29 protein-coding genes and 2 pseudogenes are annotated in these 44989 nt (G+C 41.1%); 23 read left to right on the top strand and 8 right to left on the bottom strand.

Annotated features, from left to right (window positions below; translation table 11 throughout):
- From EAE93_RS20435 to EAE93_RS20415, 5 genes and pseudogenes are all read left to right on the top strand, one after another.
- Nucleotides 1-92: pseudogene (locus EAE93_RS20435) on the top strand (RNA-guided endonuclease InsQ/TnpB family protein); the annotation flags it as partial.
- 70 nt (nucleotides 93-162) lie between these two features.
- Nucleotides 163-480, top strand: a complete 318-nt coding sequence (locus tag EAE93_RS20430; protein WP_105396871.1) for a type II toxin-antitoxin system RelE/ParE family toxin — start codon at nucleotides 163-165, stop codon at nucleotides 478-480.
- On the top strand, nucleotides 477-815 hold the full coding sequence (locus EAE93_RS20425) for a helix-turn-helix domain-containing protein (protein WP_036808705.1): 339 nt from the start codon (nucleotides 477-479) through the stop codon (nucleotides 813-815). The genes EAE93_RS20430 and EAE93_RS20425 overlap by 4 nt, the downstream gene beginning before the upstream one ends.
- 772 nt (nucleotides 816-1587) lie before the next feature.
- A complete protein-coding gene (locus EAE93_RS20420) occupies nucleotides 1588-3144 on the top strand; it encodes a GH39 family glycosyl hydrolase (RefSeq protein WP_250151122.1) in 1557 nt (518 codons plus the stop codon).
- A gap of 545 nt (nucleotides 3145-3689) precedes the next feature.
- On the top strand, nucleotides 3690-5444 hold the full coding sequence (locus EAE93_RS20415; RefSeq protein WP_214040451.1) for a GH39 family glycosyl hydrolase: 1755 nt from the start codon (nucleotides 3690-3692) through the stop codon (nucleotides 5442-5444).
- Between the two features lie 184 nt (nucleotides 5445-5628).
- Here the strand turns inward: EAE93_RS20415 and EAE93_RS20410 are convergent, their stop codons facing one another.
- From EAE93_RS20410 to EAE93_RS20385, 6 genes are all read right to left on the bottom strand, one after another.
- The gene (locus EAE93_RS20410) at nucleotides 5629-6060 is read right to left on the bottom strand and encodes a DUF29 domain-containing protein (protein ID WP_214040450.1); all 432 of its coding nucleotides are present in this window, start codon (nucleotides 6058-6060) and stop codon (nucleotides 5629-5631) included.
- A 107-nt stretch (nucleotides 6061-6167) separates the two neighbouring features.
- On the bottom strand, nucleotides 6168-7088 hold the full coding sequence (locus EAE93_RS20405; protein ID WP_214040449.1) for a nucleotidyl transferase AbiEii/AbiGii toxin family protein: 921 nt from the start codon (nucleotides 7086-7088) through the stop codon (nucleotides 6168-6170).
- Complete coding sequence (gene abiEi / locus EAE93_RS20400; protein ID WP_214040448.1) at nucleotides 7078-7617, bottom strand: type IV toxin-antitoxin system AbiEi family antitoxin; 540 nt, start codon at nucleotides 7615-7617, stop codon at nucleotides 7078-7080. Before abiEi ends, EAE93_RS20405 begins: the two co-directional genes overlap by 11 nt.
- Before the next feature lie 262 nt (nucleotides 7618-7879).
- Nucleotides 7880-8884 (bottom strand): Fic family protein, encoded by a 1005-nt coding sequence (locus tag EAE93_RS20395; protein WP_214040447.1) that lies wholly within the window; start codon nucleotides 8882-8884, stop codon nucleotides 7880-7882.
- Between the two features lie 98 nt (nucleotides 8885-8982).
- A complete protein-coding gene (gene rdgC / locus EAE93_RS20390) occupies nucleotides 8983-9894 on the bottom strand; it encodes a recombination-associated protein RdgC (protein ID WP_105399777.1) in 912 nt (303 codons plus the stop codon).
- Between the two features lie 216 nt (nucleotides 9895-10110).
- Nucleotides 10111-13005 (bottom strand): aldehyde dehydrogenase family protein, encoded by a 2895-nt coding sequence (locus tag EAE93_RS20385; RefSeq protein ID WP_214040446.1) that lies wholly within the window; start codon nucleotides 13003-13005, stop codon nucleotides 10111-10113.
- A gap of 1673 nt (nucleotides 13006-14678) precedes the next feature.
- On the opposite strand from EAE93_RS20385, the gene EAE93_RS20380 reads away from it, so the two are divergent.
- From EAE93_RS20380 to EAE93_RS20345, 8 genes and pseudogenes are all read left to right on the top strand, one after another.
- Complete coding sequence (locus EAE93_RS20380; RefSeq protein WP_214040445.1) at nucleotides 14679-16634, top strand: bifunctional 2',3'-cyclic-nucleotide 2'-phosphodiesterase/3'-nucleotidase; 1956 nt, start codon at nucleotides 14679-14681, stop codon at nucleotides 16632-16634.
- A gap of 86 nt (nucleotides 16635-16720) precedes the next feature.
- The gene (locus EAE93_RS20375; protein ID WP_046395245.1) at nucleotides 16721-17500 is read left to right on the top strand and encodes a ribonuclease T2 family protein; all 780 of its coding nucleotides are present in this window, start codon (nucleotides 16721-16723) and stop codon (nucleotides 17498-17500) included.
- Nucleotides 17501-17695: 195 nt separating this feature from the next.
- Nucleotides 17696-17947, top strand: a complete 252-nt coding sequence (locus tag EAE93_RS20370) for a helix-turn-helix domain-containing protein (protein ID WP_036778377.1) — start codon at nucleotides 17696-17698, stop codon at nucleotides 17945-17947.
- A gap of 3 nt (nucleotides 17948-17950) precedes the next feature.
- On the top strand, nucleotides 17951-19249 hold the full coding sequence (locus tag EAE93_RS20365) for a type II toxin-antitoxin system HipA family toxin (RefSeq protein WP_214040444.1): 1299 nt from the start codon (nucleotides 17951-17953) through the stop codon (nucleotides 19247-19249).
- A gap of 607 nt (nucleotides 19250-19856) precedes the next feature.
- Nucleotides 19857-20462 carry a DUF1062 domain-containing protein gene (locus EAE93_RS20360; protein WP_214040443.1) on the top strand — a complete coding sequence of 202 codons (606 nt, stop codon included), beginning with the start codon at nucleotides 19857-19859 and terminating at the stop codon, nucleotides 20460-20462.
- Nucleotides 20463-20509: 47 nt separating this feature from the next.
- Nucleotides 20510-22024, top strand: a complete 1515-nt coding sequence (locus EAE93_RS20355) for an MFS transporter (RefSeq protein WP_214040442.1) — start codon at nucleotides 20510-20512, stop codon at nucleotides 22022-22024.
- Nucleotides 22025-22404: 380 nt separating this feature from the next.
- A pseudogene (locus EAE93_RS20350) lies at nucleotides 22405-22834 on the top strand (Hcp family type VI secretion system effector).
- 14 nt (nucleotides 22835-22848) lie between these two features.
- Nucleotides 22849-23754 (top strand): DUF4225 domain-containing protein, encoded by a 906-nt coding sequence (locus EAE93_RS20345; protein ID WP_214040441.1) that lies wholly within the window; start codon nucleotides 22849-22851, stop codon nucleotides 23752-23754.
- On the opposite strand, the gene EAE93_RS20340 is transcribed toward EAE93_RS20345, so the two are convergent.
- Both EAE93_RS20340 and EAE93_RS25665 read right to left on the bottom strand, forming a co-directional pair.
- Nucleotides 23729-24331 (bottom strand): hypothetical protein, encoded by a 603-nt coding sequence (locus EAE93_RS20340; RefSeq protein ID WP_214040440.1) that lies wholly within the window; start codon nucleotides 24329-24331, stop codon nucleotides 23729-23731. The two genes, EAE93_RS20345 and EAE93_RS20340, sit on opposite strands and share 26 nt — an antisense overlap.
- 60 nt (nucleotides 24332-24391) lie before the next feature.
- The gene (locus tag EAE93_RS25665; protein ID WP_377311842.1) at nucleotides 24392-24601 is read right to left on the bottom strand and encodes an Hcp family type VI secretion system effector; all 210 of its coding nucleotides are present in this window, start codon (nucleotides 24599-24601) and stop codon (nucleotides 24392-24394) included.
- A gap of 995 nt (nucleotides 24602-25596) precedes the next feature.
- On the opposite strand from EAE93_RS25665, the gene EAE93_RS20330 reads away from it, so the two are divergent.
- The 10 genes from EAE93_RS20330 (at nucleotide 25597) to EAE93_RS20285 (ending at nucleotide 44900) form a co-directional block, all read left to right on the top strand.
- Nucleotides 25597-26967, top strand: coding sequence for a condensation domain-containing protein (locus tag EAE93_RS20330; RefSeq protein WP_214040439.1), 1371 nt, complete (start codon nucleotides 25597-25599; stop codon nucleotides 26965-26967).
- Nucleotides 26968-27108: 141 nt separating this feature from the next.
- Nucleotides 27109-28701, top strand: coding sequence for a beta-ketoacyl reductase (locus EAE93_RS20325; RefSeq protein ID WP_214040438.1), 1593 nt, complete (start codon nucleotides 27109-27111; stop codon nucleotides 28699-28701).
- Between the two features lie 114 nt (nucleotides 28702-28815).
- Nucleotides 28816-32121 (top strand): non-ribosomal peptide synthetase, encoded by a 3306-nt coding sequence (locus EAE93_RS20320; protein WP_214040437.1) that lies wholly within the window; start codon nucleotides 28816-28818, stop codon nucleotides 32119-32121.
- Nucleotides 32114-36202: an SDR family NAD(P)-dependent oxidoreductase gene (locus tag EAE93_RS20315; RefSeq protein WP_214040436.1), complete on the top strand. Its 4089-nt coding sequence runs from the start codon at nucleotides 32114-32116 to the stop codon at nucleotides 36200-36202. Before EAE93_RS20320 ends, EAE93_RS20315 begins: the two co-directional genes overlap by 8 nt.
- Before the next feature lie 108 nt (nucleotides 36203-36310).
- Nucleotides 36311-38008, top strand: coding sequence for a beta-ketoacyl synthase N-terminal-like domain-containing protein (locus EAE93_RS20310; protein WP_250151121.1), 1698 nt, complete (start codon nucleotides 36311-36313; stop codon nucleotides 38006-38008).
- Nucleotides 38009-38058: 50 nt separating this feature from the next.
- Nucleotides 38059-39807 carry an aminotransferase class III-fold pyridoxal phosphate-dependent enzyme gene (locus tag EAE93_RS20305; RefSeq protein WP_214040435.1) on the top strand — a complete coding sequence of 583 codons (1749 nt, stop codon included), beginning with the start codon at nucleotides 38059-38061 and terminating at the stop codon, nucleotides 39805-39807.
- A gap of 129 nt (nucleotides 39808-39936) precedes the next feature.
- Complete coding sequence (locus tag EAE93_RS20300; protein WP_036782220.1) at nucleotides 39937-40425, top strand: hypothetical protein; 489 nt, start codon at nucleotides 39937-39939, stop codon at nucleotides 40423-40425.
- A 95-nt stretch (nucleotides 40426-40520) separates the two neighbouring features.
- On the top strand, nucleotides 40521-41390 hold the full coding sequence (locus EAE93_RS20295; RefSeq protein ID WP_036782221.1) for a beta/alpha barrel domain-containing protein: 870 nt from the start codon (nucleotides 40521-40523) through the stop codon (nucleotides 41388-41390).
- A 17-nt stretch (nucleotides 41391-41407) separates the two neighbouring features.
- The gene (locus EAE93_RS20290; protein WP_046395734.1) at nucleotides 41408-42157 is read left to right on the top strand and encodes a creatininase family protein; all 750 of its coding nucleotides are present in this window, start codon (nucleotides 41408-41410) and stop codon (nucleotides 42155-42157) included.
- Between the two features lie 1732 nt (nucleotides 42158-43889).
- Nucleotides 43890-44900 (top strand): Rpn family recombination-promoting nuclease/putative transposase, encoded by a 1011-nt coding sequence (locus EAE93_RS20285; protein WP_214040434.1) that lies wholly within the window; start codon nucleotides 43890-43892, stop codon nucleotides 44898-44900.
- Nucleotides 44901-44989 lie beyond the last annotated feature (89 nt).

The raw sequence follows: 44989 nt of genomic DNA, 5'->3' as shown, positions 1-44989 counted from the left end.
GCAAGGGCATAACAGAATTACAGGCGGCGGGACTCGTCGTCTCTGCCCACGGAGGCCAGCGTCAATCCGTCATAAAGACGGTGGCGGCCTGAGAAGTGGGAAGCCTCGCCGTTTTTACGGCGGGGAGCAGTCACGAGCGGTATAGAGAAAGAAATTGCCTGGATTGGCTCTTCTTATGAAGATTTGTTAGCTTTCCCTACAGATGCGCGTAAAGACGCAGGCTATCAGCTTCATAGAATACAGCATGGAGTAGATCCTGAAGATTGGAAACCCTTTTCTGACATCGGTTCTGGCGTAAAAGAAATACGGCTAAGAGACAGTACAGGTATTTATCGTATTATGTATGTTGCTAAATTCGATGAAGCCATTTATGTATTGCATAGTTTTCAGAAAAAAACTCAACAAACGAATAAACATGATAAGGATATTGCTAAAGTACGATACAACGCAGTTATTCAGCAGCGGAGAAATATCAAATGACCACTAAAATTGACACTGAAATTCGTAAGGTAACTCCAACCGGACATAATATATTTTCTGAGTTAGGTTTTACTGAGCAAGAGGCTCAGCAACTTCATGCAACCTCTTTACGAGAAATAGAAAAGATACTAAAAATTAAAGAACAGTTAATGGAGGAAATTACTTTATGGATTGTGGATAAAAAAATGAAACAAGCAGAAGCAGCAACTGTGTTAAACATTTCTCGTCCAAGAGTATCTGATGTTGTGAATAAAAAGGTAAATAAATTCACTATTGACGCATTGGTTAATATGTTAACCCGTATAGGGAAGCCTGTTCAAATTACGGTGGGTTAAGACCCACACATTGAAGTCATTAGGGTAATTCAACATAAGAGGCATTTAGAATGGGTGCCTCTTGGTATTTGGTATTTTAAAATGATTCAACCTTTTGGCTCAATATTGTTGAATATTTCTTTGGCGAAAAATACTTTATGATCTTTATTAACGTTATTTATAATCGTTATTGAAAAAGAGACTTGCTGAGATTATTTTGTCGAATTCTCATGATGATATATTAATGATTTTATGCGATGTTATTTAATATAACTCACTCACTATATGATTTTATTGAGTGTTTTTTTACTATCGTTATTAATATCAGTTTCTTATTGAAATATAGGTTATTTTGTTAAATAAATCACAGGTTGGATTATTGGCGGAAGTAATTATATCCATGTGATTGTTGATTGCTGTAATGAATTAAAATTAACAGAAGGTAATTTTAAGATATAGTTAAAAATGATATTTAACTATTCTATAACTATTCTATTCATTTATTGTTGTTGAGTTGTCAGAGAAATATATTTATTCTCTGGTATTATTCTTATTTATATAAATGTCATTTATTAATGAATATAGAGGATAGAAGTTTATTATGACTAAAATTTTTTCATTCAATAAAAATCACCGGGATTTATCAGCGGGTCATCATTCATGTCTTAAAGAGGTTAATGGTGTTAATGGTGTTCCTAAATCTTTGTTGCCGGGTTTTCCTGATTTAGATGATCAATTCAATCAGATGGGAATTACCCATATCCGGTTGCATGATGGTTTTGGTATTGGCGATATGGATAATTATTATCAGGTGGATAGAGTCAATGATCGAAATCAAATAATTATTAACGTGCCAGAAGAAAATAAATCTGCGGCTAAGAAATTGCTCACTGATATTGCAAATATCAGAAGTATTTTTCCCAATGCGGCTGCCGGGATGAGAAATAATGATATTAGTCTTGCATTAAAAGAGGCTAATTATAAAATGACTGATGCTTATCTGCGCGACATTATGAATAATAAAGCTGATCTAAACCCAGATAATATTCAGCGACAAATCATGTTTCGTATTGGTCGTTCCGGTGATGGTGGTTATGAAATACCAGAGGATTTTGATATTTATGCCATATTGGTCAGCACGTTGGTGAGTCGTTACGCTTTAAACTATGCCAGAATAGGTTTGCCAAGAAAAATAACTTATTGGCAGGTTTGGAATGAACCTGATTTATATTTCTTTTGGAATAATAATGATCCTGAAAAATATTATTCATTATATGCTAAAATTGCAAGAATAATTAAAGCTGTCGATCCTTCGGTTAAAGTCGGTGGGGCGGGTATTGCGTTTGCTGATAGAGGCAAAGAAGATTATCTTGATGGATTTTTAAAATATTGTAGAGATAATCATGTGCCGTTAGATTTTTATTCCTGGCATGGATATGTTGAAACCGGAGATCCGCAAAATATTATTGATGTGGGGAATGTGGTGCAAAAAAGTTTGCATACTTATGGTTTTACCGATACAGAAAGTTTTTGTACTGAATGGACTTCTTGTCCTATTGGGACAAAAAATACCTATTCAAAAGTACAGGGTATTAAAAATGCGGCATACATTGCTTCCACATTTATTTATATGCAATATATAAAAGTCGACAAAGCTTATTATTATCGGGGAGATGGCTCATCTTTTGGTTTGTTTAATAACCAGCCGAATCCCAAAAATCCAAGTGTTAAAAATTTCTGTACCTATTCAGCTCAATCCTTTTACCTGTTTGCCAGACTGTTCGAAACACCTTATATTTTAAGTGGTAATAGGGATTTCTCCACGGGTTTAACTGTTTTGGCAACCGAGAATACCGAAGGTAATAAAATAAATATCCTTGCTGCAAATTATAAAGTTGATAAGAGTCTTGCCGATGGTAATGCGGCTCCTGATTATTTATATCAACAATATTATCTTGATGCTAGCCGATCACTGAATCAATTAACGGATACCTGGAGTAAGAATAAATGGTTTGGCGGCATTGATCCGACAACTATTCACGTTGATAATGCGGTTGTGCAACGTGAACCTGTTAAGCCATTTCCTGGCGATAATATGTTGAGAGCTAAAAATCGTGATTATACTGATAGCGACCAAGGTGTTACCGTAGTAATTAATCATATAGGCTATAAAAAATTTAAAGTTAAAGCATTCCGTATTCAAGAAGGTGGATCGCTGGCACAAATGACGCCACCAGAGGTGACTAATCAGATTAATGTGTCTATGGCTAATAATAAATTAACGTTAGTGGATAAGGGAGCAAAGCCTGCGACAATAACATTATATTCGTTAGATTTAGAGAATAATTAATTTTATATGCAATGGAAATATTGGAATAAATTATTTAATCAATGAAGATTAAATAATTTTAATATGACAGGCTCTGAAAAGAGCCTGTTTGATAACAGCTAATTGAATTATATGTATTTTATTTAGAATTAAGGTGATTTTTTATGGCTGAAAATATGCTTGTAATATGTGTTAATGATCTTTTTTACGATATTTTAAAATATAATTTATTCTTTATATGATTTTATTATGTGCTATTTTATTATTGTTATTAATATCAGTCTGGGTTGATTGGTATATATTTTTCCACTTTAATACTTTTGTGGTTAAATAAATCACAGAGTCAATTTCACTATAGGAAATAATTGTATTAATGTAATTGTTTGTTTAATTCAATGAATTCAAAGTAATAGATAGTAATTTTAGATGTAGTTAAAAGTGATATTTACTATTATCTAGGTATTCCATTCATTTATTGTTATTGAGTTACCAGATAAATGTATTTATTCTTTGATATTGTTTTTGGTTTATAGGGATACAATTTCTTAATTAGTATAGAGGGCATTATGACTAAAGTTTTTTCATTTAATAAAAATCATCGAGATTTATCAGCAGGGTATAACTCACGTCTTAAAGCTGTTAATGGTGTCAATGGTCTTCCTAAGTCGATAGCTCCAGGTTTCCCGGATTTAGATAATGAATTTAATCAGATGGGAATTACCCATGTCCGGCTCCATGACGGCTTTGGTATTGGGGATATAGATAATTATTTCCAAGTGGATAGGAAAAACAATCAAGATCAAATGATTATCAATGTGCCGGAGGAAAAGAAACCCGCGGCTAAAAAGCTGGTTGCTGATATTGCAAATGTTAGAAGTATTTTTCCTAATGCCGCTATCGGAATGAGAAATCATGATGTGAATCTTGCATTAAAAGATGCCAATTATGAAATGACGGATGCTTATTTGCGTGATGTTTTGAATAATCAAGCAAATCTGAACCCAGATAATATTGAGCGACAACTCTTTTTTCGTATTGGGCGTTCACTTGATGGCGGTTATGAAATACCAGAGGATTTTGATGTTTATGCAGCATTAGTTAAAGCTTTGGTGAATCGTTATGGTGTAAACTATGCGTGTATTGGGTTGCCGAGAAAAATAAGCTATTGGGAGATTTGGAATGAGCCTGACTTGCTATTTTTCTGGAATACGGATGATCCACAAAAGTATTATCAATTATATGAAAAAGTAGTGAGCGCAATTAAGGCCGCTGATCCTGATGCTAAAGTGGGAGGGGCCGGTATTTCATTTAGTAATCATGCCGGAGGACATTATATCGATGGATTTTTCCGATATTGTAGGGATAACCATGTACCGTTAGATTTCTTTTCTTGGCATGGATATGTTGATACTGGAGACCCGCAAAACATTATTGATATGGGTAATACCATTCAGAATAGTTTGCATACTTATGATTTTACCAAGACAGAGAGTATTTGTACCGAGTGGAACTCTACTCCTTTTGGATCGAGAAATACATTTACCAAAGTGCAGAGTCCTAAAAATGCGGCATATATCGCCTCTTCATTGATTTATATGCAATATACCAAAGTTGACTTGGCTCATTATTATCGTGGGGATGGTTTATCTTTTGGTTTGTTTAATGATCAACCTAACCCTAAAAATCCAAATGTCAGAAATTTCTGTACCTATTCAGCTCAATCTTTTGGTCTTTTTGCCAAGATGTTAAAAACCCCTTATATATTAAGTGGTCAAAAGGATTTTTCAACCGGTTTAACGGTTTTGGCTGCTGAAAATAAATCGGGTAATAAAATTAATATCCTCGCAGCAAATTATAAAGTGGATAAAGGCTTTTCTGATGGTAGTGTAGCACCGGTTCCTGCTGATTTATATCAACAATACTATTTGGATACTAGCCGAACATTAGATCAATTAACGGATACCTGTAGTAAGAACAAATGGTTTGGTGGTGTTGATCCGACAGCCATTCAATCTAATAATGCGGTAGTGCAAAAGGAGCCGATGCAACAACTTCCACTAGATTCTCTTTTAAGACCTAAAACTCGTGATTATACTCATAGTGACCAGGGAGTTACTGTGGTGATTGATCATATAGGTTGTAAGAAATTTAAAGTTAAAGCGTATCGTATTCAACAAGGTGGATCGCTGGAAAAAATCACGCCACCAGAGGTGACTGACCAGATTAATGTGTCTATAGCTAATAATAAATTAACGTTGGTAGATAAAGGCGCGAAACCTTCAACGGTAACACTATATTCGTTAGAACTAATTCATCATTAATTTATATGCAATGAGGATATTAGGGTAGATTATTTTATCTTTCTGTTAATAATTGGAGAATAAATTTAGACAGGCTCTTATAAGATCCTGTCTAATAATGGTGAATAATTTATTGTAATAAGGTTAATTCGGAATAAATAGGTGTTTGTTATTAATGATTCGTATATTCAATAAATTTTTAAGATTATTCTGGATAAAAACCTTGGGATAAAATTTGCTCTATATCCCAAATACAGAATTCAGGAAAAACATCCAGTCCGGTTTCATCAGCAGTAATTGCAACTGCATCAGACCATGCGTCATCCAACCACTCTTTATCTGCCAGACATTCTTTAAGGCTTGGCGCCTTATCAATACGTCGCGACAGAGATTTTCGTTGCTCTTTGATGGTTCTTTGCCAACTGGAGCTGTGACGACCTGGTTGAACTTGCCATTTCAGAAGGTGAGCCAGTAGAACGGCCAGCCGGCTTGCTAGTTCGCGTTTTTCACTTTTACCCACGTCTTCTATCTCCTCGGCAATGTTTTCTATATCTATCTGACTCAGCTTACCGCTACGTAGTAACGCTGCTTGCTCATTAGCCCAAGCTACCACGTCGGTTTCATAACGGGTTACCATGAAAGCCTCCGATTTGGATTATCTGTACAACATAAATAGATTTGTTTTTACGTGCAGTGCGTCAAAGAATTATGGTCCAAGACAATTGCTGTCAGCGCCGGGAGCATCTACATATTGAACTCGTTCTCGGATGTTGAGCAACTGTTTAGTGAGTTTTGTACTCGTTGTAACATATCAGCGATTTCAGTAGTTAAAAATGTAAAGAATTTTTCTTTGTGCAGCGTGCGTTCTTGGACATCTTGTGGGATAAAACGTTGCATTTCATTAAGGAAAGCATCACCTTTAATAATTGCAGGCAAGCGTGTCAGAATATTGGCTAATTTGTCTGGGTAGTCACCAATACGATAATCCGTAATTTTATTATTAATCCAGTCCATACGCAGGGTAGCTCCTTGCTGTTTTAACCAGCGTAAATCCCAGATATCTCGATGCCGTACATAGCGTTGTGTATTGACCAGAGAAACCAGTTTATCTGCCATGACTTCATCCAATGATTCGGTTAATACCAATGTATCGGCGTAGCCATCAGGTAGAAAATTGTAGTTGGTCATCAATGCTTTTGGTTCCCGAGAATAAGAAGGGATATTGGCAATTTCAATTTTGATTCTCTGTTTGGGGAGATCTTTGCGCTCAGACGCGGTGACAATTGAGACCTGCCACTTATCTATATTAAGGCCAGCATATTCGGGTTCGTTTCTTAAATCGGCGGGTTCTTTAACTGAAACTTCAAAGCCGTAACGTTTGCCAATGTAATGTTCCAAACATGTTTTCATGGCTTGTAATTGATTACGATTAAAGTTAACACCACCGGAAAAGTCTAGATCTTCGCTAAAACGTGGAGCTCCGTGACACAAACGCAGAGAGGTTCCTCCTTGGAAAGTGAGTTGATCAAGTAATCCATTAGTATCAAGGCAATAAAGAATATCGTAATGCAACAGTTCCTTTTCAATAACTGGTCGCATATGGGAACGTCCTGGTACCTGCATTGCTAACTCTATAAGTTGGGCGAAATTTGCTTTATTGACCATGTATAATCTCCTGTTTATTTACTAAATGGGTGTTGCGACCAACTCGTTTTAAATCACGCAGTGCACATTCAAGTTTTGCGAGTTTCAAAGGACGGTTTGCTTGCGTGATACTTGCTAAAATATCTTCTTGTTGGCGCTTGGTATGTGTGAATTCAATAGTACCCAGTGGCGTGTGATAAAGACCTTTCCGGCCTGTTGTCATTATTGTGAGCCTATCGATTAGGATCTGTGAAATAACGCCATATTCACTCAATGCTGATTCAAGACTAACGTAGTTGTATTCACCACGTCGTAGAGCTTTAGCAATATGTTCAATGGCGTAACTATCGCGATTATGAGCAAAGTTAAACAGATAAACCCCGCGTACAGGTCGTGCAAGCATTGATTCTTTAACCAGACGATTTAAGCCCGCTTGAAGTGTTTTGGGGCTATCTTCAGGAAAGATTTTTCTGAGATCGGCAAGGGTGAAGACATATCGTCCTTTTTTGTCCCAGTCAATAAAACGTTTAAGTGCAGTAGCTCTATTCATAAGTGAGCAATAACTCTATGTATTTGTGGTTTTGATGTCCACCTGATTATAGTTATTTTAAGTGGACATTAAAGCACTATAGTTATGGTGTTCATGTCCACTTAATGAGTTTGCCAAAATAGTGAAGGGAGTTGGTGTTTCGCTGGTGTGGTTGAATTATTTTGTTAATGCATTGATATTTCAGTAGATATTATAGCTCAATTTTATTTATGCAGGTTTTCACATCGAAGCCACCGATAAGGTAGGAATTGGTTACTTTTCACTATTTGTGGTGATTTTTTAAATCTACCCCTTTTTCTGTCAAACGATAGCGTTGTAATGGGCTGCTAGGTTTTTCTGGATGGCTCATTTCAATTAACTCTGCTGCCAGTGCGGGTTGCAAATAACGCTGTCGGAATGAATTACGATCTTTTAATCCAAGTGCTGATTGCAGTTGCCCACGGTTCATTTCTCCTTCCAGTACCATAATTAGTTGTTTAACTTGTTGGGTAGCTTGATGGGTAGATGTCAGAATTGCATCACGGATCATGTGCAGCATAAACTCAATAAATGGCGCACAATCAACGAGTTGGCTACTGAAATTAATTGCTTGATAGTAATGAGCTTGATGTTCATGAACCAGACTTTCAACGGGAATAAATTCAAATAATGGATTCCAGTGGCTTAAAATCAATGTTTGCCATAATCTGCCCATTCTGCCGTTTCCATCGGCAAATGGATGAATGAATTCAAATTCGTAATGGAAAATGCAACTGGCAATAAGTGGATGAATATCAGTAGAGCCTAACCAGTGAAAAAGGTCACCCATCAGCTTTGGAATCCGGTTTGCTTGTGGAGCCATATGAATGACTTTTTCTCCATCCATTACACCGACGTCGCTGTGTCGATAACTGCCGGCATTATCTAGCAACCCCTTCATCAGAACATAATGGGCTTCCAGTAAGTTTTGCTCTGATGTGAAATACCAATGGTTGAGCTTTTCATAAGCCAAGATAGCGTTACGCGCTTCTTGTATTTCTCTGATAGGTGCAATAACTCGCTTTCCTTCAATAATGGCTGCGATTTGGCTTGCATCAAGTAAATTACCTTCAATTGCTAGTGAGCCGTGAATTGTGCGTATCCGATTGATACGTCTTAATCTCTGGGCTTTTATTTGCTCCTGTTCTGTGCTTAACCGCCCGATATTCTCACTGATTTCAGCAACTAACTGGATCATTTTAGCTGTAATTGAGAAAGGCGGTTGATAGCCTTTTTTAACTGAATTCATTGAATACCTTAATTGGATTAATGGGCGTTATTATTGGTTCTGAAATAGGTTGATATTATCGCCAGTATAGACTGGCGATTATTGTATGAATTGTGTGATTATTTTTCCGCTTCGCCACCCAGCGCTTCAATGGTGCTTTTAATCAGCGCACTCAATTCGCCGGTCATTAGAATAAAGTCAGCATCAAACCGTTGGGCAAAATCTTCCCGATCAATGTCATCATTTTGTTCACGCAGAGTATCACTGAATTTTATGCGCTTGAAAGCGCCATCATCTGACAACATAAATTGAATACGCTCTTCCCAATCGAGCGCTAATTTGGTGACACATTTGCCAGCTTCTATATGAGTAGCGATTTCATCAGAAACCAAATCTTGTTTTTTACAACGGATCACGCCGCCTTCTTCCAAAATAGCTTTTAATTCGGCTTCATCCATTAAAGCAAAACCTGCTGGCAGATCACCGGAACGTACCCATTCTGTCAGAGTTAATTCTATTGGGTCTTTAAATGTCAGAGGAACAACAGGTAAAGAACCCAAGCTTTTTCTCAATAATGCCAAATTATCTTCGGCCCGTTTAGCACTGGCAGCGTCAACAACGATCAGATTGTTGGCGATATCGATCCAAATATAAGTTTGGCTGAATCGGCTAAATGCCCGTGGTAGAAGGGTATGCAATATTTCATCTTTCAGAGAGTCTTTCTCTGTTTTTTTAAGTTTGCGATGCTGTTCTCCTTCCAGTTTTTCAATTTTTGCTTGTAGTGCTTGTTTGATAACAGGTGAAGGCAACATTTTTTCTTCTTTACGGGCGCAAATTAGAATTTGGTTATTTGCGACATGGGTGAAGGCGTCACTGTGTGAACCCATTGGTGGCACCCAACCTGTTTTTGCCATATCTTGGCTGCCACATGGGGTGAATGCTAACGGACTCAATTGTTTTTCCAGTTCATCCGCAGAAAGTGAAATTTCCCGGTTTAAACGGTAAATCATTAAATTTTTGAACCACAACATAAAATTACCCCATATTTTTGCTCAATGAATCGGTGAGCATGACCAACATAAGGTAGCATGATAGCGAATCACAGGGATAAGCCCTAGTATCTTGTGTCAATTATCTTGCTTGGCGGTTTCGTGATTGTATTAATCGCTAAGACACGCCGTGCTTACTTGTGGAAAGTACGGCGCGGTCAGGTCATCCGTTGAAATAAGAGGATTCACCGGAGTGGTTTAAATTCCCGCTTGAACGCAGCGACGTTTTTCACCTTTTGGCGTGGGAAGGGGATCAAAGGGTTCAATTAAATAGTGGTATATATCACGCTGCGGTAATGTACTGCCGCTAATCCGATTTCCTTCATACCAAAGGCATGAAGCCGCCGGCCCTTGACCACCATAGGGAAGATAACCGTGTTCTTCCAGATGTAAGTCAGTATTACTAAGAATACTATCTGGCAGGTGAAGGCGTTCGCTGAGTTGATGATGGATATAGTCACTGGTACCAAACAAAGATATATACATCGCATTAGCAGAATATAAGGGATCAGAAAAATAATGGATTAAATCTTGATCCTGATAATATCTTTGTAAGAAGAAAACCGGGGCAAAAAATTCTTTATAATTACCTCCTAATGATAATTCTTTCTCGAAAACCGTCGGTTTTATCATGCCATTGATGGGATTAACTTCTCCTCCATAGGTGCAATAGGGTCTATTTACTTTAAATACTGAAGCAATTTTTATACTGTGATCGATATCGCTATTGGGGCCGACGATATTTTTATAGTCACTATAAGGTCCAATTTTATCTTCGATATTCTTCAAGTCAGAGATTAATCGTTGCTTGAATAAATCGTATATATCATTGTGTACTAATATAGCGTTTGGACCCGCGCAATCCTGCCCTTGATTGTAAAGAACGACGCGTTTTGCACTTTCAACGGCCAGATTAATGTCCGCATCTTTTGAGATAATAAGTGGATTATGACCGGCGCCATTAAGAATAAATAAGGTATTTTTTCTAAAATGTTTACGGACTTTGAGTGCATTCTCTGGCGTTCCCGTAAAGATTACCGCATCCGTTATTTTTACTCGTTGACTTAAAAATAACTCCTTATCTTCATAAGAAATAGATAATGTCGGAGAAAATTCGGATAAATTAATAACCTCCTCAAATTTTTTGTAATGTGTATGCATTGCTGTAGGCGGACGTATGCATACGTTTTCCGCCATAAGTGAAGGGATAAAACCAAAACATACCGAAGCGTAAATGGGTTGATTAAGCGGGAGGAATGATGTCACACCATAAATTTTCTTTTTGAAATACGCTCTGTTGTTCTCAATATTATTCAAGACGTCTATTGAACGGAGAATTTCATCTTCGGTGACGTTTTTACATTGATAGCCAGAGAGTGCTTCAACTAGCGCCTCGCGATTCTTCTGTAAAGCTGAGGAAAGTTCATCACATTTTTTTCTGATTTCGGTGAAGTTAATTTTACTGTATAACTTAGTCATATATATTTGGTCCTCCTCGATGCTATTGTTTATTAATCTCTCTTTTTGAGAGCTGTTAATTTCATTATTAACGATATTCTCCTCATTTTTTGGGGATTGGTTTTTATCTGGTTTTTTATATGGATTGTTAAAATGGGTTAGAATATGCTGCATGCAATTTAAATCTAACCATGTTTTAATTCGTGGGCCTTTGGTATCGCCAAATAACCCTCGATAGAGCAGAGACCATATTTGGGATGGTTCATCATCTGAAAAATGGTTTTCATATGTACTGATTATACGCTGGAAAAGTTGATCTTTAGTGGATATTTCTCCTGAACTTATTGAATTGGCAATGGCTGAGAAATACTTTCCTTCTTTAATGCTTTGTAATCCTTGATTTCCGTGTTTACATGTCCTGATATAATAATGATAACTTATTTCTAATTCCTGATCTGAAATGGATTCTCCCGGTTTTTTATAGCGATTGAGAAAGTTTTCAGCCGCGAATTTACTCGCCGGTTTTGATGAGTGTAATATTCTTGCTATCTTAGAAAAAGATAATCGTTTTCTATCTTTTTGCGAAATATTCACTTGATCATTGAGATGTGGCGCCAGCGCGACATAAAATTTAGACGATCTCTGTGGCTCTTTTGAGAGGTAAGTGCGAATTGCGTCTCGTGTCAGCAGATGGCGAATATCATCCAAAGAGAAACTATTTCCTTTCGACTTCGATATTTTTTTACCTGAATCATCGAGGAAAAGCCCATATTTGTAAAAACGTGGAGTTGGCCTGTTTAATGCTCCCGCGATCTGGCGAGCAACGGCGGCGGAAGCCAGCAGATCTTCACCATGCATTTCAAAATGAATGTTCCTGGCAAGGAGGCGCATACCCCAGTCTGCTTTCCATTGAAGTTTAGATTTACCGTTTAGTACCGAAATAGTTTGCTCTTGATCTAATATCTCATTTTTATAGAATTCCCGAATTTCTACGCCATATTCATAACCGGGTTTATTAATGACTTCATCACCAGGTATGTAATAGGTTATTTCTCCTGACGCAGGGTTCACGCCTGTGACTATGATATGCTCAAGTACCGCACCAGTTCTTTCAGAAATGGGCATGATCATGCTGTAGGTTCTTTGTCTTAAAGATCCCGTCGATGCCTTGCATATTTGGTTTATTACTGAGAAATTTTGCAGAAATAGTTTGATTCCGTCATTGTAATCGCCATTTTGATAGGCTAAAGAGTTTCTGACTAGTTGACACTCTATTTCATATTCTGCGGCGAGCTTCATGAGTTGATATTCCGCCATTTCAGAGAATGACGGAAAATTGCCGAAAGGGTCCGGCACCTTACTTATCGGTTGGCCTAGATAAGGCGTTAATTTTTCAGCATTTGGAATATTCAAAGGCACTTTTCTGAAAGGGTCCAAATCATCTGAAATGAGATAAAAATTAACTGTTCTGCCTGCTTTCTCCAATTCGGTTTTGATGAGATTGGCACGGAGGATTTCACAAAGGGTTCCTATGTGTGGCAGCCCTGTTGGTCCAAAACCCGCTTCGATATTGATTGATTCCTTATAGGGGATAGCCTGATTAATTTCGAGGGCTTCCTTGACATACCATTTCATTTGCAGTTACCTCCATCATAATGTTTTGATTATTTTAGGGTTAATGGTGATGAATAAAGACGGTAGAGGTGTTATCAACTTGTCAGGAAATCCTCAGTAATCCTGATGAGAAAAAATGCTTGAAAATGTTAGATTATTTTATATTTTTTGTTTTGATATCAGCGACTAACCTTAAAACCTCTTTAAAATGAATGAATAGTTAACGCTAGTTCTAGCTAATTAATTATTACTATAAACTTATTCTAAGTTCTTTCGGCTCTACTGGAGTGCTGAAATGATAAAGTTTAATGATGTTTCTTATAATGTTAAATAAAATTAATGTAATTGTTGTTTCTGGTCAAGTGGCTGACATAAAATTTTTTATTTTCTCTTCATTACTGAATTGAGTGAGATGGTGGCGACATTAATGAATGTATCATGCTAAGTAGAAAAGTCGTTTATAAGAATTGCAGTGTCGTTCAATTTATTAAATAAATATAATATCTAAATATATTTTAGATTATTTTTTCTTTTATATCAGTGTGATAAATCATTTTTATATTTTGTTTTTAAATTAATTTTTTAATTTTATTGTTTGTCTTGAATTGTGTTTTTTTAAATTTTTAGTTTAATTGGATAAATAAAATTTTTTATTAAAATAATGTCTATAATATAGGGTTGTATTTTGTGAAAAATAATCTAAATTAATTTTAGATTATTTTCATGTAAAATAAATAGCATTGTTTTTTATGGTTTTTAATATTTTGTTATTTTAGAATTAGATGAATTTATATTAAAACTAATTATTAAAATTTTAATCTGTTAAATAATTATTTTAATAAATAAGATAATTAATAAAATTCAATTAAAAAGATAAAATTACCTGACAATGTGATTATTATCACAAATAATTGTAATTATTGTTATGTTTAACGATGTAATTGTGCTTTTCCTCACGAAAATAAATTTTGTTTTTATTTATTATATAGTTGCAATGGATTAAGTGGCTAAAAGTCACATCGAAAAATTGAAATTTCAATAAAACAACTTTTTTAACTAAAAGGTTTTAAGTTATTTTAATGTAAATTAACAATTATTTTACAATTAAATGCCGTAGGAATTTATGTAAGTAGACCTAATATGGATAATAATTAATTGCTTAAAAATATTTTCAATTTGTTAGTAATTTTATTTTATACAGTAATATTATGAGTGGTATTTATTAGCCTGAATATTTTACCTGGTTAAACAGAATAGCGAGATTTTTGTTCAGAAATAAAGCTAATAATTAAATATAAAGCATTATAGATATTTTATTCTGACTTAATTGAAATGGAGTACTGTTAAAGATGGATGAAGAGCAGATTTTATCGTGTTAGTGACAAAAAGAAGGAGTGAGATCCTGGCAAAGTGGTATGCGCGGGTAACTCTCTGCGTGTTAAAAATGAAAAGGCCCTAACTATAAAAAAACAGAGTTATCTTGTTGGTCGAGATAAACGTTTAACAATTTCTCAGTACAATAGCCTGCGTTTGTTCGTTGAAACGGCATATGATGATGTGCACAGCGACAATCCAGCTTATGAAAATAAAAAACAGATGGTTCTGGAAACGAGAACTTGTCTGTACTTATAAGTTGACAGTGATAAGAGAACTGATTTTAGTTTCTCTAAACTAGCCTAAAAAAGAGGTGTGAAATGGTTAACAATGTGTTGAAAGTCTCCACATTAACCTTATTGGTCGCATGTAATGTCCATGCTGCAACAGTTGATTTGCGGGTAATGGAAACATCTGATGTTCACAGTAACCTGATTGACTTTGATTATTTTAAGAATAAGCCTACGGAACAATTTGGTTTGGTACGCACAGCGAGTTTAATTAAAGCAGCTAAAGCGGAAGCTTCCAACACCATCTTGGTCGATAACGGTGACTTGATTCAAGGTAGTCCACTGGCGGATTACGTGGCGGCAAAGGGCCTTAAAAAAGGGGAGTCTCATCCAGCACATCAGTTAATGAATACAATGGGTTATACCGTGGGTAACTTTGGTAATCACGAGTTTAACTTTGGTTTGGATTATCTGAAAAAAGCCATTGCTGGCGCGAAGTTCCCCTATATCAATGCCAACATCATGGACGCGAAAACCGGTAAGAACTATTTCACCCCCTATATTATTGTTGATACGCCGGTGAAAGACCGGGAGGGTAAAAACCATACCATTAAGATCGGCTATATCGGCTTTGTACCGCCACAGATTGTTATCTGGGATAAGGTCAATCTGGATGGAAAAGTTGTCGTTAACGATATTACTGAAACCGCGAAAAAATTTGTTCCTCAAATGAAAAAAGCGGGGGCAGATTTGATTATTGCTATTCCTCACTCCGGTTTTTCCAAGGAGCCTTATAAGGCAATGGCTGAGAATTCGGTTTATTACCTGAGTGAAGTTAAAGGCATTGATGCGATTATGTTTGGTCACTCGCACGGGGTGTTCCCAAGTGAAGAATTTGCAGACATTAAAGGCGTTGATGTTGCCAAAGGTACGGTTAACGGTATTCCGGCCGTTATGCCCGGCCAATGGGGTGATCATTTAGGCGTTGTTGATATGGTTATCGACAACGAGGGCGGGACATGGAAAGTGGCGCAGGCAACAGCGGAAGCGCACCCGATTTATGACAAAGTGAATAAAAAGGCACTGGTTGAGCGCGATAATGAGTTGGCGCACATTGTCGATCAAGCTCATCAGGGAACACAGAGCTTTGTGGGTAAATTTATTGGTAAAGCTTCCGCCAATATGTATAGCTATCTGGCTTTGATTCAAAGTGACCCGACAGTGCAAATCGTGAATGATGCACAAGCAGATTACGCTCGGCATTTCATTCAGGGTGATCCTGATTTAGCGGATATTCCGGTTCTGGCCGCCGCAGCGCCGTTCAAAGTGGGTGGACGTAAAAATGCGCCCGCGGAGTTTGTTGAAGTTGAAAAAGGCGATTTAACCTTCCGCAATGCCGCAGATTTGTATCTCTATTCCAATACATTGGTGGTCGTGAAAGTCACCGGCGCTGATGTGATTGAATGGCTGGAGTGTTCAGCCGGCATGTATAACCAGATTGATCCAAATTCAACTCAACCACAGTATCTGTTGAACTGGAACGGTTTCCGTACTTATAACTTCGACATGATCAGTGGCGTGAATTATAAGATTGATCTGACTCAGCCTGCTAAATATGACGTTGATTGCCAGATCATCAATCAAGGGGCGAACCGTATCAAAGAACTGACTTACCAGGGTAAACCGATCGATCCTCAAGCTAAATTTCTCATTGCTACCAATAACTACCGCGCCTATGGCGGTAAATTTGCCGGCACAGGCGAAGATCACATCGCATTCGCTTCACCGGATGAGAACCGCGCTATTTTGGCTGCTTACATTGTCAAAATGTCTAAACAGAAAGGGATGGTAGAGACTAACGCCGAGAATAATTGGTCGATTATGCCAATCAAAACTGATAAGCAACTGGATATCCGTTTTGAAACGTCTCCAAGTGAGAAAGCGGCGAAGTTTATCAAAGCATTTTCTCAATACCCGATGAAATATTTGGCAAATGATGATATCGGTTTTGCGGTATATCAAATTGATCTAACTGAAAAAAAATAACTTTAATGCCCTACGCCTGCCCTGATTTGGGCAGGTTTTTATTTGCTTACCATCAACAGGGGAATAATTTCCCATAAGGAATTAAGATGCGTTTTTTTAATTTATTATCAGCAATATTCGTTTTACTAATTGTTGGCTGTGCGAAGCAACCAGAAGTAACAGAAGTGACTGACTCGTTAGAGTTTCGATCAACATTGGAAGGGGGGCAGTTTTGTTTATTACCTGCTACTCCGCTGAAAAATTATGACTTCATTGCCAAAAATGACCGTTATGGTCAGAATGCAACCGCATCGACAGATTACTTCAAATTGGCTATTAGTTATTCTCCAGCATTTTGTAAGAGCAAAGAAAAGAATATTAACAAACTGAAAAGTAGTAACAAACTTGCTGAGGCGCAGCGTGAATATGAAAAGTTTGAATTGCAATGCTTCTCCGAAAACAAATTTAGTTGGGTCATTCACGGCTTATGGGCGCAAACCTGCAACGGTAAATCAATGGCGCAGTGCCGTGATTGGTCTGATGTTCGCAAACATCCACGTCTTTGCAAAGGGGATTTGCCACAATTGGATTATCAGGTGATTGAACCTTATCTGTGCGCTTCTCCCGGGGCAGATCTGTTACAAGGTCAGTGGGAAAAACATGGTGTTTGCGCATTTGCAACGCCAGATCAATTTTTCAGTAAACAGCAGGAGCTGTTCGATGAGTTGGTATTGCCGAGTAATCGTCCATCTAATGAACAGTTAATTAAGTTCCTCCAGAAAAATAACCCATCATTGAAGGGAAAAACCATTCAGATCAATAGTGATGAATTTTACATTTGCTACAGCAAAAATTTCGACGTGATTGATTGTCCAAAGCGTGAGTAATGATTGTTCTCCTTTCTATAACGGAAGATCACAGTGATGTGCCTGACCTACGGTAGCGTGGGTCAGGTTTACCCTCTCTTTAATAGTCGATATATCCCTTTCAGGGGATATTTTTTTATTATCCTTTATAGGGGATAAACTTGAATTTATCCTCTACAGGGTATATTTTGTATTTATCCGTCATAGGGGATAATTATGAAGATCACATCACCAGCAATGCTCGCACTCGCAATGAGAGAGGCCCGCAAAAAAAGCAAATTGACTCAGCGGGAAACGGCTGATCGGGTCGGTATTAAACAGAGCACTGTATCGGGATTCGAGAAGTATCCAGAGGGCAGTAAGATGGAAACCTTGTTCAAGTTACTCTCCGCGTTGGAACTGGAACTCCATGTATCAGAGCGCGGGAATTCACAAAGAACGAGCACCGGTTGGAAAGAGGAGTGGTAATCGATGAAGGCGTTGACGGTTGCGCTTAATGGTTTTGAGGTAGGAACGCTATTTCGTGATAGCACTGGTGCGATGTCATTTCAGTACAAAGATGAGTGGTTGCTCCTGAATGGCGCTCGTGCCATTTCACTTTCGATCCCTCTTAGCACCCAACGGCATAGAGGCAAAGAGGTATTTAATTTCTTCGATAACTTATTACCAGATTCTGATGTGGTTATTGCCAGGATACAAGCTCGGTTCAAGGTACAAAGCAAGCATCCTTTTGATCTATTGGCTAGTGTGGGAAGGGACTGTGTAGGGGCCATTCAGCTTTATCCAGAAGGAGCGGACATCCCTCCCGTCAGTGATATGGTTGGTGAACCGCTCAATGATGATGCTATTATCGAGCTGCTAGAAGGGTATCAAAGCTCCCCGTTGGGAATGACAGAGCGAGATGATTTCAGGATCTCATTAGCCGGAGCTCAAGAAAAAACCGCGTTTCTCTGGCATCAGGAATGCTGGCAACGCCCCCAAGGAAGTACACCCACGAGCCATATCTTCAAACTGCCAATTGGTCGGATAGAGCAAAACAATATTGATCTCAGAGAAAGCTGTGAAAACGAATGGCTTTGCCTAAAGATTGCTAAGGCATTTGGCCTCCCTGTAGCTAATGCCGAATTGGCAACCTTCGGAAAGCTGAAAGTATTGATTGTTGAACGTTTCGACCGTCGATGGTCATCTGATGGGAATTGGCTAATGCGTCTTCCACAGGAAGACCTTTGCCAGGCTCTAGGTATTGCTCCGGCACTCAAATATGAATCGGATGGTGGACCTGGCATTGCAGACGCTATGAAGCTGTTGCTCGGTTCTCTACAACCAACTCAGGACAGAGAAACGTTCTTCAAGTCTCAGATCCTGTTCTGGCTGTTGGCGGCGATTGATGGTCATGGCAAAAATTTCAGTATGTTCATTCAGCCTGAATCAGCGTACAAGATGACACCACTTTACGATGTGTTGTCGGCTTACCCTATTTTTGCGACGAAGGGGATAGCACCGAAAAAGGCCAAAATGGCAATGGCATTACGAGAAAAGAATCGCCAATATAATTGGGCGTATATCCAGTCACGTCATTTTTTATCTACCGCTCAACACGTTGGATTTTCTACTGAGACAGCAGAAAGTCTGATGACGCGGATGGGGGAAATGTCAGGAGCTGTAATCGACCAAGTTGCGCGTGAATTACCCAAAGACTTCCCTAGTCACATTAGCGGTCCAATCTTTGAGGGGCTTGATAAGCAGGCTAAAAAACTCCGTGTTGGATAAATCAGTTACTGGAAAGGTGGTGTGCCACTGTAAGATAACGAACAATTGAATGTGTCTTGAATTTGTATGTAATTCTTACTCTTTCTAGAGGGTGCAATATTAATCTTTTAATTTCTGTTTTTTGGGGTTCCATTCTTTTTCCCTTTCTTGATGTTTTTTTATGAAAAAAATAGCGGAACGTATTAATTGAATCCAAGGATATTAAATAGCTCGGCAAAATAGTCTACCTCTTTGAAGGAACTCAATTCGGTTTGAACGGTTTGGGCAATCGTTAAATCAACACATAACACTAACCGGATCGAATTATGCCTATTATGGTGCTGATATCCCGAAATAAACGGCGTCTGATGCAGAAAACCGCCCAGAAAAAAATATTGCTTGCAGTCTTATAGCAATTCACGTCAAGCTTCTCTGTTCTCTGTTCTCTGTTCTCTGTTCTCTGTTCTCTGTTCTCTGTTCTCTGTTCTCTGTTCTCTGTTCTCTGCCATCTAAGCAACGAATTGATAAAGGGTTTCAAGATCTGATGTTATAGAATATCATCAAAATCAGATCTGAAATTAACCAATTTAGCCGTAACTAACTCAACCAATTTAAACTTGGATCTATCATGACAAATAGAAATGTTATCTGGTTAGTAAGGCCTGTAGGCTATCAGGCCATTTTGAAACGTTGCCCTGGCTGTGAAGTAAAAAAGGAGTTTTATCCAGCCGGCACTTTTAGGGTTAATGCGCAAAAAAAAGTCTTAGATGTGTGGAGTATCTATAAATGCGAAAAGTGTGATTACACTTGGAATATTGATATTTTTTCCAGGATTCATGTCAACAAATTGGAAAGCAATTTGTATGAACGGTTTTTGCATAATGATCAAGATGAAATACGACGGTATGCGTTTGATTATCGCGTATTGGCAAAGAATAGAGCTGAACTCGGCGCAGCTCCTGACTTTATCATCGAAGGTAAAGAGCTTCATGACATCGCTCAAATTCCAGCGGCAGAGATCACAATACAGCTTGAATATCCCATTCCTATCAGATTGATCTCAATCTTGACCAAAAAGCTTGCATTGTCACGTAGTCGAGTGGCTAAGCTCGTTGATCAAGGCACTATTCAGGGGGTAACCGAAACGGAATTAAACAAAAAGTTGAAACGCGATATCACTCTTAGCGTTAACGTTAACGATTTATTGCAAGAGTATGATAGTCATTGTGTCTAGATGACACCGAATTTCCTGGAGATGACATATAAGAATGGATGAATGAAATGAATACGATAAAGAAATGGTGGGTGCTCACTGCTGTTTCAGTCGCGTTATCGCTGGTTGCTATCGATATGACAGTGTTATATACCGCGTTACCGAGTCTGACCCACAGTTTGGGGGCGAATACAACGGAAAAGTTATGGATAGTGAATATCTATCCTCTTATCGTCTCTGGGTTGTTGCTAGGTGCGGGTACCTTGGGAGATCGCATCGGGCATAAGCGGTTGTTTGTTTACGGTCTCATCATCTTTGGGTTCTCATCCTTGGCGGCGGCCTACTCTTATTCGCCAGAAATGTTGGTTGTTTCTCGAGCGTTATTAGGAGTTGGGGCGGCCATCATGATGCCTGCCACACTGTCGATTATCGCTTTGACATTCGAAGATGAAGATGAGAAATCTTTTGCCATTGGGATCTGGACAGCGGTTGCCTCTGGCGGCGCGGCGATAGGCCCCCTGATTGGCGGCTTATTGCTTGAATATTTTTGGTGGGGATCAGTGTTTCTGATCAACGTTCCTTTGGTGATTTTGACACTCATTCTGTCATGGTTGTTTGTCCCAACGGCGAAAACAGATTCGTCTCATCCGTGGGATCTTATTGGCTCCTTGCAGATCATGGTTGTCTTGATAAGCTTCGCCTATGCCATCAAGGAATTTGCCAAACGGCAGCCCTCCTATATCGCAATATTGGTCACTTTCACCCTGACGATAGGTTTTCTGGCGTTGTTTATTCGACGGCAAAAACGCAGTGTGCATCCGTTGATTGACTTTGGCCTGTTCAAAAGCCCGGCTTTCTCATCGGCGGTTATCGCCGGGCTGGTGGCTTCCGCCTGTTTGATGGGCCTTAATTTGGTGTTAAGCCAGCGTTTGCAACTGGTATTGTCATTAACGCCTTTGCAATCCGGGCTATATTTTCTGCCATTCTCATTGGGCGCGATTGTTGCAAGCCCGGTGAGTGGTTGGGTTCTTCCTCGTTTAGGGAGTGCGCGATTCCTCATAACCTCGTTGTTGATGTATGCCATTGCCATACTGGCGCTCATGGCGAGTTTTTCAACACCTCTGCCTGTGCAGATAGCTTGCTTTTTTGCGCTCGGTATGTGTCTTGGAGCAACAATGACCGCTGCATCCACGACTATCATGCAGGCAGCGCCGCCAAATCGGGCAGGTATGGCGGCGTCGGTTGAAGAAGTTTCCTATGAATTGGGCGGTGGATTGGGCATTGCGATCATGGGTAGCATTATGTCATTCATCTATAGCTATTTCATTGACATTCCAGTGGATTCTCCAGTCTACGATATTGCTAAAGATGGTATTGATGGCGCACTGACTGCGGCAAAAGATATGGCGCCGGATGCCGGGCAAGCTTTGGTCAGCCTCGCTAAGTCAGCGTTCGACGATGCTGTTTTTTCTGTGATGGGCGTTGCGTCCCTGTTTCTCCTGATGATGGCGGCGTTGGTGTGGTTCAATTTCCGCCGCGCCTCACAGAGTGATGCATCTCATGCTGCGGTTCATCATCAGTAAAATAGGTGAGTAGGATTGATTGCACCCATCGTTTCTTAATCAGAAGTTAATGGTTGAATAAGGGAGCCAGCATTTTTGCTGGCTCCCTTCCTCATTTAGCTTCATGGATATGACGTCTGAGACATTCTGGTTTCACTTTTTGCAATCAGCCTGTCACTGAGGCTTTTTAACGTACTTAACGGGTATTTTTAGTGTCTAAAATCGTCCGTTTAACATAATGGGTCATGGGTATCTGAATTTATAGATAAGATAATTTTTTTATTTTTAATGTTTTATTTGAGTTATTTTTTTAATATTATGATTTTTTTAAGGAAATTATATGGGGTATAGTGATGGCGAATATTATTTATCTTAAGTTACAAAGAAAGAAATAGGGTTCAATCTCTGGCGGATGTTCTACTATAGAGTCTATAGGTAATAAATATCAAAAAGGTCATGAAGATGAAATATTAGTTAATGAATTATCTTCCAATTTATCAATGCATCAAAATGTGAATTTTCAACCTATATATACGTAAACCTATCGATAAATCTTCTCCTTTATTATCACAAGCATTAACATCAAATGAAATATTAATATGTGAATTTTTCTTTTATCGAACTTCGATGAGTGGTGGGCTTGAATTATATTATAAAGTTAAATTAACCGAGGCATCTTTGGTTAATATAAATTTCTTTTGTCCAAACTCTATAACACATAATGACGCACAACCAGAAGAATCTCTATCCATTAAATTTAAATCTATTACGTGGGAACATGTGACTGCCGGGACTGGCTCCTATAGTATATGGGAAGAGAGGGTGTACTAATGATAATGCCGTCAATGAAACAGTTTGATTATTATGGTGATGAATTAATTAAAATATCCATATATTCAGCAGCTTATTTGTTGGAATATGTTGATCTTAAAAATAACTATTTACGTGAAATTAGTCAGGTGGTTAGATTGATAAGGAGTGATTTTCAAATTGCCTTATATAATTATAATCAAGGGCGCCAGGAGTACTGGGCTGATATAAAAAGATGCATAGCCGAAATAAGAATGGAATTGGATGCGGAAAGATATGGTTATGAACAAGGAAGAAAAAAAGATAGGAAAACATATTTAAAGACTCAAGAATATTCAGGAAAAGGATTTCTATTTTATGGTAAAAATGGGTTAAAAGTTATTGGCGGTCTTGTGCAGTTGGGGGCTGGAGTTATAGCTTTTGGCACGAGGGGGGGATGGGTAAGAGGCATGGAGTCTAAAGGCATGGGAGTTCTAGCGGTAGCTACAGGGTTTGGCGACGCAGTGGAAGGGGCAAGCAATATCATGTATGAATGGACAGATGGCTATATAAATCCAGGTAATCCAATTAAATTCTTGACAGAAAAGGGGTTTTCTTCTTTTGGTGCTGATGAGGGTTCTGGGGAATTAGCGTATGATACTGTAAACTTTGGCGTTGGTATTTATTTTGGGTTTGCAGCGTTTACTAAATTTAATCCTTCTAAAAGAATTATAAACTTACCTGTGGAAACAAAAAGTGGCCTTGAAAAAGTACCACTTTTACATAGATTGTTCACTGAAAAAGGGGGGGTTAGGTTATTCAAATATATGGAAACTGATTATAACAGAAAAATGTTTACCAGTAGTAAAGCGGTGCTTACTTATAAAGCTGGGAATGCGGCAATTAAAGCATACTTGCTGTTAGATAAATATCTTTTTAATGAGAAAGATGAAAATAACTGAAAAGGTAAATTATTTTTGCCTTTAAGTATAAAAGGAAACTAATTTTTTTATCTAATGATATTACTATGGGTATATGGATTATAGCAACGAAATATATTGATGCAAAAATGTAAAACATTACATATGGGTTGTTATTACTTGCGTATATGCTTGCGAAATATAGTAATATGAATATGAAGTTGAGTGTGATTATTGTGGGTAGATCCCAGCGAAACAAATCACTAAGCCATTCATTATATTTATCTTTTGATTTGATTTTTTGCTCATATTCCTCGTTAGAAAATTTTATTTCCTTCTCATATGAGTCGTTTAACAATTTAATTTCTTGCTCATATGCCTCGTTTAACAATTTAATTTTTTCCTCACGATGTTCATCGTTTAACGATTTAATCTTTTTTTCGTGTTTATCTCTTAAAGATTTAATTTTTTTCTCATATTTCTTTCTTAAAGATTTATTTTCTTTTTCAATCTCATCCCTTACGTATTTCATTTCTTTCTCATAGGCATTTCTTAAAGATTTATTTTCTTTTTGTGATAGTTTATTTAATAGGTAAATGTTGTTATTTTTCATTTTCATAATCTTCTCTCTTTTTTATGGGCGATGGTATTTTTTGTCGCCCATCACTAATGTTAGTTATCAGGCTATTTTTATTTGTATTTTTTCGTAAGGAGAACTTTCGTTTAAAAACTTAGTATCTATTCTCTCTATAAACGCATTTTTAAATTTAAACTCATGTGCTATTTTTCCATCAACATATTGAAAAATAGTCAATTCTAAATTTTCGTTTTTATCAATAGCATTAAGTAATAAAGGGGATGAACTATCTAAATTTTTTTCTAAAATTATTGTTTCTATATAACTTAAGTCATCAATACCTTTTGATAACTCAAGGTAGTTAGCCTGTATTTTATCTTTATGGGTATCATTGAACAGTTTCTAGACAACAACCCTTGATTTGCCCCTGTAATTTCCATGTAAGTGGTATGCTGCATAACACGTCCTTCTTTGTTACTTATTCCTAAGTAAGCCTTTATTTGAAAATAGTCAATAAAAACTGATGCATCGTTAGATATATCATGTATGACATAAATATTAATGTCTAGATTTATTTAAATAATGCTGACCTGGTTACTTTAGAGCTGATGATAGGCTTCCGTGCAGTTTCGGGCACTTCGGATCGCTTTTCTGAGTGCCATATCGTCAATCAGATTGAGGACATGAGTGCTCTTGACGATGGAGTCCCGCTTTATCACAGATCTCCTTGGCCTGCTGTTTACCATCCGAAGTGAGTTTGTAAGCTAGGCGGGCTGGCAGCAAATAACACTAGAGGTGATAGCTTCCACAAGTCAGACCAGAGCGCCTAAAAGAACAAGAGGGCATGACCCGGTTTATGGCCTGGCTGGACTTTCTGTGTGAACAACTTGAACCGGGCACAACCGTCTGGCACTTAATACGAGAAACGGAAAATATAACGGAGTAAATCTAATATCTCCATGCCGAAAGTATCACGTTGATTTTATATAACTATGGCATTCATAAAAGCCGGAAAGTGAAGATATGGTTAAAGCAAAACGTTAACCGGATTACTTATTTAATAGTAATAATGGATTAATTATTTTGGTCCAGCTCAAATATCTGGATTGATTCGTGGAGGTTTCTTTTTTTATTGCTACTTTTAAAATCGTCACTGTATTTTTAGTACCTTAATAAATGACGCAAATTATCATTCCATGCGGGGCAACCGGGTTATCAATTCCCGTTTTTTTACTCTGCATGTTCGCTTTCTCTGGTAGTCAAAAGTAAACGCTGTGTTATTCGACTAGTTTATATGCAGATAGAGTATGGAATCTGCACATTTCGTTTCTGCCCGTCGGGCTTGCAATGGAAAGGTGAATATTATGCGTGTTCAATTAGGGCAATTATATGATTTGCGATATTCGCTGAGAGTTGATCAATTATGTGTCGGTGAAGTATTAATGCCCTTGGAGCGATTGGAACCGGCACACCTCAAGGTAGCGATTGAATATATATTGAATAAGTATTCTATTCTGAGAGCACGGTTTATCGGTAGCGGGATGGATATGAAGATGGATTTCGTACCGCCTGGCAGTGAATTATTGCGTCAGGCTTTTGAAGTCAGAGAGCCAGCCGATAGTCCATGTGATCGCCGACGCTTAATATCAAACTACATTGCTGAGGTTAGGGCCGCCATGAATTTGGCAAATCCGCCGTTATTGCGTTACTGCCTGTTTGATGGCAATTGTGCCCGTGATCAAAGATTGGTATTGATATTCAATCACTTAGTTTGTGACGGTATTTCCAGCCGGATCTTATGGCGAGATCTTTCAAAGGCATACAGAATGTCAGTGAGTGGTCAGCCCCTTGCCCTTGAGAGTGCCACAAATTACGAGCAATTTTGTGCTGAGTTGTATGAACGACATCGGCAAATCGTAAAAGCTGTTATCCCTGATGATGAACAACAAGTTGAACAACCTACCCTGAATATTCTCGGTGGGCGAAGTGTTGAGTCACTCCCCATTAGCAGATTGTCTGAGGCCGTCACAGAAATCAGGCAGCTTGATGGCGAAGCTTTAAATAGGATACGCCTTTTGTCTAAGCGACATCGCGTCAGTGTTGCGGATTTATTGTTAGGTAGTTGGTTAAAGGCGCTGGCGGCTGTTTTTGGGAAGGGCAGCCTGAATATGCTGTTGTGGGTCAGTCCTCATTTTGTAGGATATTGGGAAACCTCAGTGGCTAATCTTGTCGGGTCAGTATCATTTCCAATCACAGTTAAGTTTAATATTGATCCAGAGCCATCGTTGGATAGCACTCTCCAGCACGCGGTACAAGAGTTCAATAACGCGATGGAAAAAGCGGCGGATTATGCTGCGACTTACTTGGTGCCTAATTCCATCTTTGGATGGCCTGAACTTCCTGCAATTTCTTTCAATTTCGTTGGTGATCAACGACGGTCTCCTAATGTTATTGGCTATGAACTGTCGCCTGAAAAAATACGTATTGGGAAACCCGATGAAGATGCGCAAGAGATACCATTGAGCATGGATATAGAGATCTATGCCGATATGATGGAAGTCACTATTTCTTCCAGGCCAGATTGTCATCTACAGATTTTACCACTTCGTTTAATGGATCTTTGGTTAGAAATGATTGGAGAACTTGGAATTGAACAGCCGTTTTTCTCTGGTTATTAATAGCATATCTCACCGTTTTTTCGCCTTTTATGGGCGTAAAATTTGACGCATAGGGGACGAAAGCCCGATGCGTTTTGATAATGTGCAGCTTAAACGGGCTACACGTGTGATGTTTTGTTTCGTGGTTTGGAGAAGAGTGGCATGCAACTATTCAATCTGGATTGGGTGAAACGTAATATCGTATTGCCCGAAGCTCCGTTATTAACTCAATGTACTGTCATTAGCAGAAACACCGCTTTTACTCACCGGGTGAAGGAATTGATTGAGGCGAAAGGCATAGATGTCGTTGATATTGATCTTAGCGCAGATCCTGCCTCCCAAATTGACTCAATAGGGGACACGGACACCCTGATCTATTTAGCTAGCCACGAAGAATTCTTGAACGCTGCGGATATTGTGGCTAATGAATTACGTGAGTTCGAAAGTTTACGCCTTATTGCTAATAAAGTTGCTGAGCGCCATCACGATGCAAAACCGCGGCTTTGGGTCCTTACCCAAGGTGTGCAGGGGTCTGGCGAGCAATTTAATACAGTATTGTCTGGTAGTAGTTTATGGGGATTAGGTCGGGTCATTGCGAAAGAGTATCCCTCTGTTGACGTTGGCTTGATTGATTTGCCGGTTAAACAGGTTGGGAACGAAGAGATAACATCGGTTCTTGCCATCATGGCAAATCAGCATCAACAGAGAGAGTTTCTCATTCATGATCAATGTATTTGGCAGCGTCAGGTTGGACCGCTAGCGGTTAGCCAAGAAAAGACGGAGATAAAACAGAATGCAAACTATCTTATCACCGGCGGGTTTGGCGATACCGGGCGTATGCTGGCGGATAGTCTGTTTGCGGCCGGAGCAAGGCACGTCACGTTGATGGGGCACTCCGCTCCGCCAGCTAATTTAATTACTGAGTCTGAACAGCGAAAAGCACAGGGTTGCAATCTCCGTTTGTTCCAAGGTGATGTAGCCGATATCGAGGACGTCAAAGCGGTGTTGCGACGTATCGATAGAACGGGGCACCCTTTACGGGGGATCTACCATTTGGCAAGCGTTGTTGAAGACGCGCTGCTTACCACGTTAAACAGCCGTTCGGTTGAAAAAGTTTTCCGCCAGAAAATAGCGGGAAGCTGGAACCTACATCTGGCAACTCAAGGGTTAAACCTGGATGGATTCATGACATTTTCTTCACTGTCAGAGATTATTGGCGTTGCAGGTCAGGGGGCATGTACCGCAGCGAACGCGTTCGTGGATGCCTTGATGAGATATCGGGCAGCGACTGGGTTATCAGGCATGGCGATCGCATGGCAGCCTGGGGGGAATATTAAAAATGTCATGGATACCGTCATTAGAGCGGATATTGCTCCTTATGCCGGGCTGATTGCTGGAAACTTTAGTCAGGTTGCTCTGGAGCGGCTGATTTACCAGCAAGAGCCGGTGAATGATATAGAGTCCGCTTTCAGTTCTACGCAAAGTGATAATGCTATGGTCACGCCTGAAAAACCTTCTCATGAAGAGCAACGTCAGGCGATGACTGAAATAGTGATAGAAGAGCTGAAAAAATTGGTTGCAGGAGGAAACGTGACTGCCGACACGAAATTGAGTGAAATTGATATGGACTCCATGTCGGCGGTGACGATTGCTCAGCGGTTGCGTGGGATCATTGGGAAATTAGTCCCCATGTCCGTTTTTTTTGACGACTGTAGCATTTCTGAGCTGGTTGAAAAGTTGAAACGCTATTTCTGACGAGCCGTTGATTGATGGAGTAACACCAAGCACAAACTTTGCCCTCTCCGTAACGAGGCTGGCTTAGCCAGAGGGTAGGGATACTGTTTAAGTATTTATGGAGCTTGACACGTTATGTATAAAGATTACTCACAGATTAGTGATGAAGAATTGCTGTCCATGCAACAAAGAGCTTTATGGTTCATTGACAACTATACCCCTGGCGATTCCAAATATAATATTTCCATGGCATTCCGTATTCACGGATCGTTTCAAATTGATGCTTTTCGTTACGCGGTCAACCGGCTTGTTTCTAAGAATGCCACCCTGAGAAGTACTTTCGTTAATGTGAATGGCGAACCAAGGTTGGTCATTAACGAACACTTACCGCCGGCATTGGAGGTTTTCGATACAACGAACTTGAGCCAGAAGGCGCTTGAGGATGCGGTTCAGAACTTTCATTCCATCCCTTTTCAATTAGAAAAAGCGTCGTGTCTGCGTTTTGGTATCTACGTCGTCGGTGCGGAAGAATACGTTTTACATATGTGTGTTCACCATATTGTGTCGGATTTTACTTCACTGGGGCTGATGTGGGATCAGCTTGAACACTATTATCTGGCTGAACTTGGCGAAGATGATGATTCCTGGTTGCCGCCCGCAGAGGATTTTAAGGATTATGCCGTCAAAGAACGAGAGTATTACCAAAGTGAAGCGGCGGAGGAGTCGAAAGCTTATTGGAGTGAATGTTTAAAGCAGCCGCCAGCCGTGTTGCAATGGGATAGTTTTTGGCGTAAAGGCACTAATGACAAGTCATCCATTCTGTTTAGCATTGGTGAAGAGACAACCCAAAAAATCAAGCGGCTTGCTTCAGGAATAGGTGGATCGGTCTTCACGGTCATGTTAGCCGCATGGAGTGTTTACATTGCCAGAGAGACAAAAGCTGCCGATATCGTTATGGGGGTGCCGGTATCGATGCGTCACTCGGTTCATCAGCACATTGTCGGCTGTTTGTTTAATGTATTGCCCATACGTTTATCCGTCGAACAGACATTTAACCACTTCCTATTGGCAGCGAAGGAGCGATTGTTATCGGCCCTTGATAATCGAAATTTTTGTCTCAGCCAAATGGTCGAACACCTGGCTGTGGAACGATATGATGATCGTAATCCATTGTTTCAGACAGCGGTGAATATGTTAGGGCAGGTGGGGCAATCGCGTTGGGCTGCGCTGGAGATGGCTGACGATTCTGTGCAGGCATCATGGGCGGGACAGACTATTTCCCCATTCAGGGTTTGTCAGCAGGAAGGCCAGCTTGATATTGACCTGTTTTTTGTGGATGCCGGTTCCCACTTAAGATGTGAGTTTAAAGCGGATAAACATTTTTTCTCACATTTGGGCCTTCGGATATTTGCAGAGCGCTTCGAGCAAGTGCTTGAGATGTTGATGGCAAATCCTGATGAAGAGATGAATACTCTGTTGGCGCCAGAATCAGAGGATTACAATCTGCCATCAGGCCCGATTAATGCTGGCGTTCTTCCAGAAGTATCAAACCAAACCCTCGTTTCTCTGTTTGATCAACGGGTGACGCAACAAGCGGCGTCAATAGCGATTCGTTATGGCGCCGATACATTAACTTATTTGGATTTGCAGCGTTGGTCGCTGGAGGTCGCTGTTCAGCTTAGACAAAATGGGGTTGTGCCCGGCGATCGCGTCGGGATTGCATTGTTGCCTTCACCGAAAGCGGTGGTGGCGATGCTTGCTATTATGCGTGCGGGCGCGGGATACGTACCGTTAGATCCCAGATTGCCGCAGAACCGTCTGGCGCAGATTGTCGAACAATCAGAGATGAAAGTTATCGTTGTTAACGCTGATGTTGACTCAGATAACGGGTGTACAGCTAAGCTGATGACCATTGCGACAGGGCGAATTGATCACAGTACACCTGATCACTGTACATTTGATCATTGCACGCCTTCTTCAATCGCATACAGTGTCTTCACTTCGGGTTCCACTGGAATCCCCAAAGGCATTGATGTTGAACACAACAGTGTTGTTTCCTGTTTTAACGCAATGGACGAATATTTAGCCCCCACGCCAGGCGAAGTGTGGACGTGGTTCCATGCCGCCAGCTTTGACTTATCTGTGTGGGAAATTTGGGGCGCTCTGTGTTCCGGTGGGGTTTTAGTCATTGTGCCCGATGATATACGCAACCAACCTGACAAGTTGCTGGATCTGATCGCGGCAGAGCAGGTAACGATTATCACCCAAACGCCATCCAGTTTGAAAAGCCTGTTATCTGAGTTTCAGGCTCGGCCAAGGGCTTATGCGATAAAGCATTGGGTAATTTGTGGTGAAGCACTACTCAGTGCCACGATTCGGCCCTATTTGGATGGGCGGTGGACATTGTGGAATATGTATGGCCCGGCGGAGGCAACAATTTACACCACCGTGGAGAAAGTAACGGCAGAGCTGACTGGCTACAATGTGATCCCCATTGGCAAGCCGTTAAACTTCGCAACGGTCTATCTTTTAACTCCTGCGGGGCAAACACCCCCGATAGGTGAGGTTGGCGAAATTTACATTGGCGGTCGTGGCGTTGCCCGTGGTTATGTTGGTCTTGAGCAGTTAACTGATCAACGTTTCATTGCCGATCCCTATATTCATCATGGACGTATCTATAAAACCGGTGATTTAGCCTATTGGGATGGGGAACGAATCCATTTTTGCGGTCGCGTGGATGACCAGGTAAAAGTTTCGGGTTATCGAATTGAGATTGCTGAGATTGAGGATTGTCTTAATCGCCATCACGCTATTGCGGACGCCGCCGTTATTATTGAATCTCACGAAGGGCTTGATCGTTTAGTCGCAATATTCGTCCCTGTCAGTAAGGATAACCTTCCCGAAGAGTCCGCTATTCGTGATCATCTTAAGGCTTATCTCCCCATCTACATGTTGCCTGGCAGGATTATGTTAGCGGATGAATTGCCGCGTAATGCTCACAACAAAATCGACAGAAAAGCATTAAATGGTTTGATTAAAGTGGGGCAATTGATCGATATCAGTTCGTTGAGACCGGCGCCTGTGTTACCTGCTGATTCGATTTTCGCTGAAATTTCGAGAATTTGGTGTGACGTGTTGGGAAGATCAGCCGTTGGGCTGGATGACGCATTTTTTAATATTGGCGGTACTTCATTAGCACTGACGAAAATCCATGCACAACTTGTTCAATTACCGGGATGTGGCGCTTTGACTCTTGCAGATTTATTCCGTTTTCCAACTATTCGAAAGTTAGCTAATTATCTTTTAACCCCTCTGCAATCGATGGCGCCGGTAGAAGTCGCGGATAAACCGACCCAAGCGCGACGTCAGAAAACGTTGAATGCAAGAAAAGCGTTGAAGGAGAGACAAACTCACTCGCCAAAAGGGGAACAAGATGTCTGAGAATGCGATTGCCATCATTGGCGTAACTTGTCGATTACCTGTGGCGAATAGCTTAGATGCGTTATGGGAGAATCTTGTTGCAGGCCGAATACTTGCCAAAAGATATAGCCAGGAAGAGCTGATTCGCCTTGGGGTAGCACGGCATATATTCACGGCAAAAAATTATGTTCCTGTCGATTCGTGTTTACCGGATATTGATCTATTCGACCCGGATTTCTTTTCAATCAGCCAGCGAGAAGCTGAATTGCTCGATCCTCAACATCGAATGCTGCTTGAATGCGCATGGGAACTGGCCGAAGCGACGGGTTATGGTAATCCTTTCCGACGCCCGCGTATCGGGGTTTTTACCGGGAGTTCGATGAATACCTATTTGCCTAATGTCATTAAATCTGAGTGTGATCTGGTTTCAATAATGGGGACCGAGCTCATGCTGACTAATGATAAGGATTATCTCCCGGCCCGGATTTCATACAAACTCGGTTTTAACGGGCCGAGTGTGGCTGTTTTGACTGGCTGTTCGACGTCACTGACAGCGGTACATATGGCGATACAAAGTCTCTTGCTTGGTGAGTGCGAGATTGCTTTCGCCGGTGGTGTTTCTGTGAATGCCTATTCTCGACCGGGTTATTTTTACCAGAACGATATGATCTTCTCAGAGGATGGTTATTGTAGACCGTTCGATGAGAAAGCATCAGGGACTTTCTTTGGTGATGGGGCGGGGCTGGTGGCGCTACGGCCATTGGATGAAGCCATTAGCAATGGGGATACCATCCATGCGGTGATCCTCGGTTCAGCGGCGAATAATGATGGTTCAGCGCGGGCTGGTTTTGCGGCGCCGGGAGTGGATGGGCAACGAAAACTCATTTTGGATGCTCAGGCGCTGGCGGGTGTTGGGCCGGATGAGTTAGGTATGATCGAGGCGCATGGTACCGCAACGCCGCTTGGGGATTCGGTGGAATATGCCGCGCTTTGTCAAGCTTTCCGCCAGAATACGGATCGTGAGAGATTCTGTGCATTGGGATCGATCAAGGCTAACGTAGGTCATTTAGCGGCGGCGGCGGGAGTTGCCGGATTAGCCAAAACGATAATGGCGCTCAAGACCGGCGCCATTGCCCCACATCCGACTTTCAACAGGGCTAGCTCTGCTATGAATCTTGAGCAAAGTCCCTTCATTATCAACACGATTCCCATCAACTGGCCGATAAAAGGACCACGACGGGCAGGGGTTAGCTCTTTTGGCGCCGGTGGCAGTAATGTTCACATGATTTTGGAACAAGCGCCGGTACGAAGGGCAGGCCAAAATAACGTTGGCTGGCGAGCTGTTCCGTTAGGGGGGCGCAGTGCCGATGCCTTGAACACATTGAGCGCCGATTTGGCAAAAACGCTGGAGGCTGAACCGGATACGCATATTGATGAAGTGGCTTTTACTTATGCGGAAGGGCGTGCCGCTCAGCCATACCGAGCCTGTTTGTATGCTAAAGATGTGAAAATGTTGATTGATGGGATTAAAAATGCCGATTTCACCGTTACGGCACAAATCTCTGAACCACAACGTTTGGTGGTTGCACTCGGTCCGGCTATTCGATCCACTTTATCAACGCAGATACCTGGCTATTGGCAAGAAGTGGATAGGTTGCTGGCTGAATTGCCGACAGATGTTTCCTGTGACATCGGTAAAATCGATATCACTGAAATGACAGTAAGTGATAGTAATAAGGGAAAAATTGCCAATCTTGTGGCGATAATCGCGGCGATCAATTGTTGGCGGAAGATGATTTCGACACCAATATTCATCATATCCGATAGTTGTTACGACCTTGCTGTTGCTTGCTCGTTAGGCATGCTGACCCTGCCTGAAATCGTTGATAAGTTGCTAGAAAACACGACATCACATTTCGTTGAACGTGTTGTTGAGCGTGGTATCGCTTTGCCCGGGAGTTTTTGGTCTAAACATCACGGCGTGATTGATGGCAATAATGTGAAGGCCATTTTAATTAATGGAGCCTCTCCGAGCTTACAGCAACAGAATGAAGTCATATCAGCAAATGACGTGATATTAGCATTGGGCTATTCGCCTGATAGTTTCTCTGAAATCGTGGCAAAACCTGAAAATATTATTCGTCTGGAGACTGCCCATGAAGAGCACGATCTGGCTTTAGTCAAACTGGTCGGCAAGCTCTGGCAACGTGGTGTAGTGATAGATTGGTCGATATTGCGAGGCGGGGAGGTTGTTCAACGTATTCCACTACCGGTTCAACCTTTGCAACGTCGGCGCTGCTGGTACACAGATTCAACGTTACCCGAGTACAAACCGGAGACTTATGGTCAACCTATAGCAAATTCTGAAACTTCCGACGAGTCAGTCGGCGTTTATGTTGAACGCTGGAAACGAACACAGCGCCTGTCGCCGGTATCATCATCGGCGACTAAGCATAACTGGCTGATTTTCTACGATAACAGCGATAAAGAAATTTGCCCGATTGCGGATGTACTGCGTGAACAGGGGCAAAATGTGTTTGAAGTGCATGAAGATCGTGCCACTTCTTGCGATGAAACAGCTTTCCACAAAACAGCGTTTAGCGTCAACGTTGATGATCCCATCAATATTCAGCGTTTGATGCTAAGGTTGCAGGAGCAACAAGCGCATACGCCCGATCATATCCTCTTCATTTTGGGTGATATCCCGTCAACGGATGACCTGCCGGTAGAGAAAGATCGATTCACCTTTACGCTATTTAATTGGGTGAAAGCGTTTTCTCAAGTGGGAAATAAAACCATGTCGTTAACATTGATTGGCCCCGGTTTTGTTGACGTAATGGGCAGCGAACCACGGAGTGTTGAGCGAGCTACGGCGCTGGCATCCATTCCGGCGATCAGCCAGGAATTGCCTGGCATGATAATGAAAGTTATCGACACACCTGCCAAAGAACTTAGCTCTCTCAATGATGCTCAATATATCGTGGCTGAACTTTTCACTGCTCATGATCAGAATGTGGTTGCTATGCGTCAGGGTTGGCGTTGGGAACGCTATTTTGATGCTGTAAACCCGGTAGTTAGCGAAAATCTGTCATCTGACATGATCTGTTTAGTGACCGGAGGATTAGGAACGGTTGGTTTTGGCATTGCGCAATATCTGGTCGCCAAGTTTAACGCGAAACTTATCCTGCTCGGTCAGACACCCAGAGATCTCACTCAGTCTGATACGTTGCAGAGCCAACGGGCAGCGCAATTGCGCAATATGGGGGCGGATTTTGCCGTGATTACCGCCGATGTGACAGACAAAGCTGGTGTGCTGGAGGAACTTGCACGAGTGGAATCCAGACTGGGGGCAGCGAATTGCTTTGTCCATGCCGCCGGGCCTTCTGGTCAGGCAACTATCCAGTGGCTACAAAATTCTGACCATCATGATTGGGAAAAGTTGATGCAGCCAAAGTTAAAAGGGGCGGCTGTTTTGCATGAAATATTTGCCGATCGTCCTCTGAAGTTTGGTTGTTTTGTCTCATCTCTGTCAGTGTTTGCGGGGGGATTGGGGCTTGCGCCTTATGCCGCGGCAAACGAAGCTTGTGCCGCGTTTGCTTCAACTCATCACTTGGATAAACCCTATTTCTCCATTGATTGGGATGGATGGGAAGGTTGGGATGAATCAAATAGCTTCAAATACAGCGCAAATCGTGCTCGCCCGTTACATCATGCCGATGTCGTTAATGCATTGGATATTATTTTCTCCGCCTGCCAGGCAGAGCCGCGTTTTGCCGTCTCCACCATACCTTTGAATGAGCGGTTGCATGATATTGTGGAAAATTCATTGCCGGCGGATACGGCGCAGCCTGCAATGGCATCTCCCTCGGCATCAAATAAATCCATTATCGATGAGATGGCAGCCATTTGGCGTGATGTACTGCGCTGCCCTGTTGATCATGAATCGAACTTTTTCGATTTAGGGGGAGATTCACTGGTCGGGGCTGAGTTGGTAAGACTAGTTAAGGCTCATTTTAATGTTGCGGTATCTATGGTTGATCTTTTCGAATCGAGCACCGTGGCGTCTCTTTCGATGCAAGTCGAGAAAAAACGATGCAAATAAAAAAACGATGCAAATAGAAACAAAGCGCAATCAAGGCAGGGCGCTTTAGCGCAAATCATGCTCTAGCGCAGATCAGCAAGACCAACATGTTCGGGAAAGGGAATTAGCATGAAATCAAAAACACAGATGCATTATTCAACAGATATTGCGATTACCAGCATAGCTGGACGTTTTCCTAATGCGGACTCGAGTCAAGATCTTTGGGATGCGATCTTAGGGAAACGAGAACTGATTTCGAGTTATACCAATGAAGAACTTCATCATCGTGGCGTTAATACTGATGAAACTGGATTGCATTACGTTCCGCGTGGTGGGTACCTCCAAGATCCAGAGGTATTTGATTACAGCTATTTTCAAATAATGCCGAGAGAAGTTTCTAAAATGGACCCTCAGCAACGGATTTGTCTGGAGGTTTGCCATGAGGCACTTGAACTTAGCGGTTATTCCAGCGGGGCAGATGCAGGGATCTGTTCAGTGTTTGTCGGCTCTCGCCGGAGTACCTGGCAGGCCGCACCGACGCTGAACCATTCTCCTGCTGACGCCATGCTGTTATTTGGCGGAAGTTCTGTCGATGCTTTGGCAACACGTGTGGCGTATAAGCTCAACTGCTTAGGGCCTGCTGTCAGTGTAGGCACTTTCTGTTCAGGTTCGCTGGTTGCTGTGCACATGGCTTGCAACAGCTTGTTGCTAGGTGAAAGTGACATGGCGCTGGCAGGGGGTGTTTGCGTCAGGTATCCGGCTCATGTTGGCTATGTTTACCATGCGGGGGGAATATTGTCCCCAACGGGACGAGTTCGCGCATTCGACGAGAAAGCTGACGGTACGATTTTCTCTGATGCCGCCGCATTCGTGGTATTACGCCGTCTGGAGGATGCTCTGCTTAATGGCGAGCCGATTTTAGCGGTTATCAAGGGATCGGCCATCAACAACGATGGGGCGGTCAAGGCGGGTTATAGCGCTCCGGGTGTTTCAGGTCAGGAGCAGGTGATCCGTCGTGCGCTTGCCGCGGCTGATGTTCGAGCTGATCAAATTGGTTTGATTGAAGCGCATGGTACCGGCACACCTGTTGGTGATGGGATTGAATTACGGGCGCTAGGTCGGGTATTTGCTGATGTATCGGCCAGATCCTGTGCTTTAGGCTCGATTAAATCCAATCTTGGTCATGCTGATTGTGCATCGGGTATCGCCGGGCTGATAAAAGCCATCTATGCTGTCAATTTAGGCATTATTCCGCCGTCAATGAATTGTGAATCTCCTTGTGCTGAACTACGGGACCCTGAATCCCCGTTTTATGTACCTACTGAATCCAGAGACTGGAATAACGATAAGGCGGAGAGAATTGCTGGTGTTAGCTCATTTGGGATCGGCGGCACAAATGTTCATGTTGTCGTTGCCGAACCACCGGCGACAAAGCCTGACACACCTTCCTCGGCGGCGGCACATCTGATCCCGCTGAGTGCACGTACCGAGGCAGCGTTAGCGCAAAAAATTTTGGATTTAGTGAAATATTTTGAACAGTATCCAGCCGTGAATATTGCTGATGTGGCATTTACCTTGCAGCGTGGCCGACGACATTTACCCATACGCAAGGCGATTGTCGCACGTGATATTCATGAACTGATATCGGGCCTGTTAGATAAATCCCTAGTGGTAGCCCCTCAATTGAGTGAACTGCAAGAGATGTATATTTCGCCTGCCTCTGTCTGGCAGGCCGGGGAAAGTATCAATTGGGATATTTTTTACCAGACCGAACATCGTAAACGGCTCCCGCTTCCAACTTATCCATTTGAAAGAACGGCAATCTGAGCTGTAAAACGGGTAGAGATCGTCTTCATTTTGAGGAAAGTGAGGTTGATATGAGTAATATTGAAATTATTCAGAGAGAAATAGTCTCTATTTTTGCAGAAACATTTGGTTTACCGAAAGAAGAGATAAAACTGGAAATACCGTTAGTTGAATTGGGGGCAGAGTCACTGCTGTTATTCGAAGCATTGGAGCCTATTCATAAACGATTTGGTATAAAACTTTCAGTACGGCAATTTTTCGCAGAATTACAAACGGTTCGTCAACTTAGTGAATATATTTTGCTGGTGGATAAAAACAGGGTTGCGGAAGATAACCATGCGGTAATTCAGCCTCAACCTGTCTTGGCTGATCAAGAAAAAAGAGTTGCTCAATCCGATACGCCAAATATTCCACCGGCTAACAAAGAACGCTTTTTTCAATGGATGTCGAGAAGTGCGCTACCGATTGAATCTGAGGAGAGAAAAAAATATCTGGCTTCATTTATATCTAAATATAACGAGCGAACGATTAAATCAAAAACGCATTCGGTAGCGGTACGTAAAAATATTGCGGACAGCCGTTCTGGGATTGGCTTTAAACCCTCCATAAAAGAGCTGCTTTACCCGATTGTCTGCACCAAGTTTGCCGGTCCTATCGTCCAGGATATTGATGGCAATGATTACATCGATATGACGATGGGGTTTGGCGCGCATCTATTTGGTCATAGCCCACCCTTTGTAGTTAAAGCGCTTACTCAGCAAATAGACAACGGTTTTGGTTTGGGAACCCGGCATGAGATAGGCTTGGAAGTGGCTGAACTGATCAAAGAGATTACCGGCATGGATCGCGTCGCTTTTGTCAATAGTGGAACGGAAGCGGTAATGAATGCGGTTCGGGCAGCTCGGGCGCTTACTCGTCGTAATCATATTGTCCTTTTTTCTAGCAGTTACCACGGGCATTGGGATGCGGTACTGGCGAGAGCCAGTGAATATGATGAAGTAAATACGACAAAACCTGTTTCAGTAGGCATACCTGAAAATATGGTTGCGGATGTTTCGGTGTTTGAGTTTGGTTCTAATGAAGCCATTGAATTTCTCAAAACGAATAGCACCGATATCGCCGCGGTGCTGGTAGAGCCGGTGCCGACTCGTGACCCAGGATTGAGCAATCCAGATTACTTGCGGCGTTTGCGTCTGGCGACCAGAGAGTTAGATATTCTGCTGATATTTGACGAAATTGTGACAGGTTTCAGAACCCATCCAGCGGGTATCCAGGGATTATTCGGCATTGAGGCGGATATTGTGACCTATGGCAAAACGATAGGTGGTGGAATGCCATTGGGCGTCATTACCGGTAGGAAGAATATGCTTGATTCGATTGACGGCGGAAACTGGAATTTCAACGATGACAGCTTCCCCGCAGCGGAGCCGACATTCTTTGGCGGGACCTATTTTCAACATCCGCTTTGCATGGCTGCCGCCAAAGCCACTTTGCTGGAGATCAAAAGGAGAGGGGAATCTTTTACCAAAGCATTGACTCGACGTACTGAATGGTTTGTTTCACGTTTGAACCAACTGTTCTTAAGTCGTCGGGTTCCCATCGAAGCAAGATCGTTTTCCTCATTTTTTAGATTAATTCATCGCGACAACATGGATTTGCTTTACTACAACCTGTTGATGAGAGGAGTTTATATCTGGGAATGGCGTTGCTGGTTTATCTCCGATGCACATGATGACACTCATCTGGAAAAAGTTTATTTGGCATTTGTGGATAGTTTGGATGAACTTGAGGAAAACAACCTGCTTCCTCGATATAGCTAGATCAAACTAGATTATTGTGAGCGATAACTTATTGAACTATTAAGCATCCTATCCTCTGGCTGTGCTGATTTCGGTGCTTTGAAACGACGGCTCATAGTCTGTTGGGTAAAGAAAATTAAGGAGAGCGTTATGCCTTTGGCAAACAAAAGCGTTTTCATTGGTGGGCCGATTCAATCCGCAATTTACGATGGTGGTTTTCATGAAGAGTTAAGAATGACCATCCAATTGGCGGTTAAGACGGTAGAGACACTGAATGGCAAGGTATTTTCGGCACATTTAACTGAGAAATTTGGCATTGATACCCCAAATTATACGCCGGAGATGGTATCGAAACGGGATTTCCAATGGATGCAGCAGTGTGATTTTTTCATGCCCATTCTTCCGGTTCATCAGGATGATGAATTATTGCGCACTGACGGTACGCATATTGAACTTGGTTGGGCTTCCGCCCTGAAACGGCCCGTCTTGTTGATCACTAAACTACCGATAGTGCGTGGTGGTAGTCATCTATTAAAAGGATTGGAGCATATTTGCAATTTGTCGAAATTAGACATTCACGATTTTCGTCATAATCCGCGGCAAATTGGCGAGATTTTCAGGAATTTTGCAGTTGAGTAGCTATTGAGCGCCTTTTGAGGATATACCGCCTTTCAATTGAATTGAGAGGCGGATTAATAACAAGTTTGCTTGAATGGGTAATTTGTGGAGTTACGATGGAAAATCAAGTTATTGAACCGATTTATGATGTTTTAGGAATGAAGATAAAAAACCCAATTATTGTTGGGTCGGGCCTGCTTTCTGATCAAGCTAAAAATATTCGCCAGTTCATCGCTCACGGCGCGGGGGCGGTCGTGACAAAAACGATTTATCCGCGCTCAGAAAAATTGCATACAGAAAAGACCTACTTGTTCAGTACAGGGATGTTGAACAATACGACATATTCGAAGAAAACCGTTGAATATTGGTTAACGCTGCTGCGTGAATTTAAGGAAGAACAACTTCCGGTAATAGTTTCTATCCATGCTGAATCACCTGCGGCGTTAGCTTCATTGGCTGTTCGTATCTCGGAAGTGACCGATGCCCCTTTGGAGTTGGGTATTTCATGCTTGCATGCGGACGACTTCACAGAAGATACACCGGAACGTGTATTCAACTACACCAAAGCGGTGAAGGAGCGAACGGATACCCCTTTTGCGGTCAAACTCTCGCTTGGCGATAATTTGTATGGGCGAGTTCAAGCTGCGGTGGAAGGAGGAGCTGATGCGATAACCTTGAGCGATACCATTTCGGGAATTGCATTCGACACCGCGAATGGCGAAGCGCTGCTTAATGGGGTTTGCGGATACTCTGGGCCGGGGATCAAACCAATGGTGCTTGCCGCTATTTATAACCTGCGTAAGCGAGGGGTGACGATTCCAATACTTGGGTCGGGAGGCGTACAGGATGGTAATGATGTTCATGAATACCTAATGGCAGGGGCGAATACGGTACAGGTTTATACCGCGCTTCATCGGCATATGTATAAAACATTGCAGCGCATTGTTCATGAATATACGCAAGCCATAACGTCAGAAAAAGTATGAGAAAAAGGGATAACATTATGAATAATAATAAAATTAGAGAATTTGCGGAACTGACCAGTGAGCAGGTTTTAACCGCGGTCGAAGGTAAAACGTTGATATGGCCGATTGGCGGGATTGAGCAGCATGGGCCTCATCTGCCATTGAATGTGGATTCAGTGATCCCAGAAGCTTTTGCTCGCGTATTGGCGGAAGATATTAATGGCTTCACCTTGCCGGTACAGCCAGTGTCTGCCAGATCATTGCCACAGAGTGGTGGAGGACTTGAATTTCCTGGCACGATTTATCTGGATGGATCAACATTTACCGCTTATATCAGCCGAACAATTAAAAGCTTGTGTTCATTACCCTTTAAACAACTGGTGATCATTAATGGTCATTTTGAAAATGAAGGTTTTATTTTCGAAGCAGTAGACGCATTACGGGCGGAAGGGCATTTTAACGATCGTTCCGTTATCGTATTTAGCTGGTGGAGTTTGGTCTCTGATGATTGGACTCGTGAACATTTAGTTGATTTTCCCGGTTGGCACGCTGAGCACGCGGGGTTAACAGAAACGAGTTTAATGTTGCATTTACGTCCTGATTTAGTGAGAGCGGAGCGACCTGACCACGATAAACCGCCACGTGCCGGGATCTATCAAGTACCGATTAAAAAAGAATTTTCAACGAGAGGCGTTCTTTCTAAAACATCCGGCTCAAGTGCGGAGATAGGCGAACTCATTTTCGAGCATGTCAGGCAGCAAATACTGGAACTGGTTACTGCGGATTAATCAGTCTTAATATCGCTGCGTCTTTTCTATTTTGCCCTGGCTACTGGGGAAAAGTTTATTGCTTTTATATTATCAGATGCGCCTTAAAACCTTGTCTTTCAGGGGAAGGTTTAAGGCGTAGTTTTCTGTCTATCAGTATGGTTTTAACATCGGGAAAAAAGTGGCAAGCGTATTATGAAAAAACAGGTAAAAACTTTTATCATCAAAGATAAAAAGAAGTGGTTAATGTTCTTTTTCAGCGGATAAAAAATTCGATGCTATGTTGGCATTGGAAGAGAAAACATCATGAAAAACAGGTTTTAAGTTTATTTTACACGGCTGTAAAAAGTTTACGGAAAACCAGAGATAATCGTTAGAGAAAGCAGATTAACTTTTAGATTAACCATATTGACAGCATTAAAGATGATTAAAGAAATATGCGTTGATTTTAATGCCAGTAACACACCATTTACTCTCTCTGTTTTTTAAGGATAGAAAAAGGAACATAGAATTATTAAAGTAAAGATGAGAAAACCAAGTATCAGTTTAATGAAAATGGCATCGTTAAATACGAGATGGAAAATAGAATTATTTACAGGCTCTAGGTTCGGTTTATCATCTTTTTAACATGGCTCAGCTTATTTTTTTACTTGCATTTTCACTTCCGGACAATTGAAACTGCTTTTTACCGATAATTAGTTAACTAAGGATTGAAAAAATAGGTGCTTCATTAATGCCAGATTTTAAAAAAATACAGAGTGGATAAAAACAGCCGCTTCTCTGTCATATTTAATACATTTATCGGCAATACTATCCTCTGATTATTTTACGTTTACCTAATCTGATGCAACTATTCAAAAGTGATAATGCGGAGCGATTAAAGCTATAAAAATGACGTAATGAAAAATAGGTAAATGGTTAATTTAGTAGGATTAAAGATCTGAAAAAATAAAGGGATATCCTTATATCATCAAACCATTTACTGGCTGATTTATCAATAAAATAAAGAGTGGGTCTTATTAAAATTATTCAAGATTGTCGGTAAAACAGAGTTAGTATTAATGCGCGTTGGTAAATAATGGATAAAAAAGAATGAATGATTAAACAGATAAATGATTATTATGATCAGTAAAGATAGAGAGCGGTATGATTAAACCTAACATAAATCAGACGTCGAAAGTGGTAAAATACCATTTAAAATTTTATACCGCTTAAAAGCCAATGTTAAAATAATGTGTTTTAATAACAGTTTAAACCCTGCCAATCATAAAGCCATCAGTGAAAAAATTTGACTCTATTAATGCTTATGTAATCAGGGGGAATAAATAAGAATATGAATAAACTAATCAGATAATCTGTTTTCTTAAAGGAGCTGGATTTAATAACGTTTTCAATTGGAAAATAAACTTGTTTATAAAATAATTAAATAATTTATTATGATAAATAGGTATAAAAACCCCAAAAAAAATGATTTAAGGGAATGCGAGTATGTTTACTTCCGGATTAACGATGTTGCACTTATTATGTGAATCTACCAATAACTTTCATTGAGTAGTTGTTGTAAATATAATGTTTCCTCGTTTTTTCTTTGCTGGTATTTGATTCTTTAGGCTCTTCTATTAATGCATTCGGTAAAGACTTGCCTGAGAAAATCTGGGAAAATGTTTTTTGTAACTTGGTTGCGAGTTTTCCAGAGATATTATAGCTTTTACAATAAGTGGCGATGACTAATAGATAAATAGAGAAACAGATTGTGGCAAAGAAAGAAAAACGGCCTCACCATGATGTATTATTCAAATATTTTTTAACGCAGCCTGAAACGGCCAGGGAGTTCTTATCCTTTTATCTGCCCGAAGAGGTCCAGTCGTTGTGTGATTTAGCCACATTGAAACTGGAACCCGGCAGTTTTGTGGACCTGCATTTACGTCAACTGCACAGTGATGTGCTGTACTCGGTTGAAACGGCTCGGGGACAAGGCTATATCTATTGCCTGATTGAACATCAGTCCACCCCTGACCCATTGATGGCCTGGCGGCTGATGTATTATGCCATGTCAGCTATGTCGGCTCACCTGAAAAAAGGCCATACTGAACTCCCTTTGGTCGCGCCTCTGCTGTTTTATCATGGTGAGGTTCGACCGTATCCTTACTCAAACCGGTGGCTGGATTGTTTTACGTTCCCCGAACAGGCTGCCCGCTTATACCGCCAGGCGTTTCCGTTGGTGGACGTCAGTGTGCTCAGCGATGAAGAGATCCTGACGCATAAAGGGGTTGCCCTGATGGAGCTGGTGCAAAAACACATCCGCTGCCGGGATATGCTGGAATGGGTCCCCCAATTGGTGGAACTCCTGAATGGAGGGTATAATACAATCGAGCAGCGCAATGTTGTATTACGCTATATTTTACTGAATGGACATACGCTGGATATCTCACACTTTGTCCATCAACTGATTGAACAATCTCCGGAGCATAAAACAATGTTGATGACTATTGCAGAACAGCTTGAACAAAAAGGGCGCGAACAAGGTATTGAGCAAGGTATTGAGCAAGGTATTGAGCTAGGCCGAGAGGCAGGTCGAGAGGAAGGCCGAGAGGCAGGTCGAGAGGAAGGCCGAGAGGCAGGTCGAGAGGAAGGCCGAGAGGAAGGTCGAAAGGAAGGTAAACTGGAAACGGCTCGTGCCTTATTACGGCATGGCGTGAGTTTAGATATTATTGTCACCAGTACCGGCCTGAGCCGGGATAAAATTGAAGCGTTAAAGCATTAAATTAATCTTCTCTTCCACAGCAAAATGCCGATGTTCAAGATCGGCATTTTTATTCTTATTCAGGATGATGGCTATACGAGGGACTTTTA

The organism is Photorhabdus akhurstii (assembly GCF_018448925.1).
Classification (GTDB): domain Bacteria; phylum Pseudomonadota; class Gammaproteobacteria; order Enterobacterales; family Enterobacteriaceae; genus Photorhabdus; species Photorhabdus akhurstii.
Note: the sequence above shows the minus strand (reverse complement) of the source record. Positions and strands in the feature narration are given on the sequence as shown.

Bases quoted from the DNA above. Each gene is read 5' to 3' on its own strand.
- EAE93_RS20330 (WP_214040439.1), top strand. From the start codon at position 25,597: ATGGAATCTGCACATTTCGTTTCTGCCCGTCGGGCTTGCAATGGAAAG.
- EAE93_RS20320 (WP_214040437.1), top strand. From the start codon at position 28,816: ATGTATAAAGATTACTCACAGATTAGTGATGAAGAATTGCTGTCCATG.
- EAE93_RS20425 (WP_036808705.1), top strand. From the start codon at position 477: ATGACCACTAAAATTGACACTGAAATTCGTAAGGTAACTCCAACCGGA.
- EAE93_RS20290 (WP_046395734.1), top strand. From the start codon at position 41,408: ATGAATAATAATAAAATTAGAGAATTTGCGGAACTGACCAGTGAGCAG.
- EAE93_RS20380 (WP_214040445.1), top strand. From the start codon at position 14,679: ATGGTTAACAATGTGTTGAAAGTCTCCACATTAACCTTATTGGTCGCA.
- EAE93_RS20370 (WP_036778377.1), top strand. From the start codon at position 17,696: ATGAAGATCACATCACCAGCAATGCTCGCACTCGCAATGAGAGAGGCC.
- EAE93_RS20315 (WP_214040436.1), top strand. From the start codon at position 32,114: ATGTCTGAGAATGCGATTGCCATCATTGGCGTAACTTGTCGATTACCT.
- EAE93_RS20395 (WP_214040447.1), bottom strand. From the start codon at position 8,884: ATGAATTCAGTTAAAAAAGGCTATCAACCGCCTTTCTCAATTACAGCT.
- rdgC (WP_105399777.1), bottom strand. From the start codon at position 9,894: ATGTTGTGGTTCAAAAATTTAATGATTTACCGTTTAAACCGGGAAATT.
- EAE93_RS20310 (WP_250151121.1), top strand. From the start codon at position 36,311: ATGAAATCAAAAACACAGATGCATTATTCAACAGATATTGCGATTACC.
- EAE93_RS20375 (WP_046395245.1), top strand. From the start codon at position 16,721: ATGCGTTTTTTTAATTTATTATCAGCAATATTCGTTTTACTAATTGTT.
- EAE93_RS20410 (WP_214040450.1), bottom strand. From the start codon at position 6,060: ATGGTAACCCGTTATGAAACCGACGTGGTAGCTTGGGCTAATGAGCAA.
- EAE93_RS20420 (WP_250151122.1), top strand. From the start codon at position 1,588: ATGGATAATTATTATCAGGTGGATAGAGTCAATGATCGAAATCAAATA.
- EAE93_RS20325 (WP_214040438.1), top strand. From the start codon at position 27,109: ATGCAACTATTCAATCTGGATTGGGTGAAACGTAATATCGTATTGCCC.
- EAE93_RS20305 (WP_214040435.1), top strand. From the start codon at position 38,059: ATGAGTAATATTGAAATTATTCAGAGAGAAATAGTCTCTATTTTTGCA.
- EAE93_RS20360 (WP_214040443.1), top strand. From the start codon at position 19,857: ATGACAAATAGAAATGTTATCTGGTTAGTAAGGCCTGTAGGCTATCAG.
- EAE93_RS20345 (WP_214040441.1), top strand. From the start codon at position 22,849: ATGAAACAGTTTGATTATTATGGTGATGAATTAATTAAAATATCCATA.
- abiEi (WP_214040448.1), bottom strand. From the start codon at position 7,617: ATGAATAGAGCTACTGCACTTAAACGTTTTATTGACTGGGACAAAAAA.
- EAE93_RS20295 (WP_036782221.1), top strand. From the start codon at position 40,521: ATGGAAAATCAAGTTATTGAACCGATTTATGATGTTTTAGGAATGAAG.
- EAE93_RS20385 (WP_214040446.1), bottom strand. From the start codon at position 13,005: ATGAAATGGTATGTCAAGGAAGCCCTCGAAATTAATCAGGCTATCCCC.
- EAE93_RS20415 (WP_214040451.1), top strand. From the start codon at position 3,690: ATGACTAAAGTTTTTTCATTTAATAAAAATCATCGAGATTTATCAGCA.
- EAE93_RS20340 (WP_214040440.1), bottom strand. From the start codon at position 24,331: ATGAAAATGAAAAATAACAACATTTACCTATTAAATAAACTATCACAA.
- EAE93_RS20300 (WP_036782220.1), top strand. From the start codon at position 39,937: ATGCCTTTGGCAAACAAAAGCGTTTTCATTGGTGGGCCGATTCAATCC.
- EAE93_RS20365 (WP_214040444.1), top strand. From the start codon at position 17,951: ATGAAGGCGTTGACGGTTGCGCTTAATGGTTTTGAGGTAGGAACGCTA.
- EAE93_RS20355 (WP_214040442.1), top strand. From the start codon at position 20,510: ATGAATACGATAAAGAAATGGTGGGTGCTCACTGCTGTTTCAGTCGCG.
- EAE93_RS20405 (WP_214040449.1), bottom strand. From the start codon at position 7,088: ATGGTCAATAAAGCAAATTTCGCCCAACTTATAGAGTTAGCAATGCAG.